Annotated in this window: 39 protein-coding genes and 10 pseudogenes; 15 read left to right on the top strand and 34 right to left on the bottom strand. The window is 66.6% G+C overall.

Features of this window, described 5'->3' with window-relative positions; all coding sequences use genetic code 11:
- The 4 genes from BLV94_RS02660 to BLV94_RS02645 form a co-directional block, all read left to right on the top strand.
- A partial coding sequence (locus tag BLV94_RS02660; protein ID WP_208613685.1) for an NF041680 family putative transposase occupies positions 1 to 1,450 on the top strand: 1,450 nt, incomplete at its 5' end.
- Positions 1,451 to 1,687: 237 nt separating this feature from the next.
- Complete coding sequence (locus BLV94_RS02655) at positions 1,688 to 3,139, top strand: NF041680 family putative transposase (protein ID WP_244163432.1); 1,452 nt, start codon at positions 1,688 to 1,690, stop codon at positions 3,137 to 3,139.
- Positions 3,140 to 3,310: 171 nt separating this feature from the next.
- Positions 3,311 to 4,126, top strand: coding sequence for an IS5 family transposase (locus BLV94_RS02650; RefSeq protein WP_072950640.1), 816 nt, complete (start codon positions 3,311 to 3,313; stop codon positions 4,124 to 4,126).
- Positions 4,123 to 4,329: a hypothetical protein gene (locus BLV94_RS02645; protein ID WP_072950632.1), complete on the top strand. Its 207-nt coding sequence runs from the start codon at positions 4,123 to 4,125 to the stop codon at positions 4,327 to 4,329. Before BLV94_RS02650 ends, BLV94_RS02645 begins: the two co-directional genes overlap by 4 nt.
- Positions 4,330 to 4,366: 37 nt before the next feature.
- Here BLV94_RS02645 and BLV94_RS51425 read toward each other — a convergent pair whose 3' ends face one another.
- Both BLV94_RS51425 and BLV94_RS51420 read right to left on the bottom strand, forming a co-directional pair.
- Positions 4,367 to 4,504, bottom strand: a complete 138-nt coding sequence (locus BLV94_RS51425) for a DUF6308 family protein (protein ID WP_255315059.1) — start codon at positions 4,502 to 4,504, stop codon at positions 4,367 to 4,369.
- Positions 4,505 to 4,544: 40 nt separating this feature from the next.
- Entirely contained in the window at positions 4,545 to 4,670 is a 126-nt protein-coding gene (locus BLV94_RS51420) for a hypothetical protein (protein WP_255315061.1), read from the bottom strand.
- An 857-nt stretch (positions 4,671 to 5,527) separates the two neighbouring features.
- Between BLV94_RS51420 and BLV94_RS51415 the strand changes: the two genes are divergently transcribed.
- From BLV94_RS51415 to BLV94_RS02625, 3 genes are all read left to right on the top strand, one after another.
- Positions 5,528 to 5,794, top strand: a complete 267-nt coding sequence (locus BLV94_RS51415; RefSeq protein ID WP_306454261.1) for a PTS fructose transporter subunit IIB — start codon at positions 5,528 to 5,530, stop codon at positions 5,792 to 5,794.
- A gap of 87 nt (positions 5,795 to 5,881) precedes the next feature.
- On the top strand, positions 5,882 to 7,285 hold the full coding sequence (locus tag BLV94_RS02630; RefSeq protein WP_072950626.1) for a sugar porter family MFS transporter: 1,404 nt from the start codon (positions 5,882 to 5,884) through the stop codon (positions 7,283 to 7,285).
- Positions 7,285 to 8,232: a carbohydrate kinase family protein gene (locus BLV94_RS02625; RefSeq protein ID WP_072950623.1), complete on the top strand. Its 948-nt coding sequence runs from the start codon at positions 7,285 to 7,287 to the stop codon at positions 8,230 to 8,232. The genes BLV94_RS02630 and BLV94_RS02625 overlap by 1 nt, the downstream gene beginning before the upstream one ends.
- Positions 8,233 to 8,267: 35 nt before the next feature.
- Here BLV94_RS02625 and BLV94_RS02620 read toward each other — a convergent pair whose 3' ends face one another.
- Both BLV94_RS02620 and BLV94_RS02615 read right to left on the bottom strand, forming a co-directional pair.
- Positions 8,268 to 8,645 carry a hypothetical protein gene (locus BLV94_RS02620; RefSeq protein ID WP_072950620.1) on the bottom strand — a complete coding sequence of 126 codons (378 nt, stop codon included), beginning with the start codon at positions 8,643 to 8,645 and terminating at the stop codon, positions 8,268 to 8,270.
- A complete protein-coding gene (locus BLV94_RS02615) occupies positions 8,642 to 9,853 on the bottom strand; it encodes a tyrosine-type recombinase/integrase (protein ID WP_072950618.1) in 1,212 nt (403 codons plus the stop codon). Before BLV94_RS02615 ends, BLV94_RS02620 begins: the two co-directional genes overlap by 4 nt.
- A gap of 162 nt (positions 9,854 to 10,015) precedes the next feature.
- On the opposite strand from BLV94_RS02615, the pseudogene BLV94_RS02610 reads away from it, so the two are divergent.
- A pseudogene (locus tag BLV94_RS02610) lies at positions 10,016 to 10,348 on the top strand (ATP-binding protein); the annotation flags it as partial.
- Between the two features lie 269 nt (positions 10,349 to 10,617).
- On the opposite strand, the gene brnA reads toward BLV94_RS02610, so the two are convergent.
- Both brnA and BLV94_RS02600 read right to left on the bottom strand, forming a co-directional pair.
- The gene (brnA, locus tag BLV94_RS02605) at positions 10,618 to 10,854 is read right to left on the bottom strand and encodes a type II toxin-antitoxin system BrnA family antitoxin (protein ID WP_072950616.1); all 237 of its coding nucleotides are present in this window, start codon (positions 10,852 to 10,854) and stop codon (positions 10,618 to 10,620) included.
- A complete protein-coding gene (locus BLV94_RS02600; RefSeq protein ID WP_072950613.1) occupies positions 10,844 to 11,107 on the bottom strand; it encodes a BrnT family toxin in 264 nt (87 codons plus the stop codon). The genes brnA and BLV94_RS02600 overlap by 11 nt, the downstream gene beginning before the upstream one ends.
- A gap of 303 nt (positions 11,108 to 11,410) precedes the next feature.
- Between BLV94_RS02600 and BLV94_RS02595 the strand changes: the two genes are divergently transcribed.
- Positions 11,411 to 12,040, top strand: a complete 630-nt coding sequence (locus tag BLV94_RS02595; RefSeq protein ID WP_072950610.1) for a hypothetical protein — start codon at positions 11,411 to 11,413, stop codon at positions 12,038 to 12,040.
- A 192-nt stretch (positions 12,041 to 12,232) separates the two neighbouring features.
- Here BLV94_RS02595 and BLV94_RS02590 read toward each other — a convergent pair whose 3' ends face one another.
- From BLV94_RS02590 to BLV94_RS02580, 3 genes are all read right to left on the bottom strand, one after another.
- The gene (locus tag BLV94_RS02590; RefSeq protein WP_072950608.1) at positions 12,233 to 12,940 is read right to left on the bottom strand and encodes a hypothetical protein; all 708 of its coding nucleotides are present in this window, start codon (positions 12,938 to 12,940) and stop codon (positions 12,233 to 12,235) included.
- A gap of 359 nt (positions 12,941 to 13,299) precedes the next feature.
- Entirely contained in the window at positions 13,300 to 13,662 is a 363-nt protein-coding gene (locus BLV94_RS02585; protein WP_072950605.1) for a hypothetical protein, read from the bottom strand.
- Positions 13,659 to 14,135, bottom strand: coding sequence for a hypothetical protein (locus BLV94_RS02580; RefSeq protein WP_072950603.1), 477 nt, complete (start codon positions 14,133 to 14,135; stop codon positions 13,659 to 13,661). The genes BLV94_RS02585 and BLV94_RS02580 overlap by 4 nt, the downstream gene beginning before the upstream one ends.
- A gap of 472 nt (positions 14,136 to 14,607) precedes the next feature.
- On the opposite strand from BLV94_RS02580, the gene BLV94_RS02575 reads away from it, so the two are divergent.
- The gene (locus BLV94_RS02575) at positions 14,608 to 15,132 is read left to right on the top strand and encodes a DUF2441 domain-containing protein (RefSeq protein ID WP_072950601.1); all 525 of its coding nucleotides are present in this window, start codon (positions 14,608 to 14,610) and stop codon (positions 15,130 to 15,132) included.
- A 704-nt stretch (positions 15,133 to 15,836) separates the two neighbouring features.
- Here the strand turns inward: BLV94_RS02575 and BLV94_RS02570 are convergent.
- The 3 genes from BLV94_RS02570 to BLV94_RS51710 all read right to left on the bottom strand — a co-directional run bounded on the left by BLV94_RS02570 (position 15,837) and on the right by BLV94_RS51710 (position 17,927).
- Positions 15,837 to 16,055, bottom strand: a complete 219-nt coding sequence (locus BLV94_RS02570; protein ID WP_072950598.1) for a hypothetical protein — start codon at positions 16,053 to 16,055, stop codon at positions 15,837 to 15,839.
- A gap of 913 nt (positions 16,056 to 16,968) precedes the next feature.
- Positions 16,969 to 17,250, bottom strand: coding sequence for a helix-turn-helix domain-containing protein (locus BLV94_RS02560; protein ID WP_072950595.1), 282 nt, complete (start codon positions 17,248 to 17,250; stop codon positions 16,969 to 16,971).
- A complete protein-coding gene (locus BLV94_RS51710) occupies positions 17,250 to 17,927 on the bottom strand; it encodes a type II toxin-antitoxin system RelE/ParE family toxin (RefSeq protein WP_307718333.1) in 678 nt (225 codons plus the stop codon). Before BLV94_RS51710 ends, BLV94_RS02560 begins: the two co-directional genes overlap by 1 nt.
- Positions 17,928 to 18,220: 293 nt before the next feature.
- Between BLV94_RS51710 and BLV94_RS02550 the strand changes: the two genes are divergently transcribed.
- Positions 18,221 to 19,510, top strand: a complete 1,290-nt coding sequence (locus BLV94_RS02550) for a patatin-like phospholipase family protein (protein ID WP_083395429.1) — start codon at positions 18,221 to 18,223, stop codon at positions 19,508 to 19,510.
- A 309-nt stretch (positions 19,511 to 19,819) separates the two neighbouring features.
- Here the strand turns inward: BLV94_RS02550 and BLV94_RS02545 are convergent, their stop codons facing one another.
- The 7 genes and pseudogenes from BLV94_RS02545 to BLV94_RS02520 form a co-directional block, all read right to left on the bottom strand.
- Positions 19,820 to 20,176 (bottom strand): type II toxin-antitoxin system PemK/MazF family toxin, encoded by a 357-nt coding sequence (locus BLV94_RS02545; protein ID WP_072950592.1) that lies wholly within the window; start codon positions 20,174 to 20,176, stop codon positions 19,820 to 19,822.
- Positions 20,173 to 20,385, bottom strand: a complete 213-nt coding sequence (locus tag BLV94_RS02540) for a ribbon-helix-helix domain-containing protein (RefSeq protein ID WP_072950590.1) — start codon at positions 20,383 to 20,385, stop codon at positions 20,173 to 20,175. Before BLV94_RS02540 ends, BLV94_RS02545 begins: the two co-directional genes overlap by 4 nt.
- Positions 20,386 to 20,392: 7 nt before the next feature.
- Positions 20,393 to 20,560: a hypothetical protein gene (locus BLV94_RS49245; protein WP_167372101.1), complete on the bottom strand. Its 168-nt coding sequence runs from the start codon at positions 20,558 to 20,560 to the stop codon at positions 20,393 to 20,395.
- Positions 20,561 to 20,841: 281 nt separating this feature from the next.
- Positions 20,842 to 20,982, bottom strand: coding sequence for a hypothetical protein (locus BLV94_RS50305; protein WP_241031624.1), 141 nt, complete (start codon positions 20,980 to 20,982; stop codon positions 20,842 to 20,844).
- Complete coding sequence (locus BLV94_RS02530) at positions 20,976 to 22,196, bottom strand: CpaE/TadZ family protein (protein WP_244163431.1); 1,221 nt, start codon at positions 22,194 to 22,196, stop codon at positions 20,976 to 20,978. Before BLV94_RS02530 ends, BLV94_RS50305 begins: the two co-directional genes overlap by 7 nt.
- Before the next feature lie 2 nt (positions 22,197 to 22,198).
- Positions 22,199 to 22,558, bottom strand: coding sequence for a hypothetical protein (locus tag BLV94_RS02525; RefSeq protein WP_072950588.1), 360 nt, complete (start codon positions 22,556 to 22,558; stop codon positions 22,199 to 22,201).
- Between the two features lie 40 nt (positions 22,559 to 22,598).
- Positions 22,599 to 24,691 (bottom strand): annotated as a pseudogene (locus BLV94_RS02520) (FtsK/SpoIIIE domain-containing protein).
- Between the two features lie 1,242 nt (positions 24,692 to 25,933).
- Here BLV94_RS02520 and BLV94_RS02510 point away from each other — a divergent pair.
- Positions 25,934 to 26,245, top strand: coding sequence for a hypothetical protein (locus BLV94_RS02510; protein ID WP_072950583.1), 312 nt, complete (start codon positions 25,934 to 25,936; stop codon positions 26,243 to 26,245).
- Positions 26,246 to 26,344: 99 nt separating this feature from the next.
- On the opposite strand, the pseudogene BLV94_RS02505 reads toward BLV94_RS02510, so the two are convergent.
- From BLV94_RS02505 to BLV94_RS50300, 3 genes and pseudogenes are all read right to left on the bottom strand, one after another.
- A pseudogene (locus BLV94_RS02505) lies at positions 26,345 to 26,749 on the bottom strand (transposase); the annotation flags it as partial.
- Between the two features lie 136 nt (positions 26,750 to 26,885).
- Entirely contained in the window at positions 26,886 to 27,011 is a 126-nt protein-coding gene (locus tag BLV94_RS51410) for a hypothetical protein (protein WP_255315058.1), read from the bottom strand.
- Between the two features lie 823 nt (positions 27,012 to 27,834).
- A pseudogene (locus BLV94_RS50300) lies at positions 27,835 to 28,181 on the bottom strand (serine recombinase).
- Positions 28,182 to 28,501: 320 nt separating this feature from the next.
- On the opposite strand from BLV94_RS50300, the gene BLV94_RS51405 reads away from it, so the two are divergent.
- Together BLV94_RS51405 and BLV94_RS50295 are read left to right on the top strand one after the other, a co-directional pair.
- Positions 28,502 to 28,624, top strand: a complete 123-nt coding sequence (locus BLV94_RS51405; protein ID WP_255315057.1) for a hypothetical protein — start codon at positions 28,502 to 28,504, stop codon at positions 28,622 to 28,624.
- Positions 28,625 to 29,367: 743 nt separating this feature from the next.
- Positions 29,368 to 29,548, top strand: a pseudogene (locus tag BLV94_RS50295) (IS6 family transposase); the annotation flags it as partial.
- Positions 29,549 to 29,646: 98 nt separating this feature from the next.
- Here BLV94_RS50295 and BLV94_RS02485 read toward each other — a convergent pair.
- From BLV94_RS02485 to BLV94_RS02440, 9 genes and pseudogenes are all read right to left on the bottom strand, one after another.
- Positions 29,647 to 29,892: pseudogene (locus BLV94_RS02485) on the bottom strand (transposase); the annotation flags it as partial.
- A gap of 45 nt (positions 29,893 to 29,937) precedes the next feature.
- A pseudogene (locus tag BLV94_RS48355) lies at positions 29,938 to 30,420 on the bottom strand (tyrosine-type recombinase/integrase); the annotation flags it as partial.
- A 143-nt stretch (positions 30,421 to 30,563) separates the two neighbouring features.
- Complete coding sequence (locus BLV94_RS02470; RefSeq protein WP_072948145.1) at positions 30,564 to 31,022, bottom strand: hypothetical protein; 459 nt, start codon at positions 31,020 to 31,022, stop codon at positions 30,564 to 30,566.
- Positions 31,019 to 33,214 carry a site-specific integrase gene (locus tag BLV94_RS02465; RefSeq protein ID WP_074933529.1) on the bottom strand — a complete coding sequence of 732 codons (2,196 nt, stop codon included), beginning with the start codon at positions 33,212 to 33,214 and terminating at the stop codon, positions 31,019 to 31,021. The genes BLV94_RS02470 and BLV94_RS02465 overlap by 4 nt, the downstream gene beginning before the upstream one ends.
- Positions 33,211 to 34,932 carry a hypothetical protein gene (locus tag BLV94_RS02460; protein ID WP_074933526.1) on the bottom strand — a complete coding sequence of 574 codons (1,722 nt, stop codon included), beginning with the start codon at positions 34,930 to 34,932 and terminating at the stop codon, positions 33,211 to 33,213. Before BLV94_RS02460 ends, BLV94_RS02465 begins: the two co-directional genes overlap by 4 nt.
- On the bottom strand, positions 34,932 to 36,401 hold the full coding sequence (locus tag BLV94_RS02455) for a tyrosine-type recombinase/integrase (protein WP_072951791.1): 1,470 nt from the start codon (positions 36,399 to 36,401) through the stop codon (positions 34,932 to 34,934). Before BLV94_RS02455 ends, BLV94_RS02460 begins: the two co-directional genes overlap by 1 nt.
- A 104-nt stretch (positions 36,402 to 36,505) precedes the next feature.
- Positions 36,506 to 37,479, bottom strand: a pseudogene (locus BLV94_RS02450) (tyrosine-type recombinase/integrase); the annotation flags it as partial.
- A gap of 6 nt (positions 37,480 to 37,485) precedes the next feature.
- Positions 37,486 to 38,547 carry a tyrosine-type recombinase/integrase gene (locus BLV94_RS02445; protein ID WP_072951824.1) on the bottom strand — a complete coding sequence of 354 codons (1,062 nt, stop codon included), beginning with the start codon at positions 38,545 to 38,547 and terminating at the stop codon, positions 37,486 to 37,488.
- A 117-nt stretch (positions 38,548 to 38,664) separates the two neighbouring features.
- Positions 38,665 to 39,675: pseudogene (locus BLV94_RS02440) on the bottom strand (IS256 family transposase); the annotation flags it as partial.
- A gap of 166 nt (positions 39,676 to 39,841) precedes the next feature.
- Here BLV94_RS02440 and BLV94_RS02435 point away from each other — a divergent pair.
- Positions 39,842 to 39,928: pseudogene (locus tag BLV94_RS02435) on the top strand (DDE-type integrase/transposase/recombinase); the annotation flags it as partial.
- A 99-nt stretch (positions 39,929 to 40,027) separates the two neighbouring features.
- On the opposite strand, the gene BLV94_RS02430 reads toward BLV94_RS02435, so the two are convergent.
- The 3 genes from BLV94_RS02430 to BLV94_RS50285 are packed head-to-tail and all read right to left on the bottom strand — an operon-like array spanning position 40,028 to position 41,387.
- Entirely contained in the window at positions 40,028 to 40,822 is a 795-nt protein-coding gene (locus BLV94_RS02430; RefSeq protein WP_072949894.1) for a 2-keto-4-pentenoate hydratase, read from the bottom strand.
- Positions 40,819 to 41,070 carry a hypothetical protein gene (locus tag BLV94_RS50290; RefSeq protein WP_072949892.1) on the bottom strand — a complete coding sequence of 84 codons (252 nt, stop codon included), beginning with the start codon at positions 41,068 to 41,070 and terminating at the stop codon, positions 40,819 to 40,821. The genes BLV94_RS02430 and BLV94_RS50290 overlap by 4 nt, the downstream gene beginning before the upstream one ends.
- Positions 41,067 to 41,387, bottom strand: coding sequence for a hypothetical protein (locus tag BLV94_RS50285; RefSeq protein WP_072949890.1), 321 nt, complete (start codon positions 41,385 to 41,387; stop codon positions 41,067 to 41,069). The genes BLV94_RS50290 and BLV94_RS50285 overlap by 4 nt, the downstream gene beginning before the upstream one ends.
- Between the last annotated feature and the right edge of the window lie 243 nt (positions 41,388 to 41,630).

The raw sequence follows: 41,630 nt of genomic DNA, 5'->3' as shown, positions 1-41,630 counted from the left end.
GAGTATCAGTGTGCCCGATCGGCGGGCGGTCGGGGAAGAATCGGTCCCCGATCCGCGTGTCGGCCTGGTGTCGTTCCGCGAAGAGTTCCACCGGTGTCTGCCGGCCCGAGGTGATGCTTTGTTCGAGTTGACCGATGCGCTGCTGTGTTCCGGCACCGCGGTTCGCACCCTGGTCGAGTTGTCACTGGCCGCCGAGCATCGGCGCGGTCACGGCGCCTTGTACGACGCAATCAATTGCGGCCGAATAGATCTCGCTCGGCTGCGCCGCGCCCTCGGCGGACTGACGATCCCGCGTGATCGCGGCGGCCGGATCGTGTTGGCCGTCGACATCAGTGCCTGGTTGCGCCCGGATGCACCGACGAGTCCGCAGCGGGGGTTCTGCCACGTCTACGGCCGCGGGAAGAATCAGGCACAGCTGATCCCGGGGTGGCCGTACTCGTTTGTCGCCGCCCTCGAGACCGGCCGTACCTCGTGGACGACGGTGCTCGACGCGGTCCGCCTGCGCCCCGACGACGACGAAACCGTTGTGACGGCCACCCAGGTGCGTGAAGTGATCACGCGGTTGCGCGACGCCGGGCACCACCGCGACGGCGACCCGGACATTCTGCTGGTGTTCGACGCCGGGTACGAGCTGGCCCGGCTGGCGTTCGTGCTCGCCGATCTCCCGGTTCAGGTGCTGGGTCGGATGCGTTCGGACCGGGTGCTGTGCTTCCCGGCGCCGCCACCGGGCCGTACCGGGCGCCCACCCCGGCACGGTTCCGACTTCAAATTCGCCGACCCCCAGACCTGGCCCGAACCCGAGACCACCACCAGCACCGACACCGATCGCTACGGAACAGCCACCGCTGCGGCGTGGAATCGGTTGCACCCGAGGCTCGTCCATCGTGGCTCGTGGGCGGACCACCCGGGACCGCCGCCGATCGTCGAGGGCACGGTGATCCGGCTGACGGTCGATCACCTGCCCGGGGACCGGCATCCCAAACCGGTGTGGCTCTGGTACTCACATCCTGGTGCGGGAACCGCCGATATCGACCGATTGTGGCAGATGTTTCTGCGGCGCTTCGACCTCGAACACACGTTCCGTTTCTTCAAGCAGACGTTGGGGTGGACCGCCCCGAAGCTCCGCAGCCCCGAGGCGGCCGACCGCTGGACCTGGATCGTGCTGGTGGCCTACGCCCAACTCCGGCTCGCCCGTCCTCTGGCCGAGGACCTACGCCGCCCGTGGGAACGGCCTGTCCCACCAACACGATTGACGCCGGCACAGGTTCGTCGAGGGTTTTCGCGCACCCGCGCGACGATGCCTGTTCCGGCCAGTGCACCGAAACCCAGTCGACCCGGACCCGGACGCCCACCCGGATCGAAAAACACCCACCGCGCACCGCATCACCACGTGGGCAAACGCGCCGAAACCAAAGCTAGAAAACCCGTCGGGGCCGCCTGCCCAGGTTAAAGATCAAGCTCAGGTGGGCAATTCGCGCCGGCAACCCTGAAGGTGTCGTCTACAGGTCGAGGGCGGCACAGCCCGACGTGCTGCCAGCTGGTCTAAGCTTGTCGTTTAACCTCGGCCATCGCGTGGGGCAGTTGGTGCTGGTGTTGTTCGGCGTGTCGCCGCGGCATGAGGCGACCACCGCCTGATCATCTTGAGGTTCCTTCCACAGAACTTTCGAGACGAAAACAGGCGGTGGCCGTGAGTATCAGTGTGCCCGATCGGTGGGCGGTCGGGGAAGAATCGGTCCCCGATCCGCGTGTCGACCTGGTGTCGTTCCGCGAAGAGTTCTACCGGTGTCTTCCGACCCGAGGTGATGCATTGTTCGAGTTGACCGATGCGCTGCTGTGTTCCGGCACCGCGGTTCGCACCCTGGTCGAGTTGTCACTGGCCGCCGAGCATCGGCGCGGTCACGGCGCCTTGTACGACGCAATCAACTGCGGCCGAATAGATTACACTCGGCTGCGCCGCGCCCTCAGCGGGCTGACGATCCCGCGTGATCGCGGTGGCCGGATCGTACTGGCCGTCGATGCCAGTGCCTGGTTGCGCCCGGATGCACCGACGAGTCCGCAGCGCGGGTTCTGCCACGTCTACGGCCGCGGGAAGAATCAGGCACAGCTGATCCCGGGGTGGCCGTACTCGTTCGTCGCCGCCCTCGAGACCGGCCGTACCTCGTGGACGACGGTGCTCGACGCGGTCCGCCTACGCCCCGACGACGACGAAACCGCTGTGACGGCCACCCAGGTGCGTGAAGTGATCACACGGTTGCGCGAGGCCGGGCACCACCGCGACGGCGACCCGGACATTCTGCTGGTGTTCGACGCCGGGTACGAGCTGGCCCGGCTGGCGTTCGTGCTCGCCGATCTCCCGGTGCAGGTGCTGGGTCGGATGCGTTCGGACCGGGTGCTGTGCTTCCCGGCGCCGCCCCCGGGCCGTACTGGGCGCCCACCCCGGCACGGCCCCGAGTTTCGATTCGCCGACCCGATTACGTGGCCTGCACCCGAGACCACCTCGAGCACCGAGACGGACCGATACGGCACAGCCTCCGCTGCGGCGTGGAATCGGTTGCACCCGCGACTCGTTCATCGTGGCTCGTGGGCTCAGCACCCGGGGCCGCCACCGATCGTGGAAGGCACGGTGATCCGGCTGACCGTCGACCATCTTCCTGGGGACCGGCATCCCACCCCGGTGTGGCTGTGGTGCTCGGACCCGGGCGTCAGTGCCGACGATCTCGACCGGTTGTGGCAGCTGTTTCTGCGGCGCTTCGATCTCGAGCACACCTTCCGATTCTTCAAGCAGACGTTGGGGTGGACCGCACCTCGGCTCCGCAGTCCCGAGGCGGCCGACCGCTGGACCTGGATCGTGCTGGTGGCCTACGCCCAACTCCGGCTCGCCCGTCCTCGGGCCGAGGACCTACGCCGCCCGTGGGAACGACCCCTCTCACCAACACGATTGACACCGGCACGAGTTCGACGAGGGTTTTCGCGCACCCGCGCGACGATGCCTGTTCCGGCCAGTGCACCGAAACCCAGTCGACCCGGACCCGGACGCCCACCCGGATCGAAAAACACCCACCGCGCACCGCATCACCACGTGGGCAAACGCGCCGAAACCAAAGCGAGAAAACCCGTCGGGGCCGCCTGCCCAGGTTAAAAAACAAGCTCAGAGCGCATCTGAAAACTCGAGGTAATCGGCGTGTGACTGGTGAGGAATGGGTGAACTCCTGGTAGGTCAGTAGGTGCTTACGCCACGACCCGACCAGGAGTTCACTTGCCATCATCGCTCATCGCACTGTGTCCGTCATGCCCTACCCCGGATTCTGGGATCCGGCATCGGTGCGCGGTGTACTCGTCATCCTCGGTGACCGACGCTCAATGGGCGATTCTCGAACCACTGCTGCCTCCACCCGGCAACACCACCGGCAGCGGTGGCCGACCGGAAAAGCATTGCCGCCGTCTTGTCCTCGATGCGATCTTCTATGTCGTGCGGGGTGGGATCGCCTGGCGGCAGTTGCCGTCGGAGTTCCCGCCGGCGATGACGGTGTACGCGATCTTCGCCCGGTGGGTCCGGGCGGGGGTCTGGCAGCGGATCCACGACGCGCTGCGCGATCGGGTGCGGGTCCACGGCGGCCGGAAACCGCTGCCGTCGGCGGCGATCATCGACTCCCAGTCGGTGCAGGGCGCCGACACCGTTGCCCGGTCGAGTCGTGGATACGACGCGGGGAAGAAGACGAATGGGCGTAAACGGCACATCGCTGTGGACTCGAGCGGGCTGCTGCTGGCGGTCGTGGTGACGATGGCCGGGATCCAGGACCGGGACGGCGCGGTCCGGCTGCTGGCTGCGATGCGCGCCCACTGCTCGACGATTTCTTTGGTCTGGGCCGACGGCGGCTATGCGGGCAGGCTAGTCGATTGGGCGAAACATGTTCTGTCCCTCACGGTTCAGGTTGTCAAACGCACCGACGATGTCAAAGGATTCAAGGTTCTGCCCCGGCGGTGGGTGGTCGAGCGGACCTTCGCCTGGATCTGCAAATACCGCCGCTGCGTCCGCGACTACGAGACCAGACCCGACCACCACGAAGCCGTCGTCTACATCGCCATGATCGCGACCATGTCACGCCGACTCGCCCGCACTGCGTGACACGAACGGGAGTTCTCAGACGCTCTCTCAGACGCGAACTGGCCCAGCAGCCCACCCCAGGCCCCACACGCCGCATCCCCATCCGGCTCAGCGACGACGAATACACCCGCGCCCACACCGCCGCCCGCACCGCCGGCCAGAACCTCGAAACCTGGATCCACGACCGCATCACCGCCGCCCTCGACACCGAACAACCCGAATAGCAGGCTCAGTCGGAGGTGACGGATCATCCGGGACGTGTCATCTTTCCTGGTCAGCGCGCCGTCCGAGACCCCGGTTCTCGCCATCCATCCACGCGATCACATCGAACACGCGGAGCGCTGAGATCTCTTCGGGGAGGCCGGCCTCCTCCCGGATCGACAGCCACCGGCGGTGCAACGCGCCGTCGTCGGCGCGAAGGGCCTCCCGGGGACCGGGTTCAAGTGCGATCGCTCGGTGCCCAGAACCTGACTGACCACCGAGTCCCAGATCGGGTACAGCCGGGACGTTTGCGGGCGATCAGCTTCGTTGCCTTCGTCCAGCCCACCTCCCGCAGACCGCGCAGGGCCGTTTCCAGGTCCCACGCGGGCCACCCCGGGACGAGCGGCTCCGGTTCGTCGAAACCAGGTCCCGATCAGGGCCTACCGCCGCCAGAAGGGCATTCAGCGCCTCCGCCTCGGTGTCCAGGATCGCCCTCGCCGCCACCGGGGAAACCTGCACCGACGGGAACACCCGCCGCCACCAGATGTTCACGTCCGGGTTTGTCGACGCTACTCACATCCACTTGGAGGGGACTACAAGGACTGTGACGGGTAGAAGCTGCGCACCGGTCAACCGTCATCGGGTCCAGCACCCGCTCGTTAGAGCCAACAGAATCCCTTGAAAGCGTCGTCGAGGTACTGCCCGCTGGACCTGTGCGCGCGCCTTCTCGTCCAGCTGCCGGGCAAGCCACCCATCCGGGTCGCCGAGTCCGTGCCGGATGCGTTCAGCGCGGCGCCCGGGAGTCTTCGACATCGCCCAACACCAACGAGCTGTGCGGACTGAGGCTGTGGGGTGGCGGCCGCCCCACCGACCGCATCCTGTTCCGTGCCAGACAGTTTCACGCGCGCGCCTGACGCTTTCGGGGAGACAGTCGCGCCATCACAGACTCCGCCCATCCAGACGGCGCGCGCCCGGAACTCCGGCTCGCACCGGCGCGGAGGTGATCGCACTGCAGGCCGCCAACCACTTCGGTGTGTTGTTTTGACCTGGACATTGGTGCCCGAATGTGTGTGTTTAGGCCCGTATATGTTGACATGAGAGCCACGTCACAGCTATAACTGTCCGCAGGCTCATCGATACAGCGACGCAGGATCAGGCAGGGCAGCCTCGATCGGTCCTCGCCTCGGCTGCGACAGCGAACCGCTAGGAAAGGCGCATGACATGAAGTTCGTAGCCGCAACCTCGTGCCCTACGGGCATCGCACACACATACATGGCGGCGGAATCGCTGGAGCAGGGTGCCGCCCGCAGCGGTCACGAAATCCACGTCGAGACGCAGGGCGCTTCTGGCTCCGAGCCACGCGACCCCGCGGTGATCGCCGCGGCCGACGGGCGTGATCTTCGCCGCCGCCATCGGCTCCGGCCAGCTGGCCGCCCCCGAGATGACCAGCACCTTCCCCGTATGCGCCACGCCTCGACCTCTCGCTGATGGCGTGTGTGTGCCCAACCCATCGCGCTGTGCACGGAAATCCTTCTTTTCCATGATATTTCAACCGCAAGAGAAAGTAGATCTCTCGTGAAACCCATAGTTGTTCGCAGCGCCATAGTCGCCGCGACCGGCGGGCTGCTCTTCGGATTCGACACCGCGGTCATCTCCGGTGCGGAGGAACAGATCCAGCAGGTGTTCGCGCTCAGCGATGCCAAGCTTGGCTTCACCGTCACCACCGCACTCATCGGGACGATCCTCGGCGCTCTGGTCGCCGGCCGGCCGGCCGACCGGTACGGCCGCAAGAAGGCGCTCTACGTGATCGGCGTCCTCTTCGTTCTTGGCGCCGTCGGGTCTGCCCTGGCCCCGAACGTCGAAATTCTGATGCTGTTCCGGTTCATCGGTGGCATCGGCGTGGGTGGTGCCAGCGTCTGTGCACCGATCTACACCGCCGAGATCGCCCCCGCGGCCAACCGAGGACGCCTGGTCGGGTTGGTGCAATTCAACATCGTGCTCGGCATCCTCATCGCCTATGCATCCAACGCCGTCATCCGCGCGGCGGTCCCCGGCGACAATGCTTGGCGCTGGATGCTCGGCGTCATGATCGTTCCGGCACTGGTGTTCGTCCTCATGCTGCCGACCGTTCCCGAAACGCCGCGCTGGCTGGCCGCCAATGGTCGATGGGACGACGCAACCGCAACGAGCAAGCGCCTGTGCGCCACCCAAGCCGACGTCGACTTCCAGATGAGTGAGATCCGGGAGTCGCTGGCGGCCACCGCGAACACGACGAAGGTGCCGTTCTTCACGCGCGGGCACCGCAAGGTGATCCTGCTCGCCGTCGCGATCGCCGTCTTCAACCAGTTGTCGGGCATCAACGCGGTCCTGTACTACGCGCCACGGGTCATGCAGGAGGCCGGCGCCAGCACGAACGCCGCGTTCCTGATGAGCGTCGGGGTGGGCGCGATGAACTTGGTCGCCACCATGGTCGGGCTGAGCCTGATCGACCGGCTCGGCCGGCGCAAGCTGATGATCGTCGGCTCGATCGGCTACCTGATGTCCCTGGGATTCCTTGCCGCCGTGATGTTCTACTACGAAAATGCGCGCGGTGGCGAGTTCACCTCTACGTCGTCGATATTGGTGCTGATCGGGCTGATGGGATTCATCGCCGCCCACGCCGTCGGCCAGGGCTCGGTGATCTGGGTATTCCTCTCGGAGATCTTCCCGAATCGGATCCGTGGTCAGGGGCAGTCGCTGGGCAGCCTGACCCACTGGGTGTTCGCCGCGATCACCTCGTTCGCCTTCCCGCCGATCATCGGTGCCCTCGGTGCCGGCGCCGCGTTCAGCATCTTCTTCCTCGCCATGGTCGGTCAGCTGATCTGGGTGCTGAAGGTGATGCCCGAGACCAAAGGTGTGCCGCTCGAGGAGATGGAGGCCAAGCTCGGCGTCGCACTCGACCACGGCCCGGACCAGCCGACCGCGGTACGGGCTCACTGATGACCCGCCGCGTACTCAGCCTCGGCGAAGCACTGATCGACGTCGTCACCAGGCCAACGTCCACTCAGGAACACGTCGGCGGCAGCCTGCTCAACGTCGCGGTCGGACTCGGCGCACTCGGCCACCCGGCCAGCATCTGCTCCCACTGGGGCAAAGACCCCCGGGGAAGTCTGCTCAGACAGTGGGCGGAGTCCGCCGGCGTGCAGATCACGCCCGGAACCGACTCCGCACACAAGACGTCGGTCGCGTTCGCCCGGATCGACGCGGACGGACGCGCAAACTACGAGTTCGACCTGAACTGGGCGGTCCCGCAACTCCCGGACCTGGAACCGTTCGGGCATCTGCACACCGGCAGCATCGCCGCCACCGTCGAACCAGGCGGCTCCACGGTGGTCGTCGCCGCCGAACGGATGCGGCTCCTCGGTACCGTGTCATACGACCCGAACATCCGTCCCGCACTGATGCATTCGCCCGACACCGTCGTCGACCGCGTCGAGCACCTGGTCTCACTGTCCGACGTGGTGAAGACCAGCGACGAGGACCTCGACTGGCTCTACCCGGGCGTGCCGGTCGAGAACATCATGCGGCGGTGGGTGAAGACAGGACCAGCGATGGTGGTCGTCACCCGCGGATCCTGGGGCGCCTACGCGCGACTGGCACACAACCGGGACATGCTCCACATCGACCAGACACCGGTCACCGTGGGCGACACCGTCGGCGCCGGGGACTCCTTCATGGCCGGACTAATCTCCGGACTACTCGACGCGGGCCTGCTCGGCTCACCCCAAGCACGGGATCGACTCGCGGCTGCGGACTGGCCCGATGTCCAACCCGCACTGCTCCGCGCGATACACACGAGTGCATTGACGGTCAGTCGATCCGGCGCGTACGCGCCCTCCCGGGCCGAAGTGCATGCGCTTCACGCGCTCGACCCGGCCCTCACCTGAACGATCGTCGCGGTCACCGAGGACGCCATGCTTGGTTACCGGCGTTGATGCACAACCCCATTCACGAGAGGAATCACCGGACGTGCAACTGCTGTTCCTCCGGCACAGCCAAACCCCCGCCAACGTCCGCGGCGAACTCGGCACCCGGGGATCTCGGTGGCGGGATCGATGCCGGACATGTGGCGGGCGAAGCCGCGCACCACGGTCATCCGCCGCGCCCACACCGAACTGGTGGGATCGGCATCGGGACGTTGCACCCACTGCAGGGCCACGTCGACGGTGATCGTCGTGACGCCGGCCGCGTCGAGGCAGGCGACGAAGCGGGGAAGCAGTCGGGCGGCCTCATCGAGCCTGTGTCCCAAGGCTCGACGCAGCCGCAGGTACTGTTCGGCCTGCTCGGCGAGCGCGCTCATCGCCGTGTCCCGGGCCAGGGCTGGGCGACCGTACGTAACACGGCCCGATCGACCTTGGCGTAGCCGGAGGTGGTCCCCAGATCCGACTGACGCAGCACCTGGGCGATCTCGATCAAATCGGCCCCCCGGCGCAGCAGCTCGGTCGCCAACGCGTGCCGGAGCCGGTGACCACCGACCCGTGCCAGGCCGGCTCGCCGACACGCACGGTAGACGATCCCGGTGATCGTGCTCGGGTGCAGGGGCCGTGGAGGCGCGTAGATGGTGAGCAGCAACTGCGGACACCCGCACACCGGGCGCCCGTCGGTGAGGTAGTCGACGAGGGCCTGACCGACGTCGACGGGCAGCGGGAGACGATCGCGGCGGCGGGCCTTGCCCCGCACCACGATCTCCCCGGCCCGCCAGTCGACGTCGCCGAGCCGAAGGGCGGCCACCTCCCCGGAGCGCAGACCCAGCCGCGCCAGCAGCATCAAGATGGCCCGGTCACGCCGTCCACTCGCGATGCGGCGATCGCACCCGGCCAACAGGTTGTCCACGTCGGCGGCGCTCATCGTCGCGGGCAATCGGGCACCGCGCCAGCTCGCCACCGGCGGCATGGCGCCACCCAGGTCCGTCTCGAGGATCCCGTCCAGATACAGAAAGCGCAGCAGCGCCCGCAGATCGGCGGCCTCTCGCTTCGCCGACTCGACCGTCAGCCGCGAACCGGCCTCGAGCATCCACTCCGCGACCTCCGTACCGGTCAGATTCCCGATACCGATCTCGTCTCCGGTGCGCGATGCCCGACCCGCCAAGAATCGGCGCGCGAACCGCTCGTAGCGTCGAATCGTGGTCGGGGCCAGTCCCCGCACAACAATCAGATGGTGGCGATAGCGGACCAACATCTCATCACGACTCGTCGGCGTCGCCAGCGTCTCGAGCGGTACCACCTGCCGGTCCCGCAGATACTCCAACAGGCGCGCCACGGTCACCACCGTCGGCACCCGCCGACGACCACTCGCCCGCCGGGATGCCAAAAATCCCTCCACCAGAGCAATACTCAGGTCCTCGACCGCAAGACCCTCGCCGGTCAGCCATCGATCGAGCTGTCCCATCAACACCATGTGGTGCCGGATGGCGCCGGGTCGATGCCCGAGTCTGCGCAACTCCTCCTCGAAGCCCTCCGCGAACGGCACCAGCGGTCCCGCACCACGCATCCATGAAGTCGTGCCCATCGGACACCTCCTCCGTCGGTGGAGCAACCTGCCCCACCGACGGAGCCTGGAACACGCGGGATTATCCCGACCCGAATTCATCCGGATCTATCCGAAGATGCTCCTCACCTGCATCAATGCCGCCGCTTCGATACCCGTATCGGGATAATTCCGGGGTCGGGATTACTCGACGATTTCGCGTTGCGGCCCCTGGACGCGACCGAGACCAACGACTTCTACGAGTTGGTCGTGGAGCGTCATCGACGCAAGGCGACGATCGTCTCCTCAAATAGGTCCCCAGAGTGGCTGTCGATGACCACCGACGCCCTGCTGGCGCAGTCTGCGATCGACCGGCTCACCTCCTCGGCGCACACCCTCGTCATCGAGGGCCCGCCCTACCGGCAACGCACCCGTCTGGGCATGGCGTGGTTGACAGTTCAGAAGGCGAGGTCGATGCTCGATGACACCTTCGGGTGGTCCCATGCTCGTGGCAACGAGGTGGTCCCATCACCCTGACAAGCGACACCAGGATCGCCCGCGGCGCCCTCGGCGGGACCTCCCGCCGACAGAAAACGTCACCGCAACCAGATCATCCGCGGTGAACCGATCCGACTCCCCCCACCCGGTCGCCGGTGCTCGACCAGGAATCGAAATGCGCACCGACATAGGCTCCTTCGCCCATATGGGGGCCAACTCGCGGCGACGGAACTCCCGCCCCCACACCGAGACCACCGAGCCGAGTCCACCGATCGAGCCCTCCGTACCGCCACGCCACCGCGGCAGGATCAGGCGGCCGTTGAGCCGTTGCGTTCGAGCCTCTCGGCGATCCACACCTTGATCAGAGACTGCCGGGTAACCCCGAGACGAGTCGCCTCACGATCCAACTCCGCGATCATCCACGCCGGGAAGTCGACGTTGACACGCCGCTGCTCCTCGCCCGGGCGCCGGGCCCTGGCCGTATCGAGCGCGAACGTCACGTCCTCGCCGGCATCAAAACGCTCGTCGAACTCGTCAGCTCTCATAAAGCGCCACCTCTCCATCACGTGAGCGCCGAACCGAGATGATCCGGGTCCGGTCCGCACGATAGGTCACCACCGCGGACCACCATTTTCCGTCAATCACACCGATCACCAGCCACCTCGGCTCATCCGTAGTTCTCGCGGGCACCTCGAGCCGGTGCGGATCTCGCCACAGTGCCTGCGCCGACAGAAAATCGATGCCGTGCTTGGCCAGGTTCGCTTCGCTCTTGTTCGGATCGAACTCAAACCCAGACATGTATAGAAACTATACCATTTTGGCTGGATGAATTCCCCGCTTTCCCACGCCAGCTCAGGCCGGAAACGTACGACTCGACACCGGCGGCGTCGGAACCAGAGCTGATCCAACGAATGGAGCCTCGATCGATCAGTGACCTCCCCCGGCGCACCCGTCACTTCGCGCTGGAGCGGACCGCGGGGTGGGTCCGGATCCTGACGTTTCCAGTCGCCTGCCGCCGCCACCGCGGGCGGACTGGTAGACAGACCAGGTGTGGTGGAACGCTCGGATCAGGAGGCCTCGATGCCGCGACCATCATCGTGGGTGAGCACCACGGCCTCAGCCCTCGGTGAGGAGCTGGCACGCATCGGTCTGACCGTCCCCACCGACCGACTCGAGGCCCTGCTCACCGACCGAGTCGCCGCCGTAGCGGAACAGATGCGCATCACCGAACGCACCGCCCGCCGGTACTTCGACCACGACACCCTGCGCACCCTCGCCCGCGAACTGGCCCTGAGCATCAAAGAAGAGGCACCCGGCGCCGACCTGCTGACCCTGCCCCGCACCATCACCATGCCCCTGCCCACCCTCGGGTCGACGATCGCCGCCCTCGTCGAGGCGGCCGCCCTCGCCGGCGTCGACAAGGATCCCCACGAGCCGGCACCAGCGATGGCACTGATCTCCACCCTCGGCGTCCTGACCCGAGACCACGCCGGCGACCTCCCCACCGTCCGAGTGCCGGAGCCCCTCCTCACGCGAGCGGCGCGGCTCATCGACAACACCGCCGCCCTCGTACACCACGGCTGCCCACTACCACCAGACGTCGCCGAGGACGTCCGCCCCCACCTGCGGAAGGCACTGCGCGACGACGCCGCCCGGCTCCGGGCACTGATCCCCGACACCGGCCGACGGTCCGGCTCGGGTCTCTGGGCGGTTCCCGACGACCCACCATGACCACCGTGGCCGTCCCGGGGTGCATTCGTGTCGCAGAAACGATCGAATGAGAGACAAGTCGAGCCACCGCACAACCAGGCAATCGACAGACTACGGAGATCGACGCAAGCACAGAGAGCGGCGTTGGCTGTTGCTCGGCCTACGGCCCATGGAGTCAGGCGTTCCCCCCGGCGTCGGGTGTGTTCGTGACAATCACATCGGTCCCACGGCCACCGAGACGTGGAAGTTCCCCGCACCCACGGACCGCTCGAGGGTCGCAATGACGGCAGCCGGATTGTCGTAGGGCCCGTTGAGGTAGAACGGCCGACCATCCCTCCCGAACTCGATCCGACCCGGCCCGTCCCACTCACCCAGGAACGCGGCGGCCTCGTCATCGAAGGCGCCGGCGGGCTCGAAACCGAGCCCCCGCGCATACTGCACCGCCCCCAGGATCAGTTCGCGGCCGAGTTCGATCGGAATCTCCACCGCAGGACGGTCGAACGCCGCGTAGTACGTGCGGATGGCGGTGGGGATCCTGCCCGCGTCCATGGTTTCGGGGTCACGGGCGTTCTTCACCCCCAGGCAGTGCACGTCGGCCAGGTAGCCCCGCAGCGTCGCCCGACCACGCCGCCCCTCACGTGCCACCAACACCTGCGCGAAACCTTCGACCTCACCGGCGGGAGCATCCAGCTTCGCCCACTCCGGACGACCCTCGAGGCCCAGCCCGACACTCCAGCCACAATTGACCCAGCACCCCAGCACCCGCCCCAATCCTCGGGACGCCTCGGCCTCGGCAGCGATTCGTCGCACCACCGGCGCCACCACCGACGGCCGCACACCCAGAGCACGCGCGATCACCTTCGGCGGGACACCCTGCTCCCAACGCCGCCGCACCTGCTCGACCAACTCCACCTCGTCCATGGCACCCCATTCTGCTTCACCGATCGGGAAGCTTCCGCGTCTGCACCTATCCGCTCGCGCCGCTGATCGAGCGATCACTGCACCCCACGAGCAGCAGGACCACACCCCCGCATCACGCACGCAGGCCACGGCAGCATCTCCACCATGCCGCCGATACTGCCGTGCCGGTTCCCGGTCCAGGTTCTGCCTGCTCCCGGAGTCCCGATCATGACCGGATCGGGGCCGGATCAGGAACCGGGTGGGCTCGCCGCTGGGGGCGTGCCTGGGAGCTGGACACGGCCCTGTGGGCGTGCCGGGACCCACGCCCGCCAGGAAGAACGGGCAGACGCCAACGCGCGCAGGCCCATACCTGGGCGTGACTATTCGGTTTCCTTCGGGTGGCCGGGTTCGCAGCGTTCGAGCAGGACCCGGCCCGCGATCTTGGCGCCCTTCTGTGCAGGATCGACAAAGAACCAGATCCGCCCACCATCGGTCACCTTGTACTGGTATCGGGCGTAGTTCTGCCCGTTGTACGTCCCGTAGGCGTAGTCGCCTTTGAGTTGATACAGCCGCCGCGTCTCTACCGTCGGTTCTCGGGTGAGGGTGTCCCACGCATCGACCGTGGCGTCGCGTGCAGTGGCCAGCAGATCGGTCCAGCCCTTCTCCGCGTCACGCGTGGCGAACACGATCTGCCACTCGGCGCGTTTGATTGGGCGGGAAACCGCGCCGCCTTTCCTGCTCACGCGTCGAGATCCGGCGCCGCGACCACCTCAGGGACCTCGAGGTACTCCAGGTCGGAACCGTCGGCGGTCAGGCGCGGGTCGGCGTACGCCTCCGCGGTGGCCTGCCACGCTTCCAGCAAGATCGCGAGTCGGTCGAAGCGGGCCACCGCGATGCAGGCACGGGCAGTGTCCTGGAACGCTGCGACGAACTCGGCGTGCAATGCGGTCGGCAGCATCCCGATCCACGGCAATGCGACGGCGAGGCGGGAGGCGACGCGATCGAGGGCCGCCTCGTCGAGAGAGGCGGCGAAGAGCTGCCCGACGACGCCGAGAGCGCTCAATTCGGCGCGGCTCGTCGACTCTTGGGTCAGCCGCAGAGCCGGGGCATTCCGGCGCGTGAGCACGACCTCACCGTTGTCCTCGAGCGCGCCGAGAACATCATTCGGTGCCCGTAAGAAATCGGAGAACGTGGCGGTGGCGGTCGACTTGCTCATACCCACCATTACATCAGAACTAGTTCAGATATTCCAGAGGTCGGTGATCTCCGGACAGAACCGCTGACAAACTCTGTGTCGAAGACATCAGCGGCGAGAGCGGATCACAGAGTTCAGGCGAGCTCGAGAGCCTCGACGACCGGGTACACAGTCTGATCCAGCTGTTGAAGCACGAGCTGTCAACACATCACTTTGCTCTGCCGACACCTTCAACGCGATGCGACCAGCACGCTCGTCGCTCGCCAGGGGGTCGGCCGCGTCCATGGGCGCCGAGGCCCGGGCATGGACGCAGCTCAGCTCGTTCGTGTCGATCGCTACGATCTCGGCGTGTACTCCTAGCGACTCGCCATACCGGCCGGCCGAGGTGAGTCGGCTCGAAGGCGCCTGCCGTCCACCCATGCCTGCGTACATTTCGACGGGCCAACCCGGATGCTGAAACTACCTACTATCGATTGCACGAGAGGCTTGTGAAATGCCGCGTTTCTACACCGTCGATCGACGGGGAACCCTGCACAAGGGACAAACCCTCGGACTCACCCGGTACGACGATGTGAACCCCTCACATCTGCAACGACACCTCGACGTGCTGTTCCCGGACGGCGTTGCAGCCCACGGTGAAAACAACTTCGTCAACGGGGATGTTCTCTTTCAGGTCACCGACCACTCAATCGAGCTGATCTGGGAAAATGTGCGTCGTGCGCACTATCCGACCGCGCCCTCTCGCTTCCAATCCGCCTTCGCCGTGGACACACTGGAACAAGCCCACGCCTTCCGTACCGCATTCGACCCAGCGGGCACCGCGACCATCTGGCAAGTGGAGACCGCTCACGACGGGTTCCGGGCAAACATGGATCTGCTTCGTACACACGGCACCGCTCCGATGACGTCGTACCACGCCCACTGCTATTGGTCCCAGCAGAGCCCCGACCACGAGGTACCCGTGACCTGGGAGATCCTGCTACCCCCGCCTGTCCACGTAACTGGTCCAGCAGAGTAGTCAGAATCTGTTATCTATCAAGAATTTCACACGAAGGTTCAAAAGTGAGCTGCCGACGCCGAGAACTCGGCAATGTCGACCGAGAGGTCTATCCAGGTGCGCCTGCTCGTTCTTGTTCGCGGCCATAGTTGGTGGCCGGCCGCAGACACGGCCACCCGGGACCGACCACGGATGATCCGGCGTTCGCTCTGCTCGACTCGTTCGACGACTCCATCGACACGACGTGCCAGAACGAGATAGTTTCCCGGTCGTTTCGATGGACTCCGAAGGCCCGCAGGTCAGCGGCGGAAGTTCGACTGCTCGTCGGTCTGCATCGCCACAACCGCGGCGAACGCGGTCAACAACAACATCATCAGCAACAGCACATTCACGGTGCCTCCCCCTCGTTTCTAGCGTGCGACCGACGAGCGACGGCGGTCGGCGAACATGGCCTCGATCCTCGACTTGATCTCCGCGGTGCTCATCGACCCACCACCGCGGGGCGGGCGTGCGGCGATCGGGGTAGTCCGGAGGGTCGAGGCTGTCGGCACTGCGTCCTCTTTCGTCGAAGGTCACCGGCGACGAGAACAGTCAGGGCATGATGCCTGTGTTTCCCCGTCACCGATGATGTGAGCTGCTTCACATTGACTGGCTCATGAAGTTGTACACCATAACGGAGAACTGCGCCAATCCACCTGTCCGTCAGTATCTTCGGCAACTGCCGACTACTTGCCGGTAGGTACGTCCGGCGGGGCCAGACGGTCGACGCCGAGGAAGAAGTCCAGCAAGATCAGCGCCTCGGCGGGGGTACCGCCGCCGCACCGGATCGAGCCCCACCACCTGCGCCAGCTGCTCCGCCGAGATCGGGGCGTCGGCCAGAACACCGCCGCGGTCCGCAGCACCCACTCCCCCTCCTCCGACGCGGACAACTCGACCAATGCCATGCCGCCCCGTTCCCACTCGGACCTGCACGACCGCCAGACGCCCCCACTGCCTCCCGGTACGGGGCGGTCGGTGTTCACTCCCGGTATGCCGAATCGGCGAAATGAACGTGCGCCTGCCTGTCGGTTCAGCTCGCGTGCGCGTGCCGACGTTCGGGGAGCTGGGTCAGTCGCTGCTCCCGTTCGTCGAACCGGACGGCGTCCGGGGTGCGCCGACGGGGCGGGGATCGCTCAGATCCTCACCGACCTCGCATCCCTGCCCATCAGCGAGATGCGCGAGCACCACCAGACGCGAACTCGCCCACAGGCCCACCCCAGACCCCGCCCACCGCATCCCCATCCGCCTCAACGACAACCGAATACACTCGCACTCACACCGACGCCCTCGACACCGAACAACCCGAATGGCAAGTTCAGTCGGGGGTGAAGAACGGCTCTATCGACATGAAGATCCACGCCACCATTGCCGCCATCAGCACGAACGCGCACTACCAACGGCACAGCGAACTACCGGGCGGGCCGCCACGAAACCGTCACCAATCCGAACACCACAACCAGCACCGCCCGTGCCGCCCAACTCACCCAATACCCGGCCGGCGGCGGATCCGACCCGAACGACGTAAACGAACCATGCGGATACACCCGAGGTTGCGGAACAACGAAAAAAGTGCTGCCACACCATCACCGCCGGCACATAACAGAAGAACCCACCAGCAGACCCACGCACACCCCCAGCGAAATCCGCCAACCCCGCCCCGACCCCGCCGGTGGTGGTTACCTCGTCCACACCCACCATCATCGGCCGTGCCGACCTCCGGACCGGGTTCAGATGTGTTTGGGCGGTGCAGATTCCGCCGTTGGGGTTGCCCAAGTCCGACCCGAAATCCCGTACAGCCCTCGGGTCAGGCCTCCGGTGCTACGCGGCCGCCCTCACCGTCATATCGACGTGGAGTCCAGCGGCCGAGACCATGTTGACCAAAGCATCCAGACTGAACAGGTCGATCTTGCCGCGAATCAGATCCGACACCCGTGGCTGCGTCACACCAAGCCGGGCGGCCGCGTTTTTCTGGGTCCATCCTTCGGTCTCGATGCGCCGAGACAGCGCGATCAGCAGATTCGACCGCAGTCGCATGTTCTCCGCCTCCTGCGGAGTGTCCTCGATGGCATCCCATACGCTGCCATAGATTTCATCGCTCATCAGTGCTCACCATTCCTGTCGTCCGCTATCACCTGCTGGTACCGCTTCGTCGCAAGAGCCAAGTCCGCCGCCGACGTTTTCTGAGTCTTCTTCTGGAAGCAGTGCAGGACAACCACCCGGTCTGCGAATTTCGCCACGTAGATGACGCGGAAAGCTCCCGATCGATCGCGTACCCGTATCTCCCGCACACCAGAACCCACACTCACCATCGGTTTCCAGTCCGTCGGCTCGAGCCCCTGCTGAACGCGGTCGAGTTGATAACCGCACCGACGCCGAACCGCATCGGGGAATCCACGAAGATCCTCCAGCGCGGTACCCAGGAACTGGATCTTCTTCCACCAATATACAAGATTTTGTATGACTCGGCACCCGGCGACCGGGCACACCACGAAACCCACCTCTGCAACGAACCCGCAACTGACGACCGGCGATACCGACTCGGGAGAAAGCCACGTCCGATCGGCGGTGACGTCGCGGTCGGACGACACTCTCGGACCATCGACCAAGGCGCCGTACGGCAGCACCCCGGCCACACCGGAGGACATCAACACCAACTCCTCACGCACACCGGTCGCGATCGTGCGGGAGCGGCCCTGCTCCTCCGACATCGGGTACCAGGCGTACAGGAACTCGAACCACTGCCGATCCGACACCGCCACCGAGGTCAGGCGCGGCACCGTCTCGGTGAACTCGTCCGCGGTCGGATGGTCGTCGCCTGATCACAGGCCTTGACGCACCAGATGCCATTCACGCAACAGGGGTTTTACTTGAACGAAAACGCCCCTCATTCAAGTTTCCGTGAGCGCAACCTGCACCGAGAATGAACTTCGCGACCTTCGCTCCGCCGCCCGTGGTCGACAGGTCCACCTCCGACGTCAACGCGAGGAACGAGCGCGGCGCGATCGTCGAGTTCCCCAAGCGACTGCACCAGGTTCTACCATCCCCTCGGCCCTACCAGTAATCCAATCAGATCCAGCTCAGCTCGCGCCGGGAGATTCCAGCCCCGTGTGCTTTCGAAGCGACCAGGTCGAGGTGGCACACTGCCAGTTCGACCGCAATCGATCCCCAGAATCAGCGCGCCGCCGGCCACGAACCGGATCTGTTCATCGGGACCAGCGCCGGAGCGATCAATGCGACCCTGTTCGCCGCGGGCGCGCACCTTCCGGCGGACGAGCAAGCCGACACCGCGCTCGCGGTGTGGCGCAGCGTTCAGATCGACGACGTGTTCCGGCCGTTGTTGCGGACCGGGCCCGGCACCATCGCCCGGTGGGCCGGTCAGCTCTGCCGAATACCGGGGATGCGGCTGACGAGCCTGGTCGACACCGCACCGCTGGCCCGGACCGCGCACCGGTTGGTCGATTGGACACAGCTCGCCGCCAACCTCGACGGCGGCAAGGCGTCGCTGGCGGTGGTGACGACCTCCGCCGCGACCAACCGGACGGTGATCTTCGTCGACGGGAACCGTGCCGACCCGCTACCGCCGTCGGACACCACCCGTCCGATCGACTACCTCGGAGTGCGAATCACCGCCGAGCACGTCCGCGCCTCCGCCGCGATTCCTGCATTGTTCCCCGCGGTCGAGGTCGCCACCCCCGACACTGCCCGCGGCTGGTACGCGGACGGCGGGATCCGGCTGAACGCTCCCCTCAAACCGGCGTTGTCTCTGGGCTGCGGACGGCTGATCGTGGTCGCGACCCACCCCGCGGTGTACCCCGTATCCCCGGCCACCGGCGGGGACCAGGGACCACCGGATGTGGACGACATGATGGTGCGGGTGCTGGACGCCGCCCTGGTCGACCGCATGGTCGAAGACCTCCGCACGCTCGGCAAGATCAACGAACTCGTCGCGGACGGACGCCGCACCGGCGCCAGCCAACGCCGCTATGTCGATGTGCCATACCGGTTCTTCGGCCCCGAGGAACGCGGTACCCTCGGCGCCCTCGCCGCAACCTCGTTTGATGACCGATACCGCTGGCCGGGCGGTGCACTGCGCACCATCCGGAACCCGGACCTGCCGTTGCTGGGACGGCTCCTCGGCGGTGACGGGGCCCGCCGAGGAGACCTTCTCAGCTACCTGCTCTTCGACGGCGCCTTCATCGACGCCGCAATCGGCCTCGGACAACGGGATGCGCAACTGCTCCTGGCGGACGGGGACGGCACATCCTGGCTCACAGCGGCTCCGAAGCACGTCGCTCCCGACCGGATCTCGGTGCGCGCCGCGAAACAGGCGCACGGCGAAGCGCTGCGACACTCATCGTGAGCGAGGAGAACCGCCACGGCGATCACGCTGCCCGGGCACACCACAGCATCGACGCTGGCGGTCTGCACCCGCCCGAACGCGCCGCTCATCGCCAACGCCGTCACCGACATCGGTCCTCGACGGGTTGTCACGGACCTCCCAGACCCGGGGCCGGGCGAGAAGAGCAAAAGAGTCGAGAGCGCTGCGCCTCTCGCGGACTTCTCCGAGTTCACCGTGGGCAGGGCCGCGCGGCGGGATCGGAACGGCCGCCACGAAAGTGCGACGGGTGCCCACCTGATGAACCCGTCAGACCGACCGCAGGGATGCGACTCAGTGCAGATCGAGATGCAGCCGCAGAGCCTCGTCGAGCGCGGTACGCGTTCTCGTCGAGAGCTTCCCGACCGGGTCACCGTCGAGACGACGCACCGAAACCGAACGCACCTGTTCCGCTTGAGCCTTCGACTCACGCGGCATACCCGATTCGTCAGGGTCGACGAGAACCTGAAACGCGAACACATGTGCCGTGTTACTCGTCAACGGCACCACAGTGACCACCCCCTGACCGAGCCGCTCCGCCGTCGCGTTGGCGCGATCATTACTGACCACAACAGCGGGTCGACGCTTGGCCGCTTCGCTACCCTGCGCCGGATCAAGATCAACCCAGTGCACCTGACCCCGGCGGATCATTCCTCATCTGCCGAAGTGACGTCCCAGTCGTCGTCGACACCACCCTCGACGAAAGCCGCCGCGTAATCGCGCTCGAGACCCACCTCTCCGAGCATCCGAACCGCGGCTCGAATCCCCGCCGACCGGCCACCCAGACTGTGGTCGCGAACGTACGCGTCGAGGACGCGAGCGTCCTCGTCGGGCAAACTGATCGTGAACCTCGTCGTCATACTGCAATCATACTCCAGTATGAACGGGCAGCCCGAAACCGACGCCGGCATCTCCGGCAACCACCCCTCCGATCACAGCGGGCCCGATCTGCTCGACCACCGGGTCCACGATGCTCGCCGCCGACATCGAGATGGCATCGCAGGCCCGGTCGATCCCCTCATGCGGGATCTCCACCTCCGGGACATCCCGCGCGACCTCGCCGGCTGCATCGATCTCTCACCGGTGATCATCGACGTACCCCTGCGCCTGGCGGATCTGACACCGCTGCTCCAGGGTGAGTCCGGCGTTGTACTGCAGGTTCATCTGACCTCCCAGCCCCGTAGATGGGTCCTTCCACCGACGAGCTGTGTCGATCACGCAAAACGACAACACTGGAACGCAACTCACAATTCTGTGCCCGGCCCGACCCGGGGATGGCCTGGCGAGTCGAACCGCACCCGTCGACGACGGGGCCGTCAGACGGTCGGCTCCCACGGGTCGACGCAGCGGACACCGAACGTCTCGACGTACTTGGTATTACGTGTCACCACCGTCATCTCGGCGGCCTGCGCGACGGCGGCGATGAGAGCGTCGCCGAACGGCGCATGCTCTAGCACCCGGTAGGTGGCCAGCACCCGTACGGCCGGCACATCGAACGGCAACACACGGTCGGCGCAGACCGGCAGCACCCGCTCCTCGAACCACCGGCGCAGGACCCCTCCCTGCGCCGGGTCGAAATCGCTCCTTTGCGCTGGGCGGCCACGGCGGCGTCGCGGCGCAGCGGGACCGGGACGATCACCGCGTGCGCGGCCGTGATCGCCCACCGCCAGCTCTCGGCGTGGCTGGCGTTGCCGGTGTCGGCGACCAGGACGTCGCGGTGCCGGCCGAGGATCGCCCCGAGCGCCGCGGCGTCGTCGTAGCGCAGGGGTGAGTCGGCCCCGGCCCGGCCGGCGATGATGTCGGAGCCGGCCGGCTGGCGGGTCAGGAACCGCGCGAGCCTGGACGGCCGGGCGTCGGTGGTCGTGGGGTCGATGCCGGCCAGGCTGACCGCGTCCTGGCCCGCGGCCGGGGGAACGGCCACGCGATCGGCGAAGCTGCCGCCGGCCTCGCCGAGGTCCAGGCACGTGACGGTGGCGGGGCCTCGGTGCTCGGCCAGCGTCTCGGCCAGGCCGATCGACATCGGGGTCTTGCCGACGCCGCCCTTGAGGTTGGCGACGGTGATCACCGCGCCCTCCGGGAGCGGTCGGGCGATCGTGGTCTGCGCGTCGCGCAGTCGCATCTCGAGCGAGTCCGACTTCGGTGCAAGCCCGAGTCCGAGGAGGGCGTTGAGTCGGCCACGCACACCACGCCGAGCAGGGTCGCTCGCCGCGGAGTTCGCGCGGGGCGCCGACAGCTGCCCGAGCACGTCCAGCGGGCCCGTGACCGGCTCAGCCGGAGCGGCCCGCGCGGGCGCCGCGGGTTGCGGGGCCGCCGCGGAGGCGATCTGCTCGGCCCCAACTACCACCGGCCCGCCGGGCGGGGTGGAGACAGGCTCCGCTGCCACCGATTCGGGCGCCGCCGGCACGGCGATCGGCACCGGCATGCTCGGGGCACGTTCCTCGGCCTTCCCGTCCGGTCCGACGGTCAGGAACCGAGTGTCCTTCGCCGTCCGGTAGACGACCTCGACGTCAGCGCCCCGGGCCCGCGCCATCTGGTGCAGGAACTCGTGCACGACCGTGGACAGGGTCTTGCTCTCAGTCGCCTCCAGATCCATCGGAGGCACGTCGGCATCGGCCAAGGTGGCCGATGCCGTGGTCGTGGAGGTGATCTCGACATCAACAGTGGGCGTCATCGTCAGCCGACCCCGAAGGCGCCGGCGCCGGCACCGGCGCCGGCCAGTGCGGTGTCCATGTCGTCGACGACGGCCTCGGCCGTCTCCAGCTCGGCCAGGGCCGTGTCGCGGGCGCCGCCCTCGGGCAGCGCTTCGATGACGACGCGACGCTTGGACGAGGCATCCCGGATTTCCGCGAGCCGCTCGCGGGTCAGCTCCTGCTCCTCGCTGAGCTTGGCCAGCCACGCGGGGACCGAGTCCTTGAAGTAGTCCCGCAGCGCCTTGATCACGGGGTCGTTCGCACCCTTGGCGACGAACGGTCCGCGCAGCGCGGCGACATCCTCGGTGGTCGGGATGATCGACTGGGAAATGCGGCGGCTCATGGTGTTCCTTTTCGGTGGTGGCGGTTCGGGCAATGAGGGGTCACGTCGACGCGGCAACGAGGTCGGGTTCGGGGAGGACGACGCCGCCGGTGGCATCGAAGGTGATGCGGGTCTTCACGCGACCGGCGCCGACGGTCAGGACGGTCTCGACGACATCGCCCGTGGCGCCGCAGCGGACGTCGACCGAGTCGACGGTGACCGGGACGAGTTCGCCGTGGTCGTCGTCGACGAGGACGGTCTGGCCGGCCTCGACCGCGGAGGCCGGAATGACGTCCGAGAAGTCGTCACCGCCGGTGGGCGCGCCGTTAACAGTCGGCGACTCGGCGGACGTGTCCCCGTCGGTGGCGGTCGCGCCGATGACGATCGGCTCGGGAGCACGGCCGTGCCTGCGTGCCCGCGTGGCCAGAGCGCGCTCGGACTCGATGAACGAGGCCAGCTCCCGCGAGTAGCAGGTGAACTGCGGGGCCTCGGTGGGCAGGAGGCCGTCGATGATCGCCTGCTCGCGCTCGGCGAGCTGGTTCCACTTGTTGGGGTGGCGGTCGACGTTCGGGGTCCACCACATCTGCGCGTCGACGGGGTTGCCGTCGTCGCCGAGCGCGATGCCGCGGCCCTTGACGGAGGTGTCGACCTCGCGGCCGACAGTGGAATCGCCCCACATCATCAGCGCACCGTCCTGCGAGAGGTTGCCGAGGCTGATGCGGGTACCGAAGTTGTCCCGCGCGTTACCCGAGGCACCGCCGAACAAACTGGCGTCGGGGCGCTGCACCCCGAGCAACAACCGGATACCGGCCGACCGGGCGAGCACGGCGAGGTCGGCCCACGCCCCGAGCGGGTCGAGTTCCTTGAGCTGCGCCCGGGTCTCGTCGTCACCGGTCTTGGCCAGGCGCTGCCACTTGCCGGAGAGGATGAAGAACTCGTCGAGCACCGCGATCATCAGCGGCAGCTGCGCGCCCTCGATCTTCATCTGGTGGATGTAGGCGTTGCGGGCCATCATCTCGGTGTGCAGCGCGCGCACGAACATCGCCGCACGCAGCGCGTCGTAGATGATCGCGCCGCAACCGGGGTAGCCCTCCAGGCCGTCGAGTTCGATCATCTTCGGATCGACGCCGACGAACGGAACCCCACGGCGGGCGGCCTCGGTCAGCAGGGTGCGGATCACCGACGTCTTGCCACCACCGGTCGGGCCGACGATCAGGCAGTGCGGCTTGTTGGAGCTGGTGGAGACGTCCCAGTACATGATTCGGTCCGCGGCACCGGTCGCATACGGCAGGTGGCGCAGGTTCTCGTCGACCAATGCGAGCGGGTGGTCCACGCGCGAGGGCATCGCGGTGACCAGACGCATCACCAGGTAGCCCTGGTCGGGGTACCAGTCGGTGGTCCAGTTGCGGCCGGACTCGTGCTGCCCAGCCAGGGAGGCGAGGGCTTCCTCGACCTTGAGCTGGAAGCCCCTGGCGCCGGCGTTCATCGACACCCTCGGGTCGGTGAACATCGAGGCCGCATCGAGCGCGGACTGGAGTGTCCGCTGACGGGCAGAGCGGGTGTCCGGGGTGATCGACTCTCGGGTGATGACGATGCGGTCGCGGTGCGCCACGTGCCGCACCTTGGTCTCGCTCTGTGCGGTGGCGGGGAAGGCTGCCTCGATCGTGCGGGAGAGCTCCTCGAACTGCTTGGGCCGAATGACGGTGCCACGGTGCAATGTGATCCTCGCGCGGCGGATCACACGCCACCCGGGCGAGAACGAGACCACGATCTTCGTCGGCAGGTGCCCGGTACCCTGCCGGACCACCGATTCGAGCATCTGCGACCACCTGTGCGCGCGGTGGCGCAGGACGTCGACCATGACGAGCAGGGCCGCGGCGGCAACGAGCAGCACCCGATAGCCGTGCAGCTTCGCCAGCACCTCGGACGACCGTCTCGTTGCCGGCGGCCGCCGACACCACACACAGGGAGTACACGGCAACGCCCGCGGCGGCGACGGCGATCGGCGATCGGCGAGAGCGGGGTAAACCGGCGGATGCGCGTCGGCTGACCGTCCGCGCCGACCCGGCCGGCGCGACCGCCGCCGGAATCGCCGAAGACATCGCGCCACGTCGCGACCAACCAGTCCTCGAGTGGGTCGTGATTTCCGCTCACCGCCTGTGCCTTTCGATCGTTTCGAGCCTGAACGCCGTCCGGGGGCGTCGTTGAGCACAGTGACAGAAACCCGCGATTTTCCTCAACGGGGTGTCCCCCTCGTCTGGCGGACCCAGGCCGGGACGACGAACACCCCTCTCGTGCACGATCTGCAGGCCGGATTTCCCGAACCTTCACCGCGTTCGGCTGGCACCCTGACGGGCGCTCTGTTCACCGCCCGCGTGCACGGTGGTTGCATCGGGCCGTCGACCACTCTGACGGGCGCTCTGTTCACCGCCCGCGTGCACGGTGGTTGCATCGGGCCGTCGACCACTCTGACGGGCGCTCTGTCGAGCGCTGTGCGACCGCTCGGTCGAGCGCTCTACGGGGCGTGCACCGAGTGCTCTACGGGGCACTGTGAGGCGCTGTTTTCAGCGCTCGCGGCAGTGCTCTGTCGAGCGCTTCGCCGCGCGCCTCTGTGGGCGGTTCCGCATGCTCGATCGAGCGGTGTTGTGAGCGCTGCGGAACGCGTGGACACCCGTGGCGGTGAGTGCTCGCCGCGGCACTGCTTCGAGCACCGCGTATAGCGTTCTACATGGGCGCTTTCGAATAGCGTTGGCGCTGAGCGTAATTCTGGATTACACTCCCCCCAAGGAACGCCGGGGGGAGTGACCCCCGGAGGGGGTGGGCGTGGGAGCCGTATTTTCGGGCGGTCGAATCCACCGCCGAAATCCATAGCCGAATCCGGCGCCGGATTCACCGCGCATCCGAGCGCTTTCTCCACGCACCGGTTCACTGGGTGCTCGATCCGCTCGCTGCGGACCTGCCGCGACAGCCCGCCCGGGCGCAGTCTCCGACGCCGCCGTCTGCACCGCGTGCGCACACCGCCCGACCTCACGCCTGTAGAGCCCGTGTACGTACCTGGAACCCTTTGCGCTCCACAGCGCCTATACGCGAGCCGTATCCCCTACGCCCCATCGGGTTCTGATCGCCGCGCCGACACACGGGCCGCCCCGTCGTGCGAATCACCGCGGGAATCCCCTCACCCACCGCCTGGTTGCCGGCTGGCCCTTGAGGTTGTTCGAGCCCCGCTGCACGCCTGTCGCGGGAATCGACATTCCCGATGCCGCACAGCCCTGTTGGCCTGCGCCGATGACCCGATCCCGGCGCGGACACCCCGTTGAGATGAAAAGCGACATCGACTTACGGTCGTGCGCATCCACATTCAGATGCACCTACCGAACTCAGCGATGGAGTGTGCTCATGTCCCTCACGTCCGCAGTCGTCGACCTGTCGACCACCCCGCCCGGAAGCGTCGACGTGCTCGCCCAGAACACCGAAGTCTCCACGGGCGGGCTGCGCGCGTGGATCGGCGACAACATCATCTTCACGATCCTCGCCCTGATCGCATGCGTCGTCCTCCTCGGTGGCCTGCGCGGCAACCTGTCGAAGGTCTTCACCGTCGGCGGCCTGTCGCTCGTCGGTATCGCGTTCTTCTCCCTCGCGAGCAGTGAGAGCGCCGCGACCGGCATCGGCAACTGGATTCTCGGCCTGTTCGGGATCCGGGTGGTCTGACCGTGCCTGAACACCAATCGACGATCGACGGGAGCCGACCGTGATCGACAACGACGACCTGCTGCACCGGGTGGATCAGCACTACCTCGGACCGACCGGGTTCACTCCGGACAACCGTCGCTGCCGTTTGGGCACGATCTGCGGAGTGAACGAACCGTTGCGGTCACGCGGCACCTCAATGGCGACCTCACCACATGCATCGGTCAGCACCCGCTTGGTGCGCGATCCGTTGCGCGAGTTCCCGCTGCCACGACCCGCCGCGGCGTGCTTGTCGTACCCGAGATGTTCGGTCATCTCCTCATCGAGCGCCGCCTCGAGCACCGACTTCGTCAACGCTTTCAGCAGCCCATCCCGGCCGGTCAGTTCCACGCCCTCAGCGCGCGCCTGACGCACCAAATCGGCCACCAGCCGCTGCTCGCCGGCAGACAGCTCACGCACCGCCTCAGCGGCAACCACATCGTTGTTGCCGGACACGGCCGGCCCCGTCACCTGGGTGTTCTCCACACCCCTCAGTGTGTCGGTCATCGCAGTGATTCCTCCTGCCCCACGCCGGGGGCGATCAAGACCACTTACACCGAATCAGCGACAGACCCGCGGACCCCTTCTCGACCCCTGGCGAGCTCGACGCCGAGAACGTTGATCAGCCGTCGACGTGGAACTCGCGCCGACCGTGGTCGGCTGAACGGCGCAACGCGGCCTGGATAGCGGCGGTGCCACCGATTCCGCCGACGAGGACAAGGAGCAGTAGGGCTACATTGAGGTTCATGGGAAGGTCCTCCTCGGGGTGAGCCAAATGTGGCGGCCGGTGCGGATCATGATGTGGTGGGCTCAGTTCGCGTGCAGCCGGCATAGCCGGCAACGAGGGCGAAGGATGCGGTGTTGTCGTCCGCGACGACCGCGGCGGGTGGGGACTTGATCTCGACGTGCTGATCGACCCGGCACCGGTGAGGGTCGACGATGCCCTGTGGTCGGATGCCACACTCATGGTGGACGATTCCTGTCTTCGTCTGGAAACAATTGGTTGGCTCCGAGTGCACTCGGTGAGATCACAGACGGATATGCAGCCCACCCCACGAAAAGACCGCGAAGTCATCGCCGACCGTTACACCCTCACCAACGAACAACACGCCCGCCGCCGTACCACACGAGCGGCGACGGACCGTCAAACATCAAGTCGCTCCGCACACCATCGACCGATCCGTCCAGCACCCAGGCCACGACCGCCGGAGCACCTAGTCCCCCATTAGCACTTCAGCGAATCCTGTTATCAAACTTGCTTTTTGCTGACGCACCCCTGCCGGACATCGCCGGCATACTGGCCACGCCGTACCGAAACGCAAACCATGAAGAATCGACCGATGTGGCCGGAGCCGGACCTTCGCGCCGCAGGGTGCGCGTACACGGACTCTCACCTCGGGACCGCCACCGGACTGGGTGACGGCGTGGTGTGCCCCGACGACGGTGCACACCCCAACGGTTCCGTGCTCAGCCCGTGCTCACGTACTCATCGTGAAGTGCCAGCCGAGGCATTCTCTCATTCACTTCACTGCCGCCGTCGTCCACTTCACTGCCGCCGTCGTCGCGGATGCCTACCCAAGCGGAGTCGCCAGAAGCTGGCGCAACTTCGCTTGATGAGCGTCGATCCTGGACCTCAGCGGTTTGCCGACCTTGGCCACCCGACGTCCGGCGACAGTCAGCATCGGTCGTGGAATCCCGATCCCCATTACCGGCACGCCTGTCAGGTAGTTCTCCTTGAAGAGAATCATCGAGGCGTCGGACACTTCTCGTGGGTGAGCGCCGAGGCCACCCACCCGACTTCCGCTCCGATGGCATCCGCGTCCAGAATCGGGCTGCGATAGCCCTCCGTTGTCTTCGCAAGAAGCCAACGCAGAACAGCGTCACGAACCGCCCACTGACGATCGGTAGCTGCACTCACATTTCAGTCCTCCAGATAGATGCCAGTAACGCTGCCCTGCACCAAAGCCATCGGCAGGAAATAAACAAGCTCCGTGAAATTTACTGCGCGCCTTGCACCTCGGACGCTCTGACTGCCACTGCAGGACGACCGGGTGCACGCTACTGAGACGTAGAGCGTCTCCGATGGAGGCACAACCCGGTGACGTTGTTCCAACCGACCCCGTCGTCACGACCCGCCTGTACCTGATCCACCTCGTATCGGCCGCTGAACTGGACTTATTTCTTTTGTTGGGTATGGTCGAGGTCAGTTCGCGGTTGCCGATTCGGAAAGGACCGACAATGGCTGACAAGTCCGCCGTCAAGAGTTCGAAGCAGTCTGCACGTGCCCTCAAGGAGCGCCGGGCGGAGAAGCGAGAGAAGGCCCTCGAGTCGACCGAATTCATCCGAAAGCGTAAGAGCTGAAGTACAACTGACGTCAATACACCGAGCCACCTCTTCGTGCCTGAGGATTGATGATATCGCCCCGGGAATACGGCCAAGAAATCCTGACCCGGCCCACATCAGAAGTAGCGGCCACGGAAGTGACCGCATCGGCGTGGCGACATCACCGCTGCACTCTCTTCCGATTTTCTACAGGAGCGGACAAGACTCACGCGACCCTGACAAGTTCCATGGAAGCACGGCGTACGTGTTTCGGCTCGCCCTGCGTGTGACCACCTGATCGGGGGGCCAAACTTCCGGCCTCTGGCATGTCGTCCCGGCCTCTCCCGGCCGGGACGACATGTTTCCCAAAGAAGTCAGGCTGAGCGAGACAAGGGCAACTCACACAACATCCGGCGGGACATCAGAGCACACTAGATCAGCGGTAGCTGACCACTCGTCGTACCAACTTTCCTAATCACCCTCGACAATCCGCTCGGCCGTCGCCACTACCTCACGAAATCCGCTCCACCGTAGGCAATATGACTGACCGGCCGCAGGGCCTCGAACCTGATGTGTCAGTTCTGATCGCGTGTCTGTTCCGCAACCCAGGCGGCGACCTGTGTCCGGGAGGTGAAACCCAGCTTGGACAGGATGTGCTCCACATGTCCTTGCGCGGTGCGCGGTGGGCGGTGTCACGTTAACGGTAGTGGGGTCCGGCTGGCAGGATCGGCTTGGTGAGCACCGCAGCGCCGTCGTAGAAGCGTCACCGCTTCCCAGTCGACATTTTCCGGCGCTGCGTGTGGTTGCACTTCCGCTTCTGCCTCAGCTTCCGTGATGTGGAGGAGATGGTGCTCGAACGCGGTGTCGTGGTGTCCTACGAGACGATCCGGGCGCTGGTGCGCGAAGTTCGGGCAGGACTGGGCGAGCCGGCTGGGGCACCGCCGGGCACGACCGGGCGATAAATAGCACTTCGACGAGGTCTTTATGGACAGCGTCCCATGGGGTGGTGTACTTCGGATCGGTGAACCATCTGGTTCGTGATCAACGAGTCATTTTGTAGGTTATGCGGTTTCGAGTTCGGGTGTCAACGATTGCGGCGTCGTGTCGTCAGTCGAGGCGCGTTGTTTGGCGGCGATGATGACTTTGAGCTCGTCCATGCTGACGTCTGAGACGTAGCGGCGGGTGACCTGCCACTCGTCGTGCGCTTCGATCACCACCGCCGTCGCCAACCGGAGGAACGCTGCCGGGTTCGGGAAGATCTCGACGACATCGGCGCGGCGTTTGATCTCCTTGTTCAATCGTTCGATTAACCGGCCTTCGCGTGTGGGTCAACCTCAGGTTCGCGATTTGGGTCAGCGGTCGAGCCGGTGAAGGTGATCGGTCAGGGCGTCTGCAACGCGGTGGTGGCGAGCAGCTTCGTCGGGCCAGCCGCGGTCGCAGGCATCGGCTTCGAGTGCCTGGACGTCGGTGCGTTGCGCCTCGAGCGTGTCGCGGAATTCGGGTCCGGTGACGAAGTTGTCGCAGGTCTCGCAGATGTTGGCATAGGGACAGGCTCCGGCCGCCTCGTGCCGAGAACAGTAGCCATGGGCGAGGCGGGTTTTGAGCATCTCGCTGCCGAGCCAGCTGACGGTGTCGGGAACGATCGGTTTGCCGACCGGGGTGAGGGTGAACCGCCGCCGCATCTTGCCCATGGCCTGGTCGTAGGCGTCGCGCAGCGTCGGCGATGCGAGGGTGGCGTAGCGGAGAGTCATCTGAGGAGTGACGTGCCCGAGCAGCGCCATCAACGCCTGCAGGCTCATTCCGGCATTGGCGAGTTCGGTCGCCCAGGTATGCCTTGTGTCCGCAGAGGCCGTGTGCGGTCGGGTTCGTGTTGCGTTTGAAGTGGACGATTCCCGGCGCGGAGTTCGCGACGCTGGTGGCCGCGTGTGTAGCGATAAGACCTGTGTGTTTGTGACTGACATCACCGCTCGATTCTGCGTCAGCATGGCCCGATGATTTTCTGGCGTGTCGTCGGTAGCTGGGTGACGTTGGCGTTCGGGTCTGTGGCGGCGCGGAGGCGGAGGATTTCTTCGTGTTGTGCGGCCAGCCGTGCGAGTGCCCGGCTGCGGAAGTCGGTGAGCTCCTCGATGGTCGAATAGGCCTGATTCAGGCGGTCTTTGAGGTTGTCTATCTCTGTTTTCAGTCGTTCGATCTGCGCAGTCTTCGGGTCGGGGGTTTCGCCGTTGTTCTGTAGCTGCGCAAGCCGGTGTTCGAACTCGGCGCGTAGGTGCGCGTAGGGCCTGCTGCCGTAGAAGGCGGTGCGATCGACGCCGGCCGCCGCGGCGAGGGTCTTGATGTCGCAGCCTCCGCCGGGTGGGATCTCGCCGCGCAGCAGTCGGTCGATGGCGGCGCGAATGCGGTTCTCGTTCTGGGTGCGTTGGTCGGCACTGATTCTCATGGCAGGTCCCCGCTCGCGGTGGTTGTGGCCGTGTCGATATCGGCGATGACCCGGACGGCGCGGTCGTGGTCGGCTTGCAGGCGGGTGCGCTCGGTGGCGCGAGTCTTGCCGAGTTGGCCGAGGAAGATCTTGGTGCGTTCGGCGTGCTCGGCCCAGACGGAGCGATGGACATCGTGGTGGGTGGCCTGCGGGCAACGCGCCGAGTCACACATGCCGATCATCGGCCGCGTCGCGGTCGGGGTGCCGGCCAGCTTGAGGCAGAGGGCGCGGGACGGGTCGACGAACCAGCAGTAGTTCGCCGGGCCCAGGTGCAGGACCTTGGCTCGTTTGGACAGCAGGTTGAGGATGTCGCGATCGTTGCGCTGCACCTTCGGTGCCGCAGCCGATTCCGCGTTCACGTCGGCGTCGACAGTGGCGAAGAACTCGGTGAGGTTTCGGGCGCCGGGGCCGGAGGGCAGGATGCCGTTGCGGTAGTTGTGGAACTCGGCCAGTATCAGCTGAAGGTTGCGGTCGGCTTCATGCTTGTTGACCTCGGCCAGTAACTCGGCTTGAGCGCCACCCGGCCGGGCCGCATAGCCTTCGGTTGTTGCGGTTGCGATATGCTTGAGCTGCAGTTTTGCTGCGAGAACCCCGCCGGGGCGATAGGCCAATTCCAGCGCGATCGTTCTTCTGAGCATCCGCAGTGAGACCGGTCCCTCGGGAATTGGGGCCAGGCCCAGGCGTTCTCCTGCCGAAGAGTTGACCCAGTTGCGGAACCAGATGTAACGGACCCGGAAGCTGAACCGGGACAACAGAAGAGCATCATCGCGTGGATCGTCGTGCAGTTGTTCGATGAGTTCGACAGCTCGGTGGACCGGTTCGATGACGACCCATTCGTCGTCGGTGCCGCCGAGCGGCTGGCCTTTGACGATCTTGCTGGCGATGCGGTAGCGCATGAGCCCGGGTATGGGTTCCTCGATCGGGCGGCGGCAGCCAACACGTAGTTCCATCAACTCGCTGCTGCGCATCCCTGATGATGCCGAGAGCACGATGATCGCGGCTGTTCGGACGATCCCGACCACGGCGACGGCCTGCGATCGGTGCAGCGGCAGGCTCCAGGGCCGTGTCGCGCCGTCGGCGGTCGGCGCCTGTTCGGCGTCGCGAGCGAATACCTTCTCGACCCCGACCGCGGCGACTGCGTTGGTGAGCGGTCCGCGCAGTCGCGGCAACCAACGGGAGTCGATATTGCGGCGTCCGGCCTGCCTGGCGAGAATCCCGGTGGCGACGGGCAGCAGTAGGTCGTCGGCTGACCATCCGGCGGCCAGCCGTTTGGTGATCTCATGGTCTTCGTGTCGGGGCAGCGGCGTCCCTGTCCTGGTGTAGTCGGCCAACACGGTCACGATGTCGTCGACCGCAGAGGTGGTGGTTTGACGCCGCTGTCCGATCCTGACCGAATGGACGCGGTCGTGTTCGCGGACCTGCTGGTTCAATGCGACCGCGTGCGGGCCGAGGACCTGCATCAGGTGCAGCGCCGCCGCGAGCATCGGCTGCAGGATCTCGTCGGGAACGGCGGGCGTGGTGTTTCCGTCACGGCCGGAACGCATTTCGGCGACGGCGGAAGCCGATGCGCCGCCCCAGGGGCGAAGATCGGCGCGGACGCGGTCGGCGGTGAACAGGTCTCGGTGGTTGACCAGGTCGACGATGATCTGCGCCGCAGCGCGTCGAACCGCGGGGCTCTGTTCACCGACAACATTGCCGTCCTCGTCGAGGATGTAGCGCCGGAATGCCAGGTAGGCCTCGCAGGTGTGGGTGTCGATTTCGGCCAGCGTGGTGACGTGTCGCCGGTCGAGCCAGCGGAACAGTCGCGTCAGCTCGCCCAGCCGTCCGATGCAGCTGCGCAGATGCAGCGGTGTGCGGTATGCCCTGGGCAATTCGGCGACGGCGGGATGCCGCGGGGCGAGGGCGGCGATGATCAGCTCCTTGGCGACCATGCGCCATCGCGGGTCGCCGATCACGGCGAAGTCGAAGCGGCGGTTCGCCAACGGGATGTTGACTGCCAACCCGACGACCTCGGTGAAGTCCCATAAGTCGTCGTCGAACAGGGGGCGGCGAACGTCGTCGGGCAGTGTCAGACCCGCCTGCAGACAGACATCGGCGCCGGTGAAGACTGATGTCCGGTGTTCGCGGGCGCTGTTGGTGGCGAAGGTCGTCATGCGGTGCGTTCCTCTGGGCGAAGGGGGATTTCGTCGTCGGTGTCGGTGACCCGGGAAGCCGCGGCCGTGAGTTCGGCGGGGTCGAACCGGCCCAGGATCTGATCGATCCGAGTCGCGTAAGGCCCGAACACCGCCATGAACTGCGCGGCGGGCAGCTGCTGCCATTGGCGGGAGAAGAACGCCTTGAGCCGCAGCAGGTTCACCGCGTGCCGCGGCGCGAACACCGCCAGCGGGCAGAGCAGGCAGACCCACGGCCTGGCCGGACACGGCTTGCCGACCGGACCGTGCAGGCCGGCCAGCTGATCACCGCATGCTGCGGTGAACACATCGCGCGCGCCGCCGACCAAATCGGCGATCGCGTGGTCGTCGAGATTCATCGCCGCCATCAGTTGCGGGTAGCCGTCGGCCAGCGCGGCGGCGTCCTCCTCGGCGATCACGGTGGGCGGCTGCGCGCGGCGCAACAGATCGTGCTGGGCATCCTCGATGACCGCCTCGACCGCGTGCCGTTGGCCCGGGGTCGTCACCGACAGGTAGTGGTCGCCTTCGACAGCGGGCGTGTGATTGGGGTCGATCGTGGCGCGGGCGTTGCCTGTCCAGGTCTTCCTCTCGCGCATCGCATGGTGAGTGGTGCGGATGCGTGCTCGATGGATCTTCAACGGCCGACCGTCGGCCCCGAGCACGCCGTGGCGGTTCACCCATCGCTGGATGCTGACCCGATTGATCTCGCGGATCAGGACGGGTTTGCCCACGTAACTCAGGCCCAACCACAGCCGGTCGCGGTCGCTTGGTGCGACCAGGCTGCGCAGCAGCGACGAGTGCGTCAGCCACTGCTCGAGCAGACGCACCGCCGGACGCGGCAGGTTCAGGGTCTCCGCCGCGGTGCGGCGTTTGACGTAGGACAGCAGAATGGTCGAGTCCCCGGCCCATTCGATGTCGTCGATCCCCAGGTCGGCGATGCCGTCGGGGACGATGCCGGAGTAGACGCCGAACAGCAGGCGGTAGGCGATGACGGCGTCCAGGTGCGGGAACACCGCCCTCAGGGCGTCATAGAACGCTGGTGGTCGGCGATTGTGGAACACGCTGTGCGTCACGCCGATCGTGTGGGCGAACACGGGAGTGCTGACCGGGCCGAGCCGTGCCAGCAGCCAGCAGAAGTTCTCCCATGTCCATCCGTGCTGGGTGGGATGACGGCCCTGCCCGATCGCGGCCAGTGCGCGGCGGTGCGTCGCATACGACTCCTCGACGACCGTGCGGCATGCGGTGATCAGACCCTGCCATTCGACTTCGGGATAGGGCGGCAGGGGTCGACGGTTGGGCTGGATATTGAAGTGTCGGCCCGCCGCCAGCTCCAGCACCCCGTCGCCGAGGCCGCCGCCGGATCGGGCATATCCCTCCACCATGGCGCGGGTGTATGCCTCCAACCGTCTGGGTCCCGCCATCCAGAACTGCGCAAGCTGTCCGCGGCGCAGCCCACTCGCGCCGCCGGTGAAACCCTGCTCGGCGAGCGCGCGAACCATTGCTCGGAGTGCACCCGCGTAGGCATCGACCGTTCCGGCCGAGTTCGCGCTGCCGTGCGGATGAATCAGCTCCAGGAGCCCGACTGCCAGATCACGCGCCAACCGAGGGTTCGGCAACCCCGCCAGGTCGAACTCCGCCCGGCTGCCGTCGCTGAACACACAGCTCAAGCCAAGCGGTTCGTCGGTCACTCTCGTCGGCATCACAGATCCCCGTCGGTGTCATGGTCGAATTCGGCGTCGGCTTCCCACTGGGCTGCGGTAGCATCGATGAGTCCGGCTGCCGCGCCCTCGGTTTCGTAGGCCTGCCGGTAAATCCGTGTGGTATCAAGACGCTTCAGGTATTTCTCGGTGGTCAACACGGTCGAATGCCCGAGCAAATCTCGCAGCACCAGCAGCGGATCGGCCTTGGTCAGGTAAAAGATCAGCGCCGCGTCGGCATCGGTGTGGCGCACCAGCTTCGCTGCCTGCCGGTAGTAGCCGGTCACCAGATATTCCAAAGTCTGCATCGAGAAGCAGTGACGAAGCCGGTGCGGGTGAACGTGCGGGAACCGCGGCTCGAACCGGGCCCGGATCCGGTCGGCGGTGCGCTCGAACACCGTCGCCCACGCCGTGAACGGTCCACCGTCGGCCTTGACCGCCAGCAGGCACGACCCGCCCTCCGGTGCCACGAGCCGCCGCCGCTCCGGCGGGGTCAATGACTCCCACGACCGGCGGATGCCGTTGATCCGGCCGCCGCGGGCGTCCGGTTCGCTCACGTGCATCGGCTCGCCCCACCGTCGTGGTGGCCGCCAGCTCGATTCGACGGTGACGGCTGCGCGATCGAGCTGCAGGTAGTCGTGCAGCCCGGCCAGGGCGTCGTAGGAGATCCAGGTGGTGCGGAACTTGCGGCCCTTGGTGATTCCCGCCGGCACCGGAAATGGGATCGGGATCGCCGTCCGCGCCGGCGGCAGTGCCGGGATCTCCCACGGCAGCAAATGCGTGAACTCGCCCAACCGCAACCCGGTCGCCAGCGCGAGATCACCGATCGCGGCGTTGCGGGTCATCTCCCGGCCCGCGAACCCGGTGTCGCGGTTGCCGTCCGGCGCCAGCCCCCGCAACCCTTTCCGGAACAGGTCGGTGAAGTCCGGCTCCAGATACTTGATGGTCACATGCGGTTTCGGGGTGCGGCGCACCGCCAGATTCACCCGCACCTCCCGGCCGGTCCCGGCGAAGACCGCCCGCGCCGACCGGTAGGTGAACGGTTCGGCAGACGCGAACCCTTCCTCCATCGCCCACCGGTAGAACAGCGACAGGATGCTCATGTGCTGGCCCCATGTGGTCGCCGCGAACCGCGACCGCGCCGGCCCCGCTGCGCGGTGCTCCGCATAGCGACTCAGCCCAGCTTTCAACCGTTCCCGGGTATCGAACAACCCCACGCCGTGTTCGGCGAGGAACTCCGCCCATTCCTTGACCGCCCGCGCGTAGTTCTCCCACGAACTCGGCGCCGGAGCCCCGCTGGCCGGAAGCTCCCGCAGCCACCGGTTCACCACGGACGCCTGCCGCGGCGCGGCCGGGCCGTCCTCGAACAACAGATCGTCATCGATGAGGAACGCCATCCCCTCCGGGATCACGGGACGATGCTCAAGGTCCCAGGACCGCCAGTCCAGCGACGAGAAGTAGCTCAAGATCATGGGCGCTGACAGTAGAAACACCACACGGCTCGGCGCAACAACCAAACCCCCAGGTCGCCCTCACCTTCGGGTCTAATGCAACACGGGAACTAAGCAGAGACAATATGCCGCAGCTGATGCGGTGTCACCACCAACGGTGCGCCGCCGGCGCCGCGCAGCCCGGACTGCTCGACGGCGGCGAGCAGCCCATTGCGCAGCCGGGTCTGGCCGAGGCGGCGGCCGTGCGCGACGAACAGGAAATCGGTCAAAGCTCCGGTCCGCGGATGCGGCAGCGGCCGGCAGACGCCGCGCCCGCCGCTCCACTCGTCCAACGCCGCGACCGTGGCCGCCGACAGCGGCACCATGCGCTCGGTCGCGAGTTTGCCCAGCGGCACCTTCAGCCAGGTCCCGGCCGGGCCGTAGTCGACGACGCTGCCGAGCTCGAGGTCGAGCAGTTCCCCGACCCGCAACCCCGCACCGCGGAGCACCGTCAACCCGATGCGAGCGAACGGATCCTCCAACCCGGCAACAGCGTTCATCACCACGCCGTCGACGTCGGGTGCCAGTGCGCGGGGCAAGGGTTGGTCGAGTTTGGGGACGTCGGCGGCGAAGACCAGCCGGCGCGGCGGTGCCTGCTCCCAGCCCCATGCGGTGATGTCGTCGAGCAGGTTGCGCAGGCTCAGCACCGTCGATTGGATCACCGCCATCGAGATGGTGCGTCCGGCGCCGGCGGCGGCGCGTTGCCCGCGCCAGGTGCGGGTGCGGTTCCAGACGAGGAAGCCCTCGATGTGACTGCGGTCGAGACCGTCGAGGGAGGTGACCTCGGGGTGGTGTGTGGTGAGATAGTCTGCGAATGGCAGCAGGTCGTTGATCAGTGATTCGACGGACTTCGGGCGAAGCACGCGGCCCGGACGGTGACATAGCGCAATAGCGTCTCGCGGATCGCGTCGGCCATCGGAACGTCGGCGAACCGTTGGCCATAGCTGCGGGCCCAGACGCGGCGCCGTGGTGGTGTGTCGACGATGCGGGCCTCGAACAGCACCTGCCGCAGACCCGCGATCCGATTGCGGTAGGCCCGGCGCGACGACGGTGGAATAGCCGGTGGTCATCGCCGTTCCCCGGCGAGACTGGCCCGGGCGGCGCCGTATTCGGCGGCGAGCTGCTCGATCGACAGGTGCACGTACTCGGCGGTGGTCTCCGGGGACGCGTGCCCCATCAACTCCCGCAGTACCATCAGATCGATTCCCGCGGAGGCGAGTTCGGTGCCGTAGGTGTGTCGCAGCCGGTGTGGACGCACCCGACCCGCGCCGGACAGCTCTCGGTGCCGCCGAAACAACGACCGCAGCCCGGCCTCGGTCACCGGCGCCCCCAGCGTGGGGCCGCGCAGCACCACAAAACATTCCGGTGTCGCCAACCCCGGTGGCCGCTCGAGGCGCAGATAGGCCGACAGTTCGGTGAAGAACACCGCATCGACCGGCACCACCCGCTCCTTCGAACCCTTGCCGAGCACCCGCAGCCGACGTCGACCGAAGTCGACCTCCGCCAGCCGCAGCGACCGCACCTCGGCGCTGCGCAGACCGCCGAGCAGCATCGCCCACACCATCGCCCGGTCCCGATGGGTGCGCAGCGACGAGACGAACACGTCCACCGCGTCGGCGTCGAGGGACTCGGGCAGCAACCGCGGCTGGCGCACCAGCCGGCCTCCGGCCCGGGGCCGGCCGGGCCCGAGATGCCCGAGCAAACCCCGCCCCGACGGACGTAACCCCTGCCCGCGCCGGGGTGAGGGCACCGGATTGTCGGCGCGCACCCCGGTCATCACCAGGTACTCGAACAATGCCCGCACCGCCGCGACCCGCCGGTTGATCGTCGACGCCGCCGTCGTCCGCTGCCGGCCGTTCCTCGGTGCTGCACCGGGTCGGGGATCACGGCGCACGCCCTGCCAGTCGATCCACTCGAACACGGTCACCGGCGTCACCGCCGCCAATCCGACATCGCGGTCGATCAGGAACCGCGCCAGATTCAGCATATCGAACGCATACGCCCGCACCGTCGCCACGCTGAACGCCCGCCCGGCCAGATGCTTGAGGAACGCGTTCGCCGCCGCGCAACCCTCCCACTCGCCGTCGACCACATAACCGTCGCCCGCCGTCTGCACCCGAACGGCCATCGTCTGCTCCTCTCGTGAATCGAGCCGCCACCGTCAGCATGCGCCCCATCCGGGCGGCGGCCCCGGACCTCACGCCGCGGACAGAATCGTGTCGCCCGAGAGCCGGTTAACCGATCTCGGGTTGTTCGACCAGATCTTCTGCCAGTGCGCTTTCGGGAACGCCCGGAACGCGAGCACGTCGTGCTTGGCGTCGCGCATCATCGACGCGACCTTCGGAAAGGACTTCGCCAACGTGTCCGCGACCTGATCCCATTGCGCGGCCACAGCCTCGGGATCGGTGTGAGCGAAGATCGTCTTGATCGCCGCCATCACCGGCGGCACCTGCTTCGACGTCACCGCAGACCCGACGTTGCGCATGAAATGCACCCGGCACCGCTGCCACGACGCTCCGGTGAACTGCTGCGCCACAGCAGCTTTCAACCCGGAATGCGCATCGGAGATCACCAGATGCACCCCCGACAACCCCCGTGCCTTCAACCCGACGAGGAACTCGCGCCAGAAATCGAACGACTCACTGTCGCCCACCGCGGTCCCCAACACTTCCCGGGTCCCGTCGATCGACACACCGGTCGCCACGACGAGGGCATGAGAGACCACATGAGCGCCGATCCGCACCTTGCAGTAGGTCGCGTCGAGGAAGATGTACGGAAAGGTCGTATGCGTCAATGTGCGGTCCCGGAACCGGGCGATCTCGGTGTCCAGTCCGGCGCAGATCCGTGAGACCTGCGACTTGGAGATTCCCGATTCGACTCCGAGTGCGGTGACGAGATCGTCGACGTTGCGGGTCGAGACGCCGTGGACGTAGGCCTCCATGATCACCGCGTACAACGCCTGATCGATCCGCCGGCGGCGTTCGAGCAGGCTGGGGAAGAACGAGCCGGACCGCAGTTTCGGGATCTGCACTTCGACGTCTCCGCTGGTGGTGGCGACGGTCTTGGATCGGGTGCCGTTGCGATAGTTGGTGCGCTCAGCGGTGCGCTCGTAGCGGCCGGCGCCGAGGGCTTCGGTGGCTTCGGCGTCGATCAATGCTTGCAGTCCGGTTCGGATCAGTTCGGCGAACACGCTCGCCGGGTCGGCGCCCCTGAGTGCATCGAGCTGGGTGATCAGGGCAGAATGGTCGTGGGTCATCGCGTGGTCCTTTGGTCGAGTCACTTTGGTCGGTAACTCGTTCATCACTACGCGATGGCCCACCCACACACTCGGAGCGACACGCCCGAGCTGCGGCTACGCTGCCCCACCGAATTCACACCACGCCGTGGGACTTACCCTCTTTATGAGGATCGATGGCGAAGAACGCTACTTGTGGCGGGCGGTCGACCAGCACGGCAATGTGCTCGACATGCTGGTGCAGTCCCGCCGCAATGCCAAGGCGGCCAAGCGTTGCCACTCAAGTTCATGGCGGAATAGCGCCCCGGCCACAGATCGCAAGGGGTCTCTTGCAGTATGCGACGAGGCGTTTCGCATCGCTCCATCGCTGTCATCACTCGCCAGCGACTGCGACGGACCCTAAGTGGGTGAATTCGGCGACGATCTGCTTGCCGGGTTCGACGAAGACGGCGTCGGTCATGCCGCCGGTCAGCACGATCCAGCCGGCTTCGAGTGCGAGCCCGCGATCGGCCAGGGCGTTCGCGGCGAGCGCGAGAGCTTCGGCCGGATGGCCCTGCACTGCGGCGCCCGTCGCCGAGTCCACGACCGTGCCGTCCACTGACAGCACGCAGGCCTCGAGTGCGAGGTCGAGGTCGCGCGGGTCCCGTTCGACGCCACCGATGACGAAGCGGGACGATGACGCGTTGTCGGCGAGAACATCGGGCAGGGTGAACTTGAAGTCGGTGAAGCGACTGTCGATCACCTCGATGCCCGCGTAGACGGAACGGACGGCCGCCATCGCGGTGGCGGCGGTGACCCCGGGACCTTCGAGACGTTCGCCGAGTACGAAGACGATCTCGGGTTCCACCCGCGGATGAATCAGCTCGCCGGTAGGGATCGGGACGCCGGCCTCGAGCACCATGCCGTCGGTCAGCCACGCGGTGAGAGGCGACGTGATGCCCATCCGCTGCTGCTTCGCACGGGAGGTGAGCCCCAGTTTCACGCCGATGATCTTCTCGCCCTGTGTCACCTTGCGGGCGATCAGCGCGGCCTGCACCTGGTAGGCGGTGTCCACGTCGAGTTCGGGCCAGTCGTCGCTGATGGGGTGGCGGTCGGTTCTGGTCTCCTCGGCGCGGAGGAGGACCTCGGCGGCGGTGTCGACGTTCCACGCGGTGGTGTCGGTGCTCATACGGTGAATGCTTCCTTCTGGTTGGCGCGTTGTCCGGCGAGTTCGATCGCGACGTCGATGATCATGTCTTCCTGCCCGCCGGCGTAGCCGGCTTCGCCGACGCGGGCGAGGATCTCGTGGGCGGGGACGCCGTAACGTCCCGCGGCTCGTTCGGCGTGGAAGAGGAACGAGTTGCACATCCCGCACTTGCCCTGAATGATCGAATTCCGATCCGCCACGGGCAGTCTGGGGGTGAACGGCTTCGTCACTTTCGCGGCGACGCGAGGACGGCGTCGGTGTCCACCCTGGTTGCTACACCGAGGCGTTCGAATGCGCCGGCGAGGATCTCCGTGGGCGAGTGTCCTGCGACTGCACCCAGAGCGCACGAGGTGCCATCGATCTGCCGGGCGCCCGCCTTCACTCCGGCGATGGAGTTCGCGACACCGAGCGACAGATTTGGTGCGCCTGCACCCCGACCTGCGCGTCGGAGTGAGTTCGGCCACGAGGACGGCGACGCGGTCGGCCACTCCGTCGGGCAGCAACGCGCCGGCGGAGTCCACGACGTAGACGCACCGGCATCGTCCATGATCCGGGCCTGTCTCACGAGGTTCGCCGACTCGGTGGTGTGTTGGAGTTTGACGAGGAGGTCGGCCGATGTTGCCCGGGACCGACGATCGCTGCTGTAGCCACTACTTCTCCTTCGATTCCGCGAAATCGGCGGTCACGCTGCCGAGTCCGGCGAACGTTGCGGTCACGGAGTCACCGCCGGCGACCGGGCGGCCGCGGTCACCGATCCCCGCATGATCACCGACCCGGCCTCCAGGGTGAT

This window comes from Rhodococcus koreensis (assembly GCF_900105905.1).
GTDB lineage: Bacteria > Actinomycetota > Actinomycetes > Mycobacteriales > Mycobacteriaceae > Rhodococcus_F > Rhodococcus_F koreensis.
The sequence above is the reverse complement of the archived record's forward strand: the minus strand, read 5'-3'. Positions and strand labels throughout refer to the sequence as shown.

Bases quoted from the DNA above. Each gene is read 5' to 3' on its own strand.
- BLV94_RS51415 (WP_306454261.1), top strand. From the start codon at position 5,528: ATGAAGTTCGTAGCCGCAACCTCGTGCCCTACGGGCATCGCACACACA.
- BLV94_RS02625 (WP_072950623.1), top strand. From the start codon at position 7,285: ATGACCCGCCGCGTACTCAGCCTCGGCGAAGCACTGATCGACGTCGTC.
- BLV94_RS02620 (WP_072950620.1), bottom strand. From the start codon at position 8,645: ATGAGCGCGCTCGCCGAGCAGGCCGAACAGTACCTGCGGCTGCGTCGA.
- BLV94_RS02615 (WP_072950618.1), bottom strand. From the start codon at position 9,853: ATGGGCACGACTTCATGGATGCGTGGTGCGGGACCGCTGGTGCCGTTC.
- brnA (WP_072950616.1), bottom strand. From the start codon at position 10,854: ATGAGAGCTGACGAGTTCGACGAGCGTTTTGATGCCGGCGAGGACGTG.
- BLV94_RS02600 (WP_072950613.1), bottom strand. From the start codon at position 11,107: ATGTCTGGGTTTGAGTTCGATCCGAACAAGAGCGAAGCGAACCTGGCC.
- BLV94_RS02590 (WP_072950608.1), bottom strand. From the start codon at position 12,940: ATGGACGAGGTGGAGTTGGTCGAGCAGGTGCGGCGGCGTTGGGAGCAG.
- BLV94_RS02580 (WP_072950603.1), bottom strand. From the start codon at position 14,135: ATGAGCAAGTCGACCGCCACCGCCACGTTCTCCGATTTCTTACGGGCA.
- BLV94_RS02575 (WP_072950601.1), top strand. From the start codon at position 14,608: ATGCCGCGTTTCTACACCGTCGATCGACGGGGAACCCTGCACAAGGGA.
- BLV94_RS02570 (WP_072950598.1), bottom strand. From the start codon at position 16,055: ATGGCATTGGTCGAGTTGTCCGCGTCGGAGGAGGGGGAGTGGGTGCTG.
- BLV94_RS02560 (WP_072950595.1), bottom strand. From the start codon at position 17,250: ATGAGCGATGAAATCTATGGCAGCGTATGGGATGCCATCGAGGACACT.
- BLV94_RS02545 (WP_072950592.1), bottom strand. From the start codon at position 20,176: ATGATCCGCCGGGGTCAGGTGCACTGGGTTGATCTTGATCCGGCGCAG.
- BLV94_RS02540 (WP_072950590.1), bottom strand. From the start codon at position 20,385: ATGACGACGAGGTTCACGATCAGTTTGCCCGACGAGGACGCTCGCGTC.
- BLV94_RS02530 (WP_244163431.1), bottom strand. From the start codon at position 22,196: ATGACGCCCACTGTTGATGTCGAGATCACCTCCACGACCACGGCATCG.
- BLV94_RS02525 (WP_072950588.1), bottom strand. From the start codon at position 22,558: ATGAGCCGCCGCATTTCCCAGTCGATCATCCCGACCACCGAGGATGTC.
- BLV94_RS02510 (WP_072950583.1), top strand. From the start codon at position 25,934: ATGTCCCTCACGTCCGCAGTCGTCGACCTGTCGACCACCCCGCCCGGA.
- BLV94_RS51410 (WP_255315058.1), bottom strand. From the start codon at position 27,011: ATGAACCTCAATGTAGCCCTACTGCTCCTTGTCCTCGTCGGCGGAATC.
- BLV94_RS51405 (WP_255315057.1), top strand. From the start codon at position 28,502: ATGGCTGACAAGTCCGCCGTCAAGAGTTCGAAGCAGTCTGCACGTGCC.
- BLV94_RS02470 (WP_072948145.1), bottom strand. From the start codon at position 31,022: ATGAGAATCAGTGCCGACCAACGCACCCAGAACGAGAACCGCATTCGC.
- BLV94_RS02465 (WP_074933529.1), bottom strand. From the start codon at position 33,214: ATGACGACCTTCGCCACCAACAGCGCCCGCGAACACCGGACATCAGTC.
- BLV94_RS02460 (WP_074933526.1), bottom strand. From the start codon at position 34,932: ATGCCGACGAGAGTGACCGACGAACCGCTTGGCTTGAGCTGTGTGTTC.
- BLV94_RS02455 (WP_072951791.1), bottom strand. From the start codon at position 36,401: ATGATCTTGAGCTACTTCTCGTCGCTGGACTGGCGGTCCTGGGACCTT.
- BLV94_RS02445 (WP_072951824.1), bottom strand. From the start codon at position 38,547: ATGGCCGTTCGGGTGCAGACGGCGGGCGACGGTTATGTGGTCGACGGC.
- BLV94_RS02430 (WP_072949894.1), bottom strand. From the start codon at position 40,822: ATGAGCACCGACACCACCGCGTGGAACGTCGACACCGCCGCCGAGGTC.
- BLV94_RS50285 (WP_072949890.1), bottom strand. From the start codon at position 41,387: ATGGACGATGCCGGTGCGTCTACGTCGTGGACTCCGCCGGCGCGTTGC.